The following is a 57671-nucleotide window of genomic DNA, read 5'->3' on the forward strand; positions in this document are numbered from 1 at the left end:
GCCTGCACGCCGATCACGAGGGGCCGACCCTCATCTTCAATAAAGCATCGCAGCGGCCGATACTTCGGCTTTTGCGTTCTTGACACACGGCGGCAGATAGCGGGATTTGCAGACCGGTGCTAATGGAGAAATGCCGGCAGTCCCGAAGGACTCCCCGCTACTGCCACCCGTTGAAGGCGCAACAGTAGACACACGAACCGCATGACGCGGTTTGTGCGCATTAGCAATCGAGGCTGCAAAACCCCTGTCCCTGATATTTATTCTCAGGGACGGGAGCGACTATAGCCGCTATAGGACGCCATGGCAATTATTAGCGTCCTGCTATTTTTGGATGCGTCGCAAGTTGTAGGACGGATGAGCGTAGCGTTATCCGTCATTGGATGGATCGCGGTAAGGGCGGCGGGTGATCGTCGCCCCTACCGCGACCGTCTGATACAAGAACACCCGCTCAAGGCGGGTGTTGGCTCTTAACAAAATCGATTACAAAAGAAGAAATCCCAGAGGAAGCTCAACATCCTTGTTCGAGCGTAGCCTCCTCCCTTTACGAGAACTTTATGACAGCATTAGCTCGGCTCTCGACTTCCAGAAATCTACTTGATTAGCAGTGCAGTGAAAATGATTACAACACTCCACCATTTTTTCGATCCCAGTTTTTGGGGCATCCTCGTATCTACAAGAAATCTCATGAAGATTAGCTGCAAGCAAAATAAAACACTCGAAGTCTGGCGCAACGTCTCTACGCCCCACCTGAGACGAGCGCATTACATCAAGTAGATAGACAACGTCAGGGTAATCACTACCTACTCCTCCCACGCAGATCAAATTCGCCTCTTCTTGGGCCACTATCACCAAGTGAGAATTTCGAGCTTCCGCTTTGCCAAGCTCATCTCCCTGATTTGCCTGTCGAATTGATTCGATCAAGTTCCCAGTCTGTATTGAACCCGGCCACATTGAGAAATAGCCGATAGAAACACCGAATAAACCGGCGTCGCGAATGCATCGTATATATATAGAAGGCAACTCTAGGGAAACGCCGTTCAATTCGCTTTTTTAAGTAGGGATCGGTCACCGAGCGGACGAACGAAGAGCGCAGCAAGAATTGCCGATTTTTTGGAGCCGAACAACGGCCTTTTCAGCCGATTTGATGCAACGCTTCACGCCTTTCGGCGATCAGGACGCACTCCGGGATTCAGTGACCGTAAATCGCCTGCCGGCCAGCACCAGATTGGCGAAGGCGAACAGCGTGAACAGCTGCGCGGTGTTCTTGGCCAAGCCGCGATAGCGCGTTTTGCGATGGCGGAACAGGTTCTTGATGACATGAAACGGATGCTCGACTTTCGCGCGGACACTAGCCTTCAGATGTTCCAGCATGCGCCCCAGTTTGGTCTTGGGCAGCACACGGCGTTTGGAGCGCTTCATGGCCACATGCCAGGTGATCGCTTTGCCGACGTTTTCGGGCCTCTTTTCCACTCCTTGGTAGCCGGCGTCGCCGAGCGCGGCGGTCTCGTCACCATGCAGCAGTGCGTATGCTTGAGTCACATCGGAGACATTGCCAGCCGTGCCGACGACGGTGTGCACGAGGCCCGACGCCGCGTCGACGCCGATGTGGGCTTTCATCCCGAAATGCCAGTCGTTGCCCTTCTTCGACTGATGCATCTCCGGATCACGCTTGCCATCCTTGTTCTTGGTCGATGGTGGCGCGGCGATCAGCGTCGCATCGACGATGGTCCCTTCCCGCATCATCAAGCCCTTCTCGGCCAAGTGCCCGTTGATCGTGTCGAAGATCTGGCGGGTCAGTTCCTTCGCTTCCAACAGGTGGCGAAACTTGAGCAGCGTCGTCGCGTCCGACGCCGACTCGCGATTCAAATCAATGCCGACAAAGGCGCGAATGGCTTGGCTGTCGTAGATCGCCTCTTCGATACCTTCGTCCGACAAGCCAAAGCACTGCTGGGCCACATACATGCGCAGCATGCGCGCCAGTCCAATCGGCGGACGACCGGCGCCGACGACCTTCGGATAGAACGGTTCAACGAGTTTGTGCAACTTGCCCCAGGGCGTCACGCTGTCGATCTCGGCGAGAAAGCAGTCACGCCGAGTGAGCTTTTTCTTGGCAGCGTATTCCAGATCGGAGAAGCTCTTTTGCATGGTCGATGGCAGGCGGTGAATGTGCCGCTATTGTCTCAGGCCAGCCTGTCGGTGGGAACACCGTCCAATGAATTAATCAGCGTTTCCCTAGGGTACCGTTCAACTCGGCGACCTCATCCGCAGTTAAGCCGTTTCGCCTAATTGTTACTTTATCCGCGATACGAGGAAATTGATTTGCAAAGTTCTCAGAATAATTCTTTACATCATTTAGATTAATAAGCATATGCGAAACAATTCTTGCCGGAGCCCATAACAACTTCTGTTATTCACCCTCATCTGACACGAGTGAATTCAAGAATTTTTCGAGACTGGCAGCCAAATACACCACGGCCCTCGAAGGGTCATCGTAATAGTCAGACTGATAGAAACAGATTGCACCGGCGTTTCCCGACTCCAAGTTGTAACAAAAATAATCCCCACCAGAATCACTCGCTATAGGGATTAAATTCTTGGGAAATAGGTCATTCCCTTGAACGAGATCGGAATAGGTATCTTCAAAGAGAGTCCCGCGCATACCGTGCTTAATTGGCAAAAATTCGTGCACCGGGAAATATTCATCGTCCTTTGGAAACAAATTTGGCACGGGCCTGCCACCATTAAAGTGTAGAAAATGCTGCCGCAAGTCTTCGGGAAATAAAATACCCAAACGAGCTTCTATCTCATTCAATTCGTCATTGTTAATTGAAGGTGCAACATCAACAATTTTTACGGTGTTCATCTTTAACCTCTTTCGTTTATCGTTTATAAGGCACGCCATTCAGTTGTTCCCACTGATAGACAGAGCCCCTATGTGGAATAGTCGCATTATGAGCTCCTCTTTCGACCAATTCCAACGTAGATGTTCCTGTGGCGGGATTAAAGTCATCAACGTGATGCCAAACATACCCACTCGGCGAGTCTGCACCTCTAGGCACGAGATCTTGTAGACCTGCTGCCTCATTGGCTGCTCTAAAGTCAAGTCTGCGACTACCGGTCATTTCGAGATTTAGCACGTTACGCTGACCATCCTGCACGGGAAACAAGTAATCGCTATTGGCGAATGTCGGACCGCCATTTGGGGTCACTTGTACGCCTGGGTAGCCCTTTTCCGCAGCCCTGGTATGCGATACCAATTCTTCTGCCGTATTTGTAACGTCAGGCTCGAGACGCCCAAATTTCACGCCCCCAGCCGATCCTTGCTGCGTACCGAATAGCCCCGTGTTGTTGACGCCATCCCCCACAAAGCCATACCGCGCCCCACCCGCATTCAGCGTCACGCCAGAGTCATATCCAAGCTCCCCAACCAGAAACTTGCCTGCCCCCGGTATCCGCCCCGCCACCGCTTCCAGTCCACCCTTGAACGGCAATGCCGCCTCCAAACCGAACACCAGCTGGTCTTGCAGCGGCATCTGCCGCAAATGCGTGAACGCGTTATTGGCCGTGTCCATCGGATGCAGCACCGCATTCACCATGCCCGGAACCATTGTGTCGCTGGTCAGCACACGCGGAACGGATAGTACAGATTGTGCGATGTCATTGCTTATTTTTCGTATCCCGTAGGTCGCTGCAGCCAAGTACCTGACTGACGAATCAGGGGCGCTTGCGGCCGCATCCGGGTGATTGATAAAGAAGTCCTCGGTCTTGCTCTGCCAATTTGCCAGCCGTTCGTCGGCCGACAAATGGTGCGTCAGTTTCAGTTGGAATACGCCGTCGCTGCCCACCCCCTGCCGGAACGTGTCGTAACTGTCGCCATAGCTACCGGGACGGAACGAGGATTGCGTATTCATTCCCATGAACTCGACGCCGGTGCTGGTTGTCGGCGCATCCAGGTGATGGGCATTCGCCCAATTTTGAACCGCATCCCCGCTCTCGACATAATCGGCAGGAAGAGTCCACGGCGCTTTGCTCACTTGACGCTGACGCATATCGTCGTGGGAGTCGCGATCCGGTTCACTCGCTGCAACGACGCGGTCAGAGGCATTTTGCTGAGATAACTCCACGCGCTTAGTCACCAGACTACCTATCGTGCCGCTCACCACATCCTGCAAGATGCCCGGGAAATTGCGCTGCATGCCGCCGCCTCGCACCAAACCGCTGGCGACACCTCCAGCCAGGCCCGCGACAGCGCCACGCGTCATCGTCGCGCCCATGTCATTCAAAAATGTCGCGTTGCGCTCCGCGGCAGAGATATCCTTGCCATTCAGATATTTCCAGCGCTCGTCTCCGTATTGCGCCTCCCCCATGCTGTCGGCGACGCTGGCGTTGATGCCGGAAGCCAGCGCGCTAGCCGCCACGCCGCGCCAATCAAAATGACTTTGCAAGCCCGTGGCAACTGCCACGCCCTGAGTGACAGCACTACTGACGGCGCCGCGTATGACGCCCTGTGTAAAGGCGCTACTGCCAGCTGGCATTGGCATGTATTCGCCAACACCGGCAGTCACCGCACCGCCAATGGCGCCCAGCGCCACCCCCTTCCAGTCAAATCCATTCTGCTCGCCGGCGGCAATCAGCATGCCTTGCGATGCCGCCGCGCCGGCGGCTCCGCCTACTGCGCTGCCTGCTATGTAGTTTCCAAAATATTGTGTTGCTGCCCCGGCCGTGATGTAGGTTACGACAATCGCCAACACAATCGCGAAGATCTGAGCGTTGCTACATCCACCGCCACCCGGCAGCGGCGGTGGCGCCGGTTCCGGCGGCAAGGTCGGCAAAGTATCGCCAATCGCTTGGCCGGGGTTGTACACCCTAAATGTGGCCGAGCTGTTGTGGGCGTTGCTAACCTTGTTGGGCAGGGTCAGGCGCTGGCCGGCGGCCAGAGTTGCGCCGGCGTTCAGGTTGTTGGTGTCGGCGATCAGGTACCACAGGTTCGCGTCGCCCCACGTTGCGCGCGCAATCGAGGCCAGTGTGTCGCCGCTCTTGACCGTGTAGCCGCTGGCCGTGGTGCCCGGATAGCTGGTGTTGATCGGTTGATAGTTTTGATCGAATTCGGCCGACGCCACCGGTTTGCCATAACGGTAAATGCTGGGTAGTTGTTGGGCGTCGCGTCGGGCAAGTTCTTCCGCGTACGAGACGTTGGAAGGTCCATTGTTGCTGACGTCGCCGATCAACTGACCGTTCAGATAGTAGTATCGTTGCGCCACACCTAAACTGCCCGAACTCAGTTCGTTTCGGCGCAGCACCTGACCGTACTCGTCACTGGTGTAGACCATTGTGCGGGAGGGCAAATTGCTCGTCGTATTGCCCTTGCCATCGGTGTCGTACCCATTGACTTGCTGCAGATGGCCGTTGACGTCGTACTTGAAGTCCGACCGCCCACCGCCCCAGATTCTGGCCTCGAGATTCATGAGGTCGGTGCCGAACACCTGGATCTGGCTTTGCTTGGCCTCATCCCACCAGACATAGCTGGTCATGGTGTCGGTGCCGAGGCCGATGCCGGTAAACGTGTTGGGATCGTACCGGTAGGTGTGCGTGACCACACCCTGATCGTCACCGGTGTAGTGGCCGCCGCCCACGTCCAGACGGTAGTCGTAATTGGTGATGCGAGTTTGACTGGTGCCGCCCACCGGCGACTGGGTGACGGTATCTTGCGTGACTCGGCTGTCGGCATCGAACACGCTACCTTTACTGTAGGTGACGGTGCTGCCGTCGGCGGCATATTCCAGGTAGTTCTGGACCCGACCCAGTTGGTCGTTGAAGCGGCGCGAACGCAACACGCCGTTGATTTGCACATCTTCCAGGTAGCCGTCGCTGGTGTAGCTGTAGCTTTCGGTGTGGCCGTCGGCATAGACAGCGCTACGCCGCAGTCCTGCAGCGTCGTAACCGATCTGCACGCCGCTTGTGCCCAGGACTATGCTGCCGTTGGCGAGCTGGCCCATGGTGACGACAAAGCGGTTTTGCTTGTCGTATTTGTACCAGTAGTCCTGTGTCGTCGCCGCACCATCAAGAGCGTTGTCATAGACGCTCAGCACCCGCCGCCGGTTGTTGTTGGCGTCGTACTGGTACTGGATGTGCGCTTGCGGATCGTGGAAGTCACTGACCCGGTTCAACTCGTCGTACTGGATATCGGCCACTTGGAAATTGATGCGGTTAGCCGGCGCGTCGCCGCTGGTGTAAGCCTCGCGGGTACGGTTGCCCTCCTCGTCGTATTCGTAATATGACTGCACGTTCAGCACATGATCGATGCTGCTTTTCAGGTAGCCGTTGGCGTAATAGCTGAAATCGATGTTCTGCCCGGCGCTGGAGGCTTGGTGCTTCAGGTGCGCCGCGTAGTCGTAGCTGTAGGTGACGACATGGCCGCCAAAGTCCCGATGGCTGCTGATGTGGTTGAAGTAATCGGTGCTGTCGCTGGCGTTGCGGCCGCCGTCGGTATAAGTGGTGACTTTGGTCCAGCCGCCGACCTTTTGCCCGCCCGTCCCCAGGATGTTTTGATCATAGGCGTAGGTGTAGGTGATTTCGCTGCCGGCAAAACTGCGGGTGCGGATCACCCGGCCATCGGCGTCGTAGTCGGTGGTTTCGCGCTGACCCAGTGCGTTGGTGTGGCTGATGCGACGGCCCAGCGTGTCGTAGGTATAACTATCGCCGCCAGCACCGGCTTGACTGCCCGGCGTGCCTGGAAGACGCGTCGGCCGCGTGACCTGGATCAGGCGGCCGGCCTGGTCGTAGCTATTGCTGGTCACGCCGTTGGCGTCGGTCACCGTGCGCACATTGCCGAAGATGTCGTAGCCGGCGCTCTTGCTGCCGCTGTCGGCGTGGAATTCAGTCGCAATACGGCTGTCACTCGCGCTGCCGAAACCGGCCAGCAAGCGCTGCGTGTTGAGGTTGCCGTTGGCGTCGCGCACGCCGACCAGATGGCTGGCCGCATCGTAGTAATAATTGGTCGTCGGCCGTGCTCGCACCGTGGTGCCGTCCTCTCGCGTGACATCGGTTTCCGGCGACTGCTTGCTGATCAGCTGGCCCATCGTGTCGTAAGCCAGCGAGACAACGTGGGTCCGGCCGTCGGTCTCGCTGTCGACGTCACCGAACGCATTGTGCGTTTGCGTGCGATGGATCGCGGCCTGTGTGTTGGGGATGTCCGGCGCCGTGTTGTTCAAGCCGGTCACGGTCCACTGCAGCTGCCGCATCGCGCCGCTGCGATCAGCGTTGATCTCGATCGCTCCCTCCGCGCGCAGATTGCCGCCCGATACCGCCACCGGCTGGCCGTTGGCGTCCAGCAGGCTGTACGCGTATTCCAGGCTCAGGCTGCCGCTGGCAGGCCGCAATGCGTCGACGCTCCAGGCGTAATTGCCGGCCCAGGTCTTGGGCAAGGTCAACGTGTTGTATGCCCCCTTCGAACCGGCGATGCGGTACTGGAGCACCAGTTGCGTGGCGTTGGTCGCGGGCGGATTGAAAGTAATGGTGGCCGGCAGCGCGTCGTTCAAATGCGACAGCATGGCGGGATTGATCCCCAGTTGCAGCGCGCCATGTGCGGCATTGATGATGGCGCCGCCGGCGTCCGAGGTCTGGTAGCTGTAGTCGATCACATAGTTGCCCAAGCGGTCGGGCGCGACGCTGCTGGCGTCCCAATTGAATTGCTGGTGCATGGCATCCCACACCAGGGTCGCACTGCCGCTGGCGCCGCCGCGCACCGAGTAATTGATGTGCATCGCGGCCGAATTGGCCGGCTGACCGCCAAAGGCGACGTTCTCCGGGATCTCGGTCCACGAAGTCAGCGCAGAGGCATTGCCGCCTGGCGTGAACGTGCCTTTGACCCGATTGAGCATGGTGCCGGTCGCATTGGCACCGGTATAGGGCTCTGCCCAGTACTCGTAGTCGCCGCTCAAGCCGGTGGTTGGCATCGTGAACCAGCCCGGTGTGGAGGACGAGGCGATGGCAGGCCCGAGCGGACCGCCTCCACTGACGATGGGAATACCAGCCGGACCGGCTATATACGTTGCCCAGGCGTCGCTCGAACCGACGTGGCGGTAGCGGATCCGGACTGAATTGGCTGTAATGCCTTGTTGCGTGATGTTGAGGTTGCCGTCCCGAGTCAGGAACGCCTGACCGCTGCCGCCAATCGGCTGCGGTGTCTGAAACATGCTAGGCGCAGCTAGGCTAGCCTTGAAGAGGCCCGCTTCCGAGTTCAGTACCAAGCCGTTAGGGTCCAGTGCGACGTATTGATATTCGTAGCTGCCATCGGCCCAGCGGCTCCAGTCGACGCAAAAAAAGCTATCTATGCCTCCTTTTGCGCTGTTGGGAACCGGGGTCGCGTTGAAAAGGTTCCACGGCTGGTTTGAGCCAGCCGGCCGCGTCATGACAATCAAGCGATTGGTCGATGGGGGTTGATCTTTGATTTGGATTGGCGCCCGGACTGGGGCCATACCGCCGAAACTATCGGTATAGGAGCCATCTCCTTCCTCGTTATGATTTGGTATGGTGAAAGTGGTCCGGGCGATCAAGGTCAGATTTTTCGACGAACCACCGGGTATGTCCTGATACAACCCAACGGTCATGGTTTTTCCTGGCTCTCCCCATTGATGGTGCGCTTGAAAATAAGAGACTTTCTCGCCGTCGAAGGTAACTGGGCCGAATTCCCCACTAGTGAGATTGTCATCCAAATAAACGTGGAAATTGCCGCCGCCATTGCCCAATCCCGGTGGGATCCAAATGTCAAAAAAAGAATTAAGGGTCGGCGCCACCAATGGCACTCGCTTCTGCGGGGTTCCCCCTTGCTGGATTACTTCGGGCACTATTTTCAACTGCCGAAACACAAAGGACACAGTTCCTGACGGGTTAACAGTCGCTGATCCCTGTGCCGCCGGCGGCGCCGTCCCCCGGCTAACGCTAGCCATGGTCGGCCCCATGGTCACATTGCCGCCAGTGAAATTGCTGCCCGCCTGCATCGTCAGGAACTGCTCGATGGTGGCCATGTTATGCGCACTCTTCATCGTCGGCTGATACGTCTCGACCAACTGGTTGCGGCGGTCGTAGACGCTGACCGTCATATGAATGCCGCCGTCCGCAATCGCCTTCTGCACCACCGGATCGAGCGAAGCGCCTTGCGCCTGGCTGATCGCCAGGATTTGCGCCAAGCTCATATTTCTCAGGTCGGCTCCGGCCGACTGGATCAAGACCGTCGCGTTGCCGTTGGCGTCGTACAGATACGCCTTGGTGGCGCCGTCGCCGGCATTGGTTTTCCAGCGGCGGCCCTGGCTGTCGTATTCGGCAAACTCGGCGCTGCTGCCGTTGACGCCCCTGCCGACGATTTCGCCGTAGGCGTTGTAGCGGATCTCGTGCGTGTCGCCGGCGCTCCAGACGCCGGTAGCAGGGTCGCCGCTGACCAGCCATACGGTCTGCCGGAACACCTCGCGGTTGGCGGCGTCGTAGTGGGTCACGTTGACGTCGAGGCGCGCGCTGCCGTCGGATTTCTTGCTATAGATCTGCTCTTCCATCACGTTGCCGACCGCATCGCGCGCGTACCGCACGATGCCGTCGACATTTTGCGTCGCCTTGCTGTTGAGACGGCCGGCCGCATCGTAGGTGTACAGCGTGACGCGGTCGTCGGTATTGGTCTTGCCGCGCGCGATCGACTGCGTGACGTTGCCCAGGCCGTCGTAGACGGTGTCGGTGGTCGGCCGCACCAGCGTGCCCTGGAAGTCGGTAAAGCCGGCGCTTTGCACCCGCGTTTGCCGTCCCATCACATCGAACAGCCAATCGGTGACTTCGCCGTTGGCTTCGGTTTTTTCGGTGACGTTGCCGAGGCCATCGTAGGCGTAGCGCACGGTCGACGTCGCCGTCGCCGTGCTCAGCGCGCCTTTGGCGTCGAGGCTGGACGTGACCAGGTTGAGCCGGCTTTGTGTCAGCAAGCGGTTCAGGCGGTCGTAGCTGTAGGTCGTGATGCGGTCGTTGCCGTCGGCGCTGACGCTTTTCAGTAAATCGGCCAGGCTGCTGCTGGGGCTGGCCGGGGTGCTGATCTTGTTGGCATAGCGGGTTTCCTGCACCGCGCTGTCGTTCTGGTCGCGGCTCCAGACCGTCAGGTAATTCTCGGCGTCGACTTGCGCGATCTTCTTGCCGACCGCGTTGTAATACGACAGCGTCTGGTTGCCCAGGCCGTCGCTGTCGACGATCACGTTGCCGAGCGCATCGTATTGGCGCGCGGTGACGATCGCGCCGGTATAGATGTTGAGGTTGGTGCCGCCGACCGGGCGCTGGGCAAACGTGGCGCCGTTGACGGTCGATTGCACTTGGCGATTGTTTTTATCGTAGGTGTAATCGGTCTGGCGGCAGTTGACTTCGCTCGCCGCTTGCGGCGGTGCGCCGTTGACCGGCGCTGCGACCGGGTCGCCATAGATGCGGGCGCTGATCATATTGCTGGCGGCGTCGTAGTTCCAGGTCGACAAGGTGCCGGTCGCGCTCAACTCTTTGACCTTGCGGTCGGCCGCGTCGTAATACCAGCGGGTGCTCTGGCCGTTGGCATCGGTGTACGCCGTCTTGTTGCCGCGCGCATCGTAACTCCAGCTCTGGGTCGGCGTCACCGTCGGCCAGCCGCTGACGGTGCGAATCGAGAGCGGATCGCCGCTCTGGGTCAGCATGCGGTCGGCCTGGTCGTAACTGTAATGGGTGACGCGCTGCTCGGGCAAGCCGACCGCTTCGATCATCTGGGTCCGGTTGCCGCGCGCGTCGTAGCTGTAGCGCTTGACCACCGGCACCAGTACGCCGGCGCTATTGCGCGCGGTGATCGGCAAGGTCTCGCTCAACAGCAAGCCGCGCACATCGTAAGTGCTGGTGGTGATGCCGAGTACTTTGTTCTGGACGCTGATGCGGTTGCCGAAGCTGTCGTAGCCGTACAGTTCGTATCCGCCTTCGGCATCGATGCTCTTGGTCAGGCGGTCGTTCTGGTCGTATTGCAGGCTCGTGCTCGCATCGGCGCTGCTAGCAACCAGCGTCGGCCGCATCGCGGTCGACAGCGTGCCGCTCACCGCATTGGCGTAGCGCGTGACCTGGGCCGGCTTGCCGGTGCCGGTGTAACTGGTCTGGGTCACATAGCCGAGCGGGTCGACTTGCAGCACGGCCCGGTTCAATTGATCGAAATAGAAGTAACCGGCATGGCCCAGCGGGTCGGTCACCTTGACCGCATTGCCGAACGCATCGTACTGGGTCGTGGTCACCGCAAACTGCGGCGTCTGGCCATCGGCGCCGTCGTTCAGCGGCACCGCGGTCGCAATTTTTCTGCCGGCGGCATCGAATTGCTGGGTGGTCGTATAGCCGCGCTCGTTGGTGATGCTGGTGACATTGCCGAGCGCGTCGTAGCCGTACGAGACGGTGGCCGCGGCCGATGTCCCGGCGGCTTTGGTTTGCTGCGTCAGGTGGCCGGCCAGATCGTAAGTATTGCGGGTGATCCGGTAGTCGACCGGCTGCGGCGTGGTCGGCTGCAAGGTCGCCGGTTTCCAGTCCGAAGGCGCCGTGGCGCCTGCCGCCACTTCTTCAAATTGCGCCCGCGTCGCAAACAGATAGGAATCGGCTTGGCCGGCATAGGTATTGTTCTTGCGCAGAATCGCCAGCACACTGACCGCGCCCGGCGGCGCCTTGCCACTGGTCACGATGCGCTTATAACTGTCCAGCTTGCTGCCGCCGACCCGCTCTTGCTGGGCGTCTTGCGAAGCGTCGCTCGCGGGCACCGCACTGATCGGCTTGCCGTCGGCGCCATACCACTCGAGGATCACTTCGGTGGTGGCGCGATGCGCGCCGACATAGGCCGAGAAGCTGTAACTGCAGCCTTCAGCCACCGGCAGCGATTGGTAGATCTCTTGCCAACTGCCGGCCGGGCCGATCCCGGTTTGGCGCAAATAGTACGTCTGTTCGCCAAACACGCTCTGACCCACCGACCAATCGGCGCTCAGGTTGACGCCTTTGATGTCGGCCTGCGCGCCCGACCCCAGGTACTTCCAGCCTTGTGGCACGCCATCAGTGCCGATGCTGGTAAAGCCGCCATTGCTCAGTTGATTGATGCCGGGGCCGGCGCCGGTCGGCAGCTTCCAGGCCGACGGCGCGCTGACGCCTTCTGGCACCTCTTCAAACTGCGCCCGCGTCACAAACAGGTAAGAATCGGCCTGGCCCGGATTGGTGTTTTCTTTACGCAGGATCGCATTGGCGCGCACTGCGCCAGCCGGCGCCCGGCCGGTCACGACGACCCGTTTGTAGCCGTATAGCGTGCTGCCGCCGACATATTCTTGATTGACGTCCTGCGATGCGGCCGTCGCCGGCGTGGTGCCAATCAACTTGCCGTCGGCGCCATACCATTCGAGCATCACTTCGCTGGTGGCGCGGTGCGCACCAACATAGGCCGAGAAGCTGTAGCTGCGGCCCTCGCTCACTGGAATCGTCTGGGCAATTTGCTGATAACTATTGGCCGGGCCGATCCCGGTTTGATGCAGATAATAGGTCTGTTCGCCATACACGCTTTGACCGACCGACCAGTCGGCGCTCAGGTTGACGCCTTTGGCGTCGGCCGCAGCGCCGCTATCGCTGTAGCTCCAGTTCTGCGGCACGCCGTCGCTACCGATCTTGCTAAAGCCGCCGTTGAGCAATTGATTGCCGCTGCTCTCGGTGCCGGTGGCGCCGGCCGGTCGGGCGTACTCGATGGTGTTGATGATCTGGCCGGCGCCGTCGTACTGGTTTTGTTTGACGTAACCCACCGCATTGATGCTGTAGGCCAGGCGGTTGGCGGCGTCGTAGATTTTCCTTTCAGTGACATCTTTTGACGCATCGGCATGCAATAGTGCTTGCACTTGTGCCGCGCTCAAGGCGCTGGCAACCGGAACGCCGATCGCTTGCGCATACCTGGTGCTTTGCGTCAGGTTGCCGTTGGCATCATAGGTCGATTGCGTCACGTAGCCAAGCGCGTCGATGCTGTAGCTCAGCCGGTTGGCCGCATCGAACACGTAATTGATGGTGACGTCGTGCGCCGCGTCCGGTTGCAACTGCGCCTGCATTTGCGCCATCGTCCAGCTGCCGCCGCTGCCGGTCACGGCCGCCAGTGGCGTCGCATAGCGAATGCTGCGCGTCACATTGCCATTGGCGTCGTAGATCCGTTGCGTGACGCCGCCCAGCGCATCGATTGCGTAGACTTGCCGGTTGCCGGCGTCGTACACGTAATTAGTCGTGCGGTCGGCGCTGTCGGTCTTGACCGCTGTCAGGTCGGTCGCTGCCGTCACCGGGACTGCCAGCGGCGTCGCGTAGGCGATCCGGCGCACGATGCTGCCGGCATTGTTGTAGACGTTCTGCGTCACATAGCCCAGCGCGTTGGCCGTGTAGATCAGCCGGTTGGCGGCATCGTAACGATTGAGCGTGTGCTGATCGCGGCTCGGATCGGCCAGCGTCGTCAGTTGTTGCGCGATGTTGGCAAGCGTTAGCGGCTGCGTGGTGGCGAGTGGCGTCGCGTAGGCGATCCGTTCGGAGGCATTGCCGTTGCCGTCGTAACGTTGTTCAACCACCGCGCCGGTGCCGTCGACCGTGTAGACCGCGCGCCCGGCCGCATCGTAGGCGATTTGCGTGACCAGGTCGTGCGCGGCGTCGGCCTGCGGCGTCGGCAGCGCACCGGTGTTGAACAGCGCCATGTCGTTGGCGTTGAGGCGATTGGCGTAAGCGATGCGCTTGATTGGATTGCCGTTGCCGTCGTAGCTGATGTGCGTGACGCCGCCAGTGCCGTCCACGCTCCAGCTCAGGCGGCCATCCTGGTCGTAGCGGCGGAATTGGCTGATGTCGTGCGCGGCGTCGGCGTGTAGCAGCGCTTGCACCTGCGCCACGCTCAACGCGTCGGTATTGCTGTTTTGGGCGGCGATGGCGCCGCTCCAGCCGTCCGTGCCTTTGCGCATGTCGGCGTTCGGATTGAGCACGGCACCGGTGGCGGCGTCGATCAGCTGCATGTAGTCGACCTCGACTATGCCGCTGGCAGCAGGGTTGGCGTTGCTGTAGTTATAGAGCAAGAGCGGCGCCGCGGCCTTGGTCCCGGCAAAGAATTTATGCGGATCGTAGACCCCGGTCGACGGCGTGTATTCGCCGCTGATCGCGCCCTCGAACACTTGCCAGCCCATGTCCGGCGTCAGCTTGACATTGACCGCGCCGGCGTAAGAGAAAGTGCCGCCGGTCGTGTTGTAAACATCGGCGCCCTTGGCGTCTTTGGACGTCACGCCCAGATAAACGGAACCCTCGCCAGTCACCTGACGCACTCTTGCCCGCACCACGTATTTCTTGCTGGTGTCGACCGGTACGGCGGCCGCGCCGCTGAAACCGCCCTGGCTGATCGCACTCAGGCGCAACGTCTTGCCATCGGTAGCGCCAACCGGCAGAGCGATGCCGATCGGCGTCGCATATTTGGTGACCTGCGTCAGATTGCCGTTGGCGTCAAAGAAATTCTGGCTGACACCGCCTTGCCCATCGATGGTAAACACCAGCCGGTCGTTGGCGTCGTACACATAGCGCGTGACGTTGCCGTTCGGATCGGTGACCGCAACCGGATTGCCTGTCTTGTCGTACGCGGTACGGGTGGTCAGATTCAATCCGCTAGCATCGACGTGCTGCTCGATGCGCCGTCCCAGCGCGTCGTACACGTACTGGGTCACGCCGCCATTCGGATTGGTCACGCTCAGCACATGGCCGGTGGCATCGTAGCTGTATTGGGTGGTCAGGTGCAGGCCGGCCGGATCGACGATCTGGCTGACTTGCTGCCCTTTGAGGTCGAACTGGATTTGCGTGACGATGCCGCTGGCATCGGTGCTGCTGACTTGCTGGCCCTTGGCGTCGTATTGATAGCTGGTGACCAGGTTCAGGCCGTTCGGGTCGAGCTGGCGCGTCAGCAAGCGGTTGGCGGCGTCGTAGCTATACGTGACTTGCTTACCATTGCCATCGGTGCTCTGGATCAGGCGGTCGCTCGCATCGTAAGCATGCGAGGTCGTCAGGTTCAAGCTGCCGGCAGCGGTCGTGGTCGTCAGCAAGTTGCCGTCGAGGTCGTAGGCGTAAGTGGTGCTGTTGCCGTTGCCGTCCTGCAGCGCAATCTGTTGGCCGTGGGCGTTATAGCTGCGCACCGTGCTCACGCCTTCCGGCGTGGTCATCGTGATCTGACGATTGAAGGCGGTGTAGCTGTATTGGGTGGTCTTGCCGAGCTTGTCGGTCTGGCTCAACACATTGTCGAACGCGTCGTAGCTGGTCGTTGCGACCTGGTTCAGTCCATCGGTCTGGGTCACCACCCGGCCGTTGCGGTCGTAGCTGCGGCTGCGGCTGACGCCGTTGGCGTCGGTGCTGGCCACCACCCGACCGAACGCGTCGTACTGCGATGCGCTGCTTTGGTTCAAGCCGCCGGCATCGCGCACCTCGGCCACAGCCAGGCCGCGCCGGTCATACGTGGTTTGCAGCAGCGCCGTGACCCCGGCCGCAATCGGCGTTTGCCGGGTCGTCAATTCGCCGAACGCGTTATAGCTGTAACTGCTGGCATTGCCGAGCGCATCGGTGCTCTTGCTCAACGCGCCGTTGGCTTGGTAGTCGAAGCGGCTGCGGCTGTCTTTGGCCGGATCGGCCAGCTGCGCCAGCGCATCCTTCAGCGCTTGCGTGACCAGGCCGCCGTTCAGGCCGGCCAGCATGGCGGCGCTGAGCCGGTTGCCGTAAGCGATGTTCTGGGTCTTGGCGCCGAACGCATCGTATTGGGTTTCTTGCACTTCGCCCAGCGCGTTGATGCTATGCGTCAGGCGGCCGTCGGCGTCATAGTAATAGCGGCTCTGGTTGCCGCTGGCGTCAAGCATGCCGATCCGCAGGCCGGTCGCGTCGTAGCTGTAGCGCACGCCTTGCGTCTGCCAGATCGCCTCGACCTTGGCCGCATCCGGATTGGCGCCCAGCGCGGCCAGTGCCGCGCTGCCGTTGGCCGACAAGGCCGCCGTCAGCCGCCCTTGCAGGTCGTAGCGATAGGCGCTGCTACGCTCGACGTTGGTGTCGCTCAGCTTGTTGCCCATCTGGTCGTAGCGCAGCGTCGTGCTTTCGCTGGCGCCGCCGGCCAGGGTGCGGGTGCTTTGCAGCAGGCGGCCGTCGGCGTCGTAGCGATAGCTCTCGCGCTGCAGCGCGCCCGGCTGCGTCAGCTGTCCTTGCACCCAGCGCTGGCCGCGGCTGCTTTGCGCCAGGCGGCCGGCTTCATCGTATTGGTAGTCGGTGACATAGCCTTCGCCGTCGATGCGCGAGCGCACCAGGCCGCGCGCGTCGTACACGGTGGCCGTGACGATGTCGTTGGCGCTGGTGACCGCCGGCACGTTGCTCCAGTCGGCTCTGGCCTGCGTCGCGCTAGAGGTCGCGGTGGCGTAGCGGACGGTTTGCGTGTTGCGGCCGGCGCCGTCGTAGCGGTATTCGGTCAGATAGCCTTCGCCATCCAGCACGAAGCGCAACTGGCCGTCCTTGTCGTAGGCGTTGCGGGTGATGCGGTCGGCGCCATTGGCGGCTGGGCTCGCATTGGCGGCAATCGGGTTGGCGCCAAAGGCGGTGAGGTCGATGGTCGTGCTGCGGCGGATCGTCTGCAGCAGCCGCGACGTGCCGTCGTAGCTGTAGTCGGTTACCGCGCCGGCCGCATCGACCACCTTCAGCAAGCGGTTGGCGCTGTCGTACAAGCGCCATTCGCGCTGGTCGGTGCTAGCGGCGGCCGGCCGCACGCCGGCTTGCTCCAGCGTCAGCGCCGCCGGCTTGCCGTCGGCGCCGGTCAGGCTGGCCAAGGTGGCGGCCGGCACCAGCGTCGCATAGCGGATCGTCTGCGTCAGCTGGTTGTCGGCATCGTAACGGTATTCGGTCAGCGTGCCGCCGGCGCTGATGTCGGCCGTCTTGCGACCGGCAGCATCGTACAGCAGGTAGCTGCGCGGGCCGTGGTTGTCGCTGATTTGGCGCAGCCGGCCGGCGGCGTCATAGACTTGCGTGGTTTGCGACAGCACCGTGCTGCCATTGGCTTCGGTGACGCCGACCAGTTCGCCGAAGCGGTTGTAGGTCGAGGTCCGGGTCAGGCCATTCGCCAGCGTGACCGTGGTGCGGTTATGGGCGTCGTCGATCTGGTACAAGGTCAGCGCACCGCCAGCGTCCGTGCTGCTCAGCAGCCGGCCCATGCCGTCATAGCTGAAGCGTTCGACCTGGCTGGCGTCGCTGGCGACCGCGCGCCGCTCCAGCAGGCGGCCGTACGGGTCGTAGACATAGCTGGTGCGCTGCACGTCGCCGCTGGCGCTGCTGCCGCTGCCGTCGGCCAGCAGTTGCGCATAGTGCGTCACTGCAGCGATGTTGCCGCGGAAGTCGTAGCTGGTATCGGTGCGGCTCGCCTGGCTCTTGTCGGCCAGCGCCGCCACCCATGCGGTCAGCGTCGCCTCGCCCAGCGTGCTGCTGTCGGCCAGTGCGCTGACGTCGTACTGGGCGCCGGCATAGCCGATCACCGAGACTTGCTGGCCGGCAGCGTTGTAGCGGTATTCGGTGACTCGCCCTTCGCCGCTGACGGCGTAGCGCAAGTGGTTCTGCGCGTCGTAGACATAGCGTTTGGTGGCGCCATCGGCCGCCGCAGTCGTGCCGCTGGCGGCCTGCCGGTAGACGGTTTCGCTCAGCAGCTGGTTGTTGGCGCCGTAGCTGCGCTGGATCGTGTCGCCGGCCTGGTCGCGCTGGGTCAGCAGGTTGCCGTTGGCGTCATAGGTATAACTGACCACATGCTGCAGACCGTCTTGCACGCTCGCCACATTGCCGTCGGCGTTATAGGTATATGTCAACGTCTGGCTGACGCCGTTGACTGCCGGTCCGCTGCTGGCGATCAGGTGGCCTTGGGCGTCGTAGCTCAACACGCTCTTGGCGCCGAGCGGATCGGTGATGGTGGTCTTGCGCGCGACCGTGTCGTAGTCGAGCCGGGTGCTGCGCAGATTGCCTTGATCGTCGGCCTGATCGACGCGGATCACGCGGTAGTTGCCGCCGATGTTTTGATAGGCGAACGCGGTGCGGCTGCCATCGCTCTGGCTGATCGTGGCGATCCGCTGGCTGCTGCCGTCGTAGGTATAGCTGGTCTGGAAAGTATTGCCGTCGGCGATGCTGTTGTCGTCCGGGCTCAGGTCGAGCGTGACCTGGCTCAGCCGGCCTTGCGCATCGTAGGCGTAATAGGTGCGGGTCGCCGTCGCGCTGCCGCCACTGCCGGCTGCCGCGGCGGTGACCGTATGCACTTGCGTCAGCAAGGTGCCGCTGTAATCGAAATTGGTGGTGTCGCCGTCGGCTGCCTTGATTTGCGCCAGCAAGCCGGCCGCGGTGTAGCTATAGCTGACGGTGTTGCCGTCGGGATCGCGCAGCGCGCTGATGCGGCCGCCGTCGCTGTCGGCATAGGTCTCTGTGGCCTGGCTGCTGCCGTTGGTCCAGCCCCACGCATGGTCGGCCGCCGAATACGCCAGCGTGTTGCGCGCGCCGGCGCCGTCGCTCGACACATACAGTCCGCGGCTGGCGTTGTAGTTGTACACCGTTTGCGAGCCGTCCCAGTCGATCCGCGTCACGCTGCTGCCCGCCGTCCCCAGCGTACCGACCACCGGCAGCAGCCGGCGCACACCGCCGGCCTGCCAGCTGCCGCCGCTCAGTTCGCCCAAGCTGTTGTAGGTCCGGTGCAGGCTGGCGTCGGGACCGCGCCCCATCAGCAATTCGTCACGGCGGTCGATAAACAGGTTGCCGCTGGCGGCGTTCACATACATTTGGTCGCCGGCCCGGCCCAGCGCCGCATCGCCGATCTGCCCCTGACTGCCCAAGCGCCGCGTCGAACCCGTTTGCACTCCCAAGCCATTGCCTGTAAACACCGCCACCATTGCGCTTCTCCTATTGCATAATCTTTGCCGTTCATTCCGTGAGCGGCCTCTTACGCAACTTGTCTGCGCTTTTTAGGATTGGTTTAGCGGTTTTTAAAAAATTTTTTATTCGTATTGAAATGTCCGTTTTTTGTCTTTGATTGGCTCGTCGTGCCTCGCGCATCGCTCTGGGAGTTAGTATTTCCGCCAAGATAATTTTTTGCCATACACCCTTAACTAGATCCGCCCCAGTTGCACCAAGCGCGACACAGGCACACAATCCCCAAAGAGGCAGCCACTGCAGCCGCCCTCCACCCTTCTTCGGCGCACTCCTCCTGCCTCGGTTTTCACGGAGGTACCAGCATGGCACAGCAAGACGATGACATTTTTCTTCCACACGGCAGGCAAGAAGATTTGTTGAGGCTGACCGTGGCGCCCGAGTGGGTCACTGGTTCGACGCCACTGAATCGGTCAGTGGCGACGCTCGAAATGAGTCTGACCAATCTCGCCGTCACGGCGCTGAACGTTCCGCTTGCGGTCTTTTATATTCCGGTCGGCGTGAAACAGGACGACCTGTCGACCAGCGACGCCATGTTGCCGTTCGCTCAGGCAACTGGATGGGTTGCGCAAACTTGCAAGATTCAACCGGTGGGGTATTTTGCGTTCGATTTGATCGCGACGGATCCCGACAACGCGGCGCTGGCGCCGGCCGACTCGCTCAACTTCACGTTGCAGGGAGTTGCCGTCGGCGACGCCCCGGGAGTGGCTACGATCCGGTTCGAGGCTTATACCTCAGAAGGCGAAACGGATGGCGCATGCCTGGTTGAAATCGCCCTGCCGGTTAGGGCGATCTGTGGCGGCAACTATAGTGGGACTTAATGCGGTTTGAGCAGCGGCATGCCGCTCTTTTGCTGGAGTTCTGCCAGCTTTTCTTCGGCCTGGCGCGTCATCATGGCGCAGCTGGCGATCACCGTGTGCAGCAGTTGTTCGCTCTGGGCCAGGCTTAGTCGGGGCGGGAATTCCGGATCGGGACGGACTTGCTGAGGGCCGTTGTTATGGATCACCTTCAAAATGGTTTCCAAGCCCTCGATTTTGGTCCGCATGGAAACCGCCAGCTTGACCGCCTCTTCCCGGGTCAAGCCCTCGGTTTCGGCGGTCTCCGCCATGCTGATCAAATCCTCGCAAATATCCTGCGCGGCGACGATCTGTTGGCTGGTTTGGCTCCGGCCTTCGGCCTTGGATGCCGGCGCTTTCGGTTCTTCGGCTTCCGCCGGTGGTTGCTGGGGTTCTTTGGGCTTGTTGTCGCTAGTCATAGTGGACTCCAGTGGTGGTGGTTAAGCCGCTTCCCGCTTGGGGCAGGAGCGCGGCTGATAACAGGATGTCAGTGACGGGCGACTATAAACTCTATTGAACTTCATGGCAATTCATTGCTATCCAGGCAACAAAAATCAAGCCTGACGCGCCAGAAAGCCATAGAGTCGATAACTTGCTTAGCCGGTGATCTGGATCACGTGTAAAGAAGGCAGTTCCTTACAGCGCAAGTGATAACTCCGGTTGCCGACTTTGAGCGTGATGTGCAGATTGTTGTCCACCCCGCGCGCGTCGCCAGTACCACCTGCATGCGGCGCAGCCGACGGCAGCCAGAGCTGGACCCGCATCAATTGCAGCAGGTTGCGGGCCTGAGCGCGTGCGGTAAAAGCGGCGTTATCGAGCAGGTCGATAATCTCGGCAGGTTTCAGTTTGACGTAGTTGCGCACGTCTGTTGCGTCAGACTGGTATTGGTATTGGCGCCGGTATTCGGTGTCGTACCGCCTGGAATAACACTGACTTAAAATTTGCTGCTTGACTGCCTCATCCATGGTTCGCTCCTTTGACTCGGTTGAATAACTGCGTTAGGGCTCTTACTTGATGGCGTATTTGAACTGTCCTTGCTTGCTGGCGCTGACCTTGATCTTGGCGATGCTGCCGCCCTCTGCCATTTTGGCCAGGACGGTTTCTGCGATCTCGGGCAGCAAGGCGCCGTTCAGGATGTTGTCGACATTGCGCGCACCGGAATCGACTTCGGTGCAACGCGCCAGCACTGCCTCGACCAGCGGTTCGTCGTAGCTGAATTCGGCCTTGTGATTGACGGCGATGCGTTTCTGGATACGGCCCAGCTTGAGGTGGATGATCTCGACCAGCACGTCGTCCGAAATCGGGTAGTACGGGATCACCTTCAAGCGCCCCAGGAACGCCGGTTTGAATGCCTTGACCAAATGCGGGCGTACCGCTTCTTCCAGCGCTTCGGTAGTCGGCATTTCTTCGGCCGGCTTGTTCAGGCAGCTCTGCATGATCAGGCTGGACGCCACATTGCTGGTCAGGATGATGATGGTGTTCTTGAAGTCGATTTCGCGCCCTTCGGCGTCGTCCAGCACACCCTTGTCGAATACCTGGAAGAACAGTTCGAGCACGTCCGGGTGGGCTTTTTCGACCTCGTCCAGCAGCACCACGCTGTATGGATTGCGGCGCACCGCTTCGGTCAGAACGCCGCCTTCGCCGTAACCGACATAGCCCGGCGGCGATCCTTTGAGGCCGGACACGCTGTGTGCTTCCTGGTATTCGCTCATGTTGATCGTGACCAGTTTGCGCTCGCCGCCGTACAGGACGTCGGCCAGCGCCAGCGCGGTCTCGGTTTTGCCGACGCCGGACGGTCCGACGAACAGGAACACACCCTTGGGCTTGTTGGGGTCGTCCAGGTTGGCGCGCGAGGTCCGCACGCGCTGGGCCACGGCTTCAATCGCATGCGATTGGCCGAGCACCCGTTCGTGCAGCAAGGCGCTCAGGTTGATCACGGTCTTGATCTCGTCCTTGACCATTTTGCCTAGCGGGATGCCGGTCCAACTGGCGACGATTTCCGCCACGACCATGCCGTCGACCTGGACCGGCACCATTGGCGTCTCGCCTTGCAACTGCTTCAACTCTTCGATCAGTTTTGCCAGCTCCTGCGCTTCCTTGCTGTCTTTGGCGGCTTTCTTTGCCGGTTTGCCGGCATCGGCAGCGGGCGTCTGCTCCGCGGACGGCGTCGCTTCCAGCTCGGTGCGGGCAGCCTTGATGCGATCGGTCAGTTCTTTTTCTTTTTCCCAGCGTGCGCGATGGGTCGCCAGTTCCGCGGTCAATGTGGTCTGCAGGCTGCGCAGCTCCTGCAGGCGCTCCGCGTGTTTGCCGCCGGCATTGGCTTCGCGTTCCAGCGATGTCAGTTCAGCGGTCAGGCGTTCCAGTTTCTTGACGATGTTTTCAATCAGCGCCGGTGTCGCGTTTTGACCGAGCGCGACTTTGGCGCAGGCGGTGTCAAGCACACTGATGGCTTTGTCCGGCAGCTGGCGGCCACTGATGTAGCGATGCGACAGGCGTACCGCTTCGGTGATCGCTTCGTCGAACACGCGCACGTTGAAATGTTTTTCCATCAGCGGCGCCATCCCGCGCAGCATGGCGCAGGCCAGTTCTTCGCTCGGTTCTTCGACCTTGACGACCTGGAAGCGACGCGCCAGCGCGGCGTCTTTTTCGAAATACTTTTTGTATTCGCTCCAGGTGGTGGCGGCGATGGTGCGCAGCTCGCCGCGCGCCAGCGCCGGCTTGAGCAAGTTGGCGGCGTCGTTCTGTCCAGCCTGGCCGCCGGCGCCTATCATGGTGTGCGCTTCGTCGATGAACAGGATGATGGCGTGCGAGCTTTTCTTGACTTCGTCGATGACGCTTTTCAGGCGGTTTTCAAACTCGCCCTTGACGCTGGCGCCGGCTTGCAGCAGGCCCATATCCAGCGTATGCACTTCTACCCCTTGCAACACATCGGGTACGTCTTTTTGCGCAATCCGCAACGCCAGGCCTTCGACCACCGCGGTTTTGCCGACGCCGGCCTCGCCGGTCAGGATCGGGTTGTTTTGCCGGCGCCGCATCAGGATGTCAATTGCCTGGCGGATTTCGGCATCGCGTCCGATCACCGGATCGACCTTGCCTTCGCGTGCGCGCTGGGTCAGGTTGGTGGTGAATTTATCCAGCGATGGCGTTTTCGAGGCTTCGCCGCCGGTGGTCAACTGTTGCACCGGATCGCGGCCGTCGTCTTCTGCTGCGGCGTCGTTGGCGGCAGCGGAGACGCTTTCTTGCGAGCCTTCGGTCAGTTTTGCCAAATCATGTTTGAGTTCGTCCAGCTTGAACTTGACGAACAGTTTGGAGCCGCGATAGGCCAGTTGCACCAGGTCGGGTTCGGTCAGCAAGGCCAGCAGCAAATGGCCGCTGCGGATGCGGGCCGACTGGTTGTCGAGCGAAGCGATCAGCCACGCGTGCTCAAACAGTTTCGGCAGGTGCGGCGAAAATACCGGGGTGCGCGAATTGCCGTTTTTAAAGCGATCGATTTCGTGCTGCAGGTCGCTTTCAAGGGAGGAGGTGCTGATGCCGCATTTGTGGGCGATGACGGCGAAATCACTTTTCGGCTGTTCGAGCAGAGCCAGGAACAAGTGTTCGATATCCACTTCGTATTGGCCGCGGCTGACGCAGATGTTGGCGGCACGTTCGGCCGCCAGGCGCGAGGTGTCGTTCAGCTTGCTGATTAATGTTTTGAGATTAATGCTCATGTAAGCGTTCCCATTGGGTCAAAGTGAGTGAATTTCGTAACAGACATCGGTGCGGTCATGCTGTGCCGGCTTGCTGACGACAAAGGTATCCCAGCCCAGCAGCCCGCCCAGGCGATTGGAGGCCAGGCTGGCGCTTTGCACCTCGTTGGCGCGCAGGATCAGCTGTACTTCGTATTCAAGAAAGACGCTGGTGAACATCGTCAGTATCTTCTTGAGGCCGAGCGCGGCAGCCCCGCCCGGCAAGAAGCTGACGAATTTTTTGCGATCCAGCGGCCCGATTTTCAGGCGCATGCGGAGGTCGCGCTGCCACACCCGCGCACCGACCATCGCGACGCTGCCGAGGGTGGCATTGGTGGCGCCTAGCATGGTTTGCTGATCGCTGGGCACGTCGTACCAATGACCGACGAATTGTTCAATCTCGATCGGCACCGAAAAATAGTCGCGCAACACCCGCTGCATATACGCGGCCGACGGCGGCCGATGCCGGATGGCGGCGGCAAAGTGGCCGATCGACTCGTCCAGCACCCCGCCGTCCTCGTCCGCCAGGCGGCCGCGCAAGGTCCGGTGGCCCAGTCCCGCCAATGACATCAGCAGCGGCAGGAAGCTGTCCTTGCCGTCGATTTGATATTTGAATTCGAGCCGATACTTGCGCCAGGCCTTGAAGAACAGCGCCACGCTGCGATTGGAAAAAGTATCCAGGAAGGCGCGCGGGCCGTGATCTTTTTCGACCAGCTGATGCGCGGAGATGCGCTCCGAATAGTGACTTGGCAGGGTTCCGCTGCCGCCCAGAAATCCGATGAAGGTCGGCGTCAGCGCGATGTTTTCGAGCTGGTTGGTTTGCAGCGCTTCCAGCAGCGCTTCGACCGATTGCTCGGTCAGTTTGGGCGTGACTTGCAGCGCTTCGATTTCGCTGGCGGGGAAGCCGAGCGAGACCGTATTCTGAAAGCGCAGGTAATCCGTCACGGCTTCCTCGTGAGGAATGCCGTTTCGTTTCAGCCACAGTTCCAGCATCATGACGGCCTGGAAAAACTGGAACCGATGCGGCTTGTCCAGCAGGCGCTGGATTACGCTAGGTTCGAATCTCCGCTGCGGGGCAAGCATCGCAGTATCTCCTCACCGGTTCGTTTTGAAGCTATGACTAATTGCGTAAAGCTGTTGGCGTGCACATACAGGCCGAAAAAGCGGTCCAGGATATGTGCGAATACATGGATCCCGCTGCCGACAAAGCCTTCCTCATCCAGGGTGATTTTGATCTCGATGCCGCGCACCAGCGAGGCAAACGGATTGCCGGCCAGCCAGGCGGTCGCGGCCTTATGGTCGACACTGACGATGCTGCCGATCTGGCGCTGGGAAATTGCCGAATGCGGCAAGTCATACAGGTTCAATGTTTCTTGCAGGGCTTCCAGGCCGCCCTTGGCCAGCGACAGGTGATTCAAGGCCAGATGGGAAATCAGGCGCCAATGCGCGCCGCGGCCGCGTTCGAAGCGGCACGGCTCGGTAGGTTTTCTTAAAAAACTGACCGAACTCACGGTCGAATCGCCGTCGAGGAATAGATCGCCGTCTTGCAGTCCATAGGCCAGCTGGGCCGGCAAGCCACGGTTGCAGCAGGTCAGTTCGATGCTGAGCGTATCGGTTTCGATCGCGGCCGGGTCGAAGTCGATGTCGACGATCGAGATCTCGGTTTCGTAGCCCGGGCTTCTGGAGGCGACCAGCTCATCGCGCCGCATCGCGTAGTAGTGCCCGGCCTTGTCCGCGCTCTCGCCATGCCGCAAGGAGTAGAACGGCCGGAATTCGGTGACCGACTCGCCTTCGGGCGTTTGCCGCACCAGCTTCACCGAGTCGATCGAATGCACTTCGTAGGCGTAGGCCCGCCTGGAATCGACCAGCACCGGATAATACGCGCTGGCGTGAGTCAGCCTGATCGGATCGCCGGGCTGCTTGAACAGGTTGATCACCGGCGTGCAGCCGAGCAGCAGGCTCTTGGCCGACAAAGTGCCCAGCATGCGGGCGGTATTGGAATCGGCGCGCAAGCCGGACAGGACCAGATGCAGGGTGAATTTCTTGCATCCTTGCGGTAAAACTCTGGTGATCGTCTCGACGTCGATGTCAACAAAATTGAATTTTTCGGGATAAGCAAAGTACTCGGTCAACAGGCGATATGCCGGATGTGATCTGGCCGGAAAATCGATCAGCGAGTCGCTCTCGTCAAAGCCGACCGGCTTTACCGGGATCTTGTTCAATGCGATCCAGCGGCCGCTGCTTCCCTGTTCGACATAAGCGCGCACCGTGCGCATGAACAGCGCATCTCTGAGGCCGGCGCAAAACGACGGCTCGCCGTCGATAAACAGACGCAGCTGCTTGACGCCCAGCTGGCCGAAGCCGAGTTGTTCGCTGTACGCATCAAAGGTGATGCCGATTCTGGAACTGGCATTGGTCGGCAGCTGCACCGCATCCGGCGCTTCGATGATCGGGTCGAATACCGCATGCGACAATTTGATCGGCGCGACCGCGACGTCATAGGCTGTTTTGAACTTGCACGCGACATTCTTGACCGGGCGCGTCTTCAACTCCTTGCCGCGCGGGATGTGCATGACGCTGGTCAATTGCGCCACGCCTTCGCTGAAATCGAAGCGCGCAATCGAGCAGGATGGGAATGGCCGCAGGTAATGCGGATAAAGCACCTCGAACAGGGCTTCGGTGAATTCGGGGTAGTCGTCGTCAAGCCGCTTGGAGGTGCGGGCATTGATCAACGCAAATGATTGGATCATCCGCTCGATATGCGGATCTTCGGAAACTTCGCCAGCCATCAGCAGGCGACCGGCAATCTTAGGGTAGCGCTCTGAAAATTCGCGCGAATACCTTCTTAAGAAGCCAAGTTCTCGTTCATAGTACGGAAGTAATTGGTCCAAGTTAACCGTCCATGCGCGTTGCGCGGCGTACTTTACTGATTGAATATTGCAAGGTGGAAGGCTGCAGCACGGCGTCGAAACTGACGGCTTCCTCGGCCGGATGCACCACCAGCATTGCCGAAATCACGAAATTGAGCCGATTGATCGATCCTTCGCGCAACTCCAGCGAAGCGACGACATTTACCAGGCGCGGCTCGTGGCGGGCGATGCCCTCCTGCAAGCAGCGGCAGATAAAGGCGCGATCATCCAGGCTGGCCAAACTCAAGCCGGCAAAATCGTTCAAGCCATAGGTCAATATCGACTTGCCGCACTCGGGGAATTTTTCCAGCAAATCTTCGGGAATGACGGTGCGGGTGTTCAACATCGCCTCGAGATCGCGGGCAACCGTATCCTTCAACGACTCCATGGATAATCGCTGCACGAGATCGGACTGATTCGGCGCGCTATCGCCCATCAATCTGTCAAACAATCCCGGAGTGAAACCTTTCATGGCTTACCGTTTCAGAAGTAATAAAAAAGATGGAGGCGTCGCCAAACGCTAAAGGAAAAAAACCGTAGCACCGAGATGCTACGGTTCTCTTTGGCAATCCGGGATTTAAACGATCTTGTTGGTCGACAGATCCCAGCCGCCGGATGTGTTGCCGCCGGAGCCGCCACCGATTTTTTGTTGCGTGTACTTCCATTTGACCTTGGAATATTTCAGGCTAACGTTTTCGCCCAAGATATCGCCTTCGGCCACGGATGGAGTAACGCCGGAAATCAGGACGTTTTCCAGTTCGATTTCGAAGTATTTGATGCGATCGCCCTTGCCGTCAGCGCGCAGGAATTCGAACTTTGCTTTCGGAATGGTTTTGCCCGACGAGCAGTTTTGCAACAGCAGCGGAGTCGCCAAGTCTGCGTGTTTTGCAAACACGATGTCTTTGTGTTCGCAACGTTCTGCAGTGTGACCGCCACCGGTCGATGCGGTAGCCGATTTTGGTTGCAGCACTTCCCACTGTACCGATTTGCACTCGATCCAGTCTTTATGGATGTCGTCGGTCGATTCGCCTTTGATGCCGTCGATTTGCAGGTATACGTCAATTGCCATGGTAATTCCCCTTATTGTTAAAGTTAAGACTTGGTTGACTCTGGTAACTCAGCAACCAAGCGGAGTGAAACTGAAAGTTCGTCAAGCTGGAAATGCGGACGCAAAAACGACACCGCACGATAGACGCCAGGGCGCCCCGGCACTTCAGACACCTGCACGGAGGCTTCACGCAACGGGAATTGCGCTTTGGCTTCCTGGCTGGCGTTGTCATCAAGCAGCACATACTGGGTCAACCAGCGATTGAGGAAATCCTCAACGTTGGCGGCCGAAGCAAAGCTGCCGATTTTGTCGCGCATCATGGCTTTCATGTAGTGCGCAATACGCGATACGGCAAAAATATACTGAAGCTGCGAGGACAATACGGCGTTGGCATTGGCCGAATCGGTGTTGTACTTTTTAGCTTTCTGGCTCGATTGCGCGCCGAAAAACGCCGCGTAGTCGGTATTTTTGCAATGGACCAATGAGATGAAACCGAGGTCGCTCAATTCCTTCTCGCGGCGATCGGTAATCGCGATTTCGGTTGGGCACTTGAGCGCCACTTCGCCTTCATCGGTTTTGAAAGTATGGGTCGGCAGGTCTTCCACCAAGCCGCCGCCTTCAACGCCACGGATCGCCGCACACCAGCCGAAATCCTCGAAGGCCTTGGTCAGCTTGGTGCCGAAAGCGTAGGCGGCGTTACACCACAAATACTTGGAGTGATCGGTGCCGTCGACATCTTCGACGAAGTTGAAGCCTTCGACCGTCGCGCCGTCGCGCGGATGGAACGGCAGGCGTCCCAGGAAGCGCGGCAAGGTCAGGCCGACGTAACGCGAATCTTCCGACTCGCGGAAGGACTTCCATTTTGCGTATTCGACGGTCTCGAATATCTTGGCCAAGTCGCGCGGCTTACCGAGCTCGCTGTACGATTCCAGCCCGAACAATTCGGGCGAAGCGGAAGAGATGAACGGTGCGTGCGCAGCCGCCGCGATGTGCGACATCTGCTCGATGAAATACATGTCTTCCGGCTGCCGGCTGATTTCAAAATCGCCCAGCAGCGCGCCGAACGGCGAGCCGCCGAAAGTGCCGAATTCTTCTTCGTAGACTTTCTTGAAGACCGCGCTTTGGTCGAATTCGAGCGCGGACTGGAAGTCTTTCACCAATTCTTTTTTGGTCGCGTTCAAAACCTTGATTTTGATGTTCGGGCCGGAAGTCGAATTGAAGACCAGGTAATGCAAGCCGGTCCAGCTGCTTTCCAGCTTCTGGAATTCGGGCGCATGGATCACTGCGCTGACCTGCGCCGAAATCAATCTATCCAGCTCGGCAACCCGGGCGTCGATGGTCGCCGACAGATTCTCGGAGACCACCACAGTGCCTTGCATCACCTGGTTGACGAGTTCGGAAATAATGTCTTTGGCGCGGTCATGCTCTGCGCTGGACTTGGCGACTTTGCTCTGCTCGACGATCTGGTCGAGCAAGCCGGATTCGGAGACGGCCGAATTTACCGGGGACAATGCACTTTGTTGTAACGCCATCTCAGTCCTCCTGCTTCTTGGTTTGCTTGCTCAAGCTGGCCAGCTTTTCGGTGCTGTTGAGGACATCGTTCAGGATGTCTTCCAGCTTGTCGTTGCCGGCCAGTTTGTTGCGCAAGTCAGCCAACTTGGTGCGCGCTTCGAGCAGCTTTTTCAGCGGCTCGACTTGCTGCACGATGGATTCCGGACGGAAATCGTCGATTGACTTGAACTTGAGTTCGACGCCGAACTCGCCGCCTTCGTCGCTCAAATGATTCGGCACGCGGAAAGTTGCCTTAGGCTCGATGCCCTTCAATACCTCGTCGAAATTATCGTTGTCGATATTGATGAACTTGCGGTCTTTCAGCTTGCTTTGAGGGACATCGGACTTGCCGCTGAAATCGCCGACCACACCCATCACAAACGGCAATTCCTTCTGCTCGATGGCGTCGCCGATTTCAACGTCGTAAGTCATCTGCACGCGCGGCGGACGGACTTTCTGCAAACGTTTTTGTATGCTTTCTTTCTTAGCCATAAAAACTCCACTGAGGCTTACTAAATAATCAAATCCTGAACTCAGCCGGCAAGTTCAGGATTCATGTGTTTTATTGCAACGATCCGAAAGGGTTCGCTTCGCCGCTTGCGGGTTCCGCTGGAGTGCTAGGCTTGGAGGTCGGGACCGCGCCCTTTTTGACTACAGGCCGTATGACTTTGGGCCGTGGCGGGTTGGCTGGCAGCAACACTGTTTCGCCCAGGCTTTCGCGCAATATTTTTGCCAGGCCTTGCGCTTCGGAGCGCACATTGCCGTTCAAATCATTTTGCGTGCGCAACTCATTCAATGCTTTGGTCGACAGTCTCAGGCCGCCGACGGCAACGATGCTGTTGGCCACTTTGTCTTTTGGATCGCGCTGCAATCCCTCCAGCGCATAGTTGATGGCTTCGCCGTAGTTTTCGCCGTCAAACTTGATTTGCGCCAAGCGCACCCACGGCGCCTTGTCTGCTGGAAATGCACCGGTTGCATCCTTGAGCAACTTGACTGCCTTGTCGGTTTGCCCGGCTTTTTGCGCTGCATCCGCCTCGGCCACCACCGCATCCAGCTTCGCTGCAGGGTCTACCGTCGCCGGCGTGGTCGCACACGCAGCCAGTAAACAGGACAGTGCCATGCCGCATAGCAATTTACCTTTTATTCGATTCATCTTGGGCCAACTTTCTTCACGGGAATTTTTAAATAGGATAAATCTTAACAAAATCTCGTGGATGCAGATACCATATTGCTGGTTCGCACTAAAATTCTGTTGAGCATCGTTACGAAGGTGCAACATATCTCAAAAACCCCAGTTGCTAACATACAATATATCCAGGTATCAACTTTTTAAAGTTGGCATCCTAGCATGCTATTATGATGCCGCCAATCAATATTAAAGATCGACTCATGCGTTTTCTATTTGCAATAACTTCGTTAGCAGCAGTGCTCAGTTTGGGCGGTTGTGCGGCGGGCGCCGTATCGGCGGTCGGCTCGGTGGCGAGTTCCGTGCTGCAAATGTCCGGCCTCACCAAGCCCGACATACCGGATGCCCAGAAGCCGCCGCGAACCATCGCGATCAAGCTCCATGCCGGGAGCAATCTCAATACGGATAGCGATGGCAAGCCTCTCGCGCTGGTCACCCGCGTATACAAACTTAGGCAGGATGGTGCATTCCTGCAAGCAACATATGACACTTTTACGAATCCGCAGAAAGAAAAAGATGTACTGGGCGCTGACTTGATCGAAGTCAAAGAAGTGACGCTGGTGCCCGGCCAACATTACGAAATCAGCGAGAAGGTCACCAGGGAAGCAGGCTTTGTCGGCGTCGTCGCGTTGTTCCGCAAGCCGGCTGCGCAGCGCTGGAAAGCGACTTTCCCAACAGAACCAGCCGAGAAAAGCGGCATTATCGTCGGCGCCAATGCTTGTGCGCTGACGGTCGGCGCCGGCGTCGCAGTGTCCAGCGACAATGGCTCGAACAAGTACTCAGCGCCGACAGCATGCCAGTAAGCATTGATACGGCTATTTGAGCAATATTACTTATGAGTAAAAAAACGTGAATCAAACATCCAAAGTTTTGTGGGGCGAAGGGCTATTCCTGCGTCCGCAGCATTTCCAGCAACAGGACCGGTATCACGAGAACCGGCTGCATGAAACGGTCAACGCGCTGCACCCTTACGCCTGGGGCGTGCTGGCCCTGCAACTGGATCGGGATGCGCTAGCCAACAACACCTTGCGCTTGCTGGAACTGTCGGTGATTTTCCAGGATGGCGAAATTTACAAAGCGCCGGATGAGGATGATCTGCCGGAAGTCGTGGATTTAAGCAATGTCCCGCACGCCCAGCAAACCATTACCTACTATGCGGCGTTGCCGTACCTGAAGGGATTCGGCGGCAATTTTTCACCGCTGGGCCAGAGCAATAACGCCACCCGCTACACCCAGATCAACGCCGCCACGCCCGACTTGTTCACGCAAGCGGCCGAGGCCGAGCTGAGCTACCTGAAAAAATCGGTGCGTCTGGTATCCGAATTCGAGCCGCGCGATTCGCTGGTCAGTTTTCCGCTGATACGATTGCGCCGGATCTCGACCGGCGGCTTTGAATCGGACCCTACTTTCATCGCGCCCAGCCTGACCATTCGCAGCGCACCGGCCTTATATATCCAGCTGCGCCGCCTGATGGATGCACTGCAGGCCAAGGTCAGCGCGCTGTACGGCCACCATCGCGAGCCGAGCAAAAACGTCATCGAATTCCGCTCCGGCGACATCTCGTCATTCTGGCTGCTGCACACTGCCAGTTCCGCGTTCGCCTCGCTGACCCATTACTTCCATCATCCGGCCTTCCATCCCGAACGCCTGTATGAGCAACTGCTGAGTCTGGCCGGCGCCTTGATGACGTTCTCAAAAGGCTATGCGCTGTCCGACCTGCCGGTATACCAGCATCAGGATCCGGGCCCCAGTTTCGCCAAGCTGGACACCATTATTCGCGACCTGCTCGATACCGTGATTTCGTCGCGCTATTTCTCGATCGCACTGTCAGAAATCAAGCCATCGCATCACCACGGCATGCTCGATTCCGGCAAAATCGACGATAAAACGGCGTTCTACCTGGCGGTCGGCGCCAGCATGCCGGCCATCGAACTGGTCGACATTGTTCCGCTGCGCTTCAAGATCGGCGCACCGGACGACGTCGATAAATTCGTGTTGTCGGCGATGCCCGGGGTCAAGCTGTCGCACTCGCCGCAAGTGCCGGCGGCATTGCCGGTACGGCCTGACACTTATTACTTCGCGCTGGACAACAAGGGTCCGATGTACGAGCGCATGCTGCAGGCGCAGTCGATTTCGATTTACGTACCATCCGGCATCAACGATCTTAAACTTGAGCTTCTCGCAGTGACATCATGAACAAACCTTCAGCACCCTCCCTCTTCGGCGATGCGTCCGGCCAACACACCACGGCCGATGTCAGCGAGTCATCCAATTCCTTGCTCGACCTGATGTACGACGGTTTTTACGCATTGTTTTTGCTCAAAAACCGTTGCGCGCCAACTGACGAAGAAAGCTTCACCGCGAAAATGCAGCGCTTCCTGATCGACTTCGATCGCGGCGCGAAAAAGCTGGACGTTTCCGCCGAAGATGTCCAATCCGCCAAATACGCCTTTTGCGCGGCAGTGGATGAAATCATCCTGCACTCGCAGTTCAACATCCGCGACGCCTGGGCGCGGCGGCCGCTGCAACTGACCATGTTCGGCGACCAACTCGCGGGAGAACACTTCTTTACCCGCCTGGAAGACCTGCGCGCCAAAGGCCTGGCGCACTTGCAAGTGCTGGAGATATTCCATATGTGCCTGCTGCTCGGCTTCCAGGGTAAATACATTATCGAAGGCTCGGAAAAACTGAGTTATCTGACGGCCCGCCTGGGGGATGAAATCGCCCGCATGAAAGGCAAGAGTGCCGGCTTTGCACCGCACTGGGAACGGCCAGATCAAATCGCGCACAAATTGCGTACCGAAGTGCCGTTATGGGCACTGTGCTCAGTCTTTGCCTTGATCGGACTAGGTGGTTATTTCACGATGAATATGATGCTGTCCAAGGCCACCGCGGCGAGCATCAGCGGCTATAGCGACATCGTGAAACTGGCGCCGCGCGCCGCAAATCTGACCATTACCTTGCCCTGATGTGACTCCGCCACCCCAATCGCTGCATGCGATAGGGGTGGCGGATATTGGTCGCATGCGGCTGCTGATTGATGCAAACACGCCACACAGCGGAATTGCGTGACCGCATACTTGCGGCTGGCTTGCCAGGCTGACCCCCCGTATATTAAACGTCAACTATTTTTTCAATTGTCACTCCAGCCAGATTTGTTATTATGGTAGGAATTATTCATACCATTTGCATGAAAGGCACCTCAATGACTACCGCTGAAAAAATTAGTATTGCCCTGCCGCCAGAAATGGTTCACATCATTCGTGCCGCTGTCGCGACCGGCGAATACGCGTCAAGCAGTGAAGTTATTCGTGACGCGTTGCGCGACTGGACATACAAGCGTAGCTTGCGCATGCAGGGCATCGCTGAACTACGCGGGGTCTGGCAGGAAGCGTTGAGCGACAAGACGCCCGGCATCTCGGCCGATGACGTGTTGAATCGTCTTGAGAGCAAGTACCAGGCGATCGCCAACGTTGCGGCAAAGTGATGCAGATAGAACTCTCGCGCTACGTTGAAGGTGATCTGGACGTTATCGCTGACTTTATCGCCCAGGACAATCCAGGCCGCGCAGTAACATTCATCCAGGACATTCGCAGAAAGTTTTCCGACATCCAGCGCGCCCCGTTAATTTACCAATTGCGTCCGGACATTGGCGAGGATGCTCGCATGGCCACCGTTGGGAATTATGCAATTCTATTCCGACTCATGAAAAACGTCGTGCGGATCGAGCGCATTATCTACGGTGGCCGCGACTTGCCGGACGTTTTCGATCCGTCGTGAACCATTTCGACACTTTTTTGCAGATGGCTTGAGAGGGGCGCATTTTCATTTGCAATTAATGCAAGCTGGAAAGCGCGTCGATTGCGAGCATGGTCGGTTCAAACGCAAGCCACTACACCTAACTACTCGCCTTTGGTTACCTTGCAAGAAGGATCCGAGTCCCAGCGGCCGGAGCAAATACGCCAGCGGCAAAACTCCCCTTCTATCAGACCAAGCTGACGGCAACGCTGCAGCAAGCTTGCGGTGCTGTCGCCCGGCTTGCGCTCGACGATATCGATAGCCGGCACCGTATTTTGTGCAACCACAGGTTCGGCAGCTTTCTTTTTGGTTTGCGCTTTGGGTTTGCTTGTTGCTTTTGGCGGCTCAGATACGCTTTCGCCGTTGGAAACCAGCGCGGCCAGAATATTCACGTCGCTGTCGGTCGCTTGATTGGCCGTCGTTTTCACCGCCGTCTTTGGTTCATGAGCGGCACGATTGACCAGCGGCGCATTCACGCCTTTGCTCGCTTGCTTGCTGTCTGATGCCTTCGGCTTTTCCAACGCCGCCTTGAGGGAAGTGGGCGGCACGGGCACACCTGCCTCCAGCGACTCCGTCAGTTTTGTGCGCGCATCGCGCAGATCCGGTTCTGATTTTTCCGGGTGAGCGACGACATCGTTTTCGATGATTGCGGCTTCGGATTCAAGTTTGCCAGCCGGCGCCGTGTTGCCTTCAGGTGCAGGCGTGTTCGCCGCCAGCTGCGGGCTCGCCTTGTGTTCGTCCGCCTCGACCACTGTCGATGTATCTGCCGGCTCGGAATGTTGACTCCAGACAAACCAGCCGCCGGCGCCGAATGCCGCCAATAGTCCGGCCAGCGCAACGCCGAGCCAAACACCTGACTTCTTTTTCGCAACGGCCTTCGATTGCGGCTCTCTGCCTTCCAGCGCGGTCAGAATGCTGCCGCTGCCCTGCTCTGTCGACGACGACTCGGACAACAGATTTGGCCTTACAGATGCGGGCACACTTTTTCCAGATGATGACAAGACAGATTTCTCCAAAAACGTCAGAAATTGATCACAGCCGGTCGCAATGACAGTTTCGATAGGATATACATAAGTTATACTCTCGGGCAATCTATTGTACCTGCGGGCAATATATTACCAAATACAAAGATATATTTATTTCGTAATATTCATGAAAAGGTTTTCGTGTTTTTCTTAGTCATCGCCCTCTATTTTCTGCTTGCATGCGGCGTCACCGGGCTCGTGCTGTTTCCGACTACGCGTGAAACTGTGTTTACAGCTCTGATCAAGCGGAAAGATCGTATCGGGCAATTGTTTCAGGATTGGAAATATCGCAAGTCAGAAACGACCAAATCGTTGTCGCAAAATCTGCAGGCATCGAAACTATCCGCCTGGCAATTTTTAAAGCGGCATCATTTAATCTTGCTATCTGGAATGGCAGTGGTAATCTTGCCGCCGGTCATCGCCTGGATGTTAAGCGGCAAAGACATGCTCGGCAGCTACGAGGACTCCAGACAGGAAGTCAATCCGCAGATTGCCGCGCTGTTGCAAGGAGAACAATTAGTACCGCCGCCGCCGTTGCCGCCGGACGTTTTTACCACGCAGGAAGTGACGCAAATACGTCCGATGCTGGATACGGCAAGTCGCAACTGGCAAGCGCTGGATGCGGATTTCACCCAGCGCTTGTTGCTGACTTTCAAGATCATGAAAGAACAGCACGGTTATGACATGGCGATTATCGAAGGCTATCGCAGTCCGGAGCGTCAGAACGCATTGGCGCAAATGGGTAGCAATGTCACCAATGCGAAAGCGTTCCAGAGTTATCACCAATACGGTCTGGCTGCGGATTCGGCGTTCATGCGCAACGGCAAACTGGTGATTTCAGAGAAAGACCCGTGGGCCATGCGCGGCTATCAACTCTACGGCGAAGTGGCGGAATCGGTCGGGCTGACTTGGGGCGGACGTTGGAAAATGATGGATTTGGGCCACGTGGAACTGCGTAAGCCAGGCGTCATAAAAAGATGAATTGACACAGTATTCAGATAGAAATTGCGGCTAACGATAGTTACGCAATGTACCGAGGGCTGCTGGCATCAGCGGCCCGTTTATATGGATGAGGTCCGCTTGGCCGGCCACTTCAACAGAATCAACAACTTAATAATTACTGATACTTATGCAACGACTTTGGCAATTTTTGACGAATGCACGAACCCTGGCAGTGATCGGTTTCGTCGCGCTGGCCGGCTTCCTTTATCTGGGCGCGGATAGCATGCAAATCGCTAGCATCTGGGTCCTCCTCATATTGGGCGCCATCCTGGCCGTCTGGGGACTGGTGTGGCTAGTTCGCAAAATACGCACCAGACGTGCATCGAACAATTTCAGCAGCATGCTGGAAGGCCAGGTCGACAAACCGTCGGACAAGCCCAGCAAAGTCGGCCACGATGAAACGGAAGCCATCCGCAAACGGATGCTGGACGCCATCTCCACCATCAAGAATTCCAAACTGGGCGAAAAATCCGGCGCCACCGCGTTGTATGAACTGCCGTGGTACATGATCATCGGCAATCCCGCGGCCGGCAAAAGCACCGCGGTCGCCAGTTCCGGCCTGCAATTTCCGCTGGCGGACAAGAACAGCAACATCGTGCAAGGCGTAGGCGGCACCCGCAATTGCGACTGGTTTTTCACCACCGACGGCATCTTGCTGGATACCGCGGGGCGTTACTCGGTGTATGAAGAAGACCGCGCAGAGTGGTTCAGCTTCCTCAGCCTGTTGAAGAAACACCGCCGGCGGGCGCCGATCAACGGCATCATCATCGCCGTCAGCATTGCCGAGTTGACCGGCAATCGCCCGGAATTCGGCATCGACCTGGCCAAGAATCTGCGTCAACGCGTGCAAGAACTGACCGAACGACTCGAAGTCTTTGCGCCGGTCTACGTCATGTTCACCAAGGCCGACTTGATTACCGGCTTTACCGAATTCTTCCTGGACATGGATCGCGCGGAAAAAGACCGCGTATGGGGCACCACCCTGCCCTACAACACGAAGAGCACCAGCCAGGACGTTTTGTCGCATTTCGACACCCGCTTCGACGAGTTGTATGACGGCCTGAAAGAAATCAGCCTGGCCAACATGGCATTGAACCGCGGCGATCGCTTGCCGCCGGGCGTGCTCACCTTCCCGCTGGAATTCGCGTCGATCAAAGCCCCTCTGCGGGCCTTTATCGCCACCCTGTTCGAAGAAAATCCGTTCCAGTTCAAGCCGGTGTTCCGCGGCTTCTATTTCACCAGCGCGTTGCAAGAAGGCACCGGCGTCAGCACCTCTTCAGAACGGATTGCAGAACGCTTCAATCTCAAACTGCAAACGCTGGAGCGGCCGGAAATCCATTCCAAGCATGGCTTCTTCCTGCTGAACCTGTTCAGAAAAGTCATTTTTGCCGACAAAGACCTGGTCTCTCAATACGCGAGCCGGCACAAGACCCGTCTGCGCTACACCATGTTCTTTGTCGCCACCGCTCTGGTCGGCGTGGCATTGGGCGGCTGGAGCTGGTCTTACATCGGCAATCGCCAGCTGACCGCCAATGTGCAAGCGGACCTGGACAAAGCGATCAAGCTGCAAGAAAAGCGGATCGACTTGCAATCGCGGTTTGAAGCGATGGAAATCCTGCAAGACCGCATCGAGCAGTTGCAGAAATACAACAGCAGCCGGCCGTTGTCGCTCGGTTTCGGCCTCTATCAAGGGCAGATGCTGGAACGCAAATTGCGCGAAGAGTACTTCTCAGGCATCAAGGACATCGTGCTCAAGCCGGTCACGGCCAACATCGAGTCCTTCCTGTCTGAAATGAACGCCCATGCCAGCTCGCTGGAGCCAATGTCGCGCCCGGTGCAATCGACCAGTGGCGCCACGCCGGCAGCCGCCGACACCAATCAGGCAGCGGCCGCTGCGGCAACAGCCGGCGGCGTAGCTGCCGGCACCGCAGCTACCGGCAGCGCAAGCACGACCCAACAGGCGACGCAGCAATACAAGGACTCGTCGCCGACCAACGTCGAAGACGGCTATAACGCGCTGAAAACCTATTTGATGCTGAGCGACAGATCGCGTGCCGAATCCAGCCATTTGAACGACCAGATCACGCGCTTCTGGCGCGGCTGGCTGGAGAGCAACCGCGGCAATATGTCGCGCGAGCAGATGATCCGCAGCGCCGAACGCCTGATGACTTTCTATCTGTCGCAAATCAACGACCCGTCGTGGCCGACCGTCGAAAGCAAGCTGACCCTGGTCGATCAGTCGCGCGACAACCTGCGCCGAGTGGTGCGCGGCATGGCGGCACGCGACCGGGTATACGCGGACATCAAGGCCCGCGCCTCGACCCGCTTCCCGTCGATGACAGTGGCCAGCATCGTCGGCGATCAGGATAAGGAACTGATTGTCGGCAGCTACGCAATTCCGGGGACATTCACCCGCGACGCCTGGGAAAAATTCGTCCAGGGCGCGTTCAAGGAAGCCGCCAACAAAGACCTGCAAAGCAGCGATTGGGTATTGAAAACAGCCACCAATGACGACCTGACGCTGGAAGGCAGCCCTGAGCAAATTCAGAAGGCGCTGGTGACCCAGTACAAAACCGAATATGCGAAGGAATGGCAGAAATTTATCCAGGGCGTGAGCGTTGCCGAGCTGGGCAGTTTCGACAATGCCGTCAAGTCGATGAACCGCTTCGGCGACCCATCGACTTCGCCGATCGACAAGTTCGTCAACACCGTCAATCAGCAAACATCGTGGGACAACCCGTCATTGATGAACGCCGGACTGGAACGGGCGCAGAGCGGCGTTGTTGCCTGGTTCAAGCAAACCATCTTGCGCCGTGCACCGGCCCCGACCAATATCAACGTCAACCTGGATACGGATAAAGCATCGGTGCCGATGGGACCGGTCGGCAAGGAGTTCGCCGGAGTCGCCAGAATGGTGGCTACCAAGGACAACAATGCCTCGCTGATGCGCGGCTATATGGAAACCTTGTCGAAACTGCGCACCCGCTTCAATCAAATCAAGAACCAGGGCGATACCGGCCCCGGTGCGAACCAGTTGATGCAGCAAACTTTGAACGGCAACGGCTCGGAGTTGGCCGACGCCCTCAAATACGTCGACGAGCAAATGCTGACCGGTATGACCGATACCCAGAAGCAGGCGATCCGCCCGATCCTGGTGCGGCCATTGATGCAAGCTTTCGCCGTCACCATCAAACCGACCGAAGCCGAGATGAACCGGACCTGGCTGGCGCAGGTTTACTCGCCGTTCCAGAAAACACTGGCGGAAAAATATCCGTTTGCGCCCAATTCGAAAATCGAAGCCACCAGCGCCGAGATCGGCCAGACCTTCGGACCTGACGGCAGCATCGCCAAGTTCGTCAATACCTCGATGGGACCGCTGGTGGTGCGCCGCGGCGACACGCTGGCAGCCAAAACCTGGGCCGACATGGGCATCAATTTGTCGCCGGTGATGGTCTCCAACTTCTCGCGTTGGGTCAGCCCGCTCGGCGCCAACGGTGCTGCCGGCGGCGGTGGCGGCGGCGCTGGCGGTTCTGGAGCGGACGCCCAGACCGTGTTCCAGATCCAGGCTTTGCCGGCGGCAGGAACCTTGGAATACACGATCGAAATCGACGGCCAGCAATTGCGTTATCGGAATACCCAATCGCAGTGGACCAACTTCGTCTGGCCTAACCCGCAAGGCGTGGCCGGGGCCCGCATTACGGCAGTGACGTTCGACGGCCGCACGGTCGAAATCGCCAACCAGCCGGGCCGCTTCGGCCTGGAGCGCTTGATCAATACCGCTGTGCGCAAACGCAAGGATGGCGGCTTTGAACTGAGCTGGACCAACGACAACGTCACCGTGCCGGTGAATCTGAAAATCATCAGCAGCCCGCAAGTCAGCGCCAAGTCGGCCGATGGCGGCGCCCAGCAAGGCCAGGGCTTCCGCGGCATGAAGCTGCCGGAAACCATCGTCGGCAGCGCCGCCCCAAGCGACACTCCGGCGCCGGCACCGGCCCAGAAAGTAGAAGGGGCAGCGCAATGAACGGCGGCGAAAAATTAGCCAATATCGGTTATTTCGGCAAAATCCCAAGCCGCGGCGATTTCATCAAGGCAACCGACAACGTGCCCTTGGTGTCAATCCTGGACGAGTGGCTGGCGCAAGCCATGGACCTGCTGTCCACCGATCCGCGCTGGAAAATCGCCTACGATGCGGTCACGCCGCTGGACTTTGCCTTCATCGGACCGCGCAGCAAGCGCGCCATTGCGGGCCACCTGATTGCCAGCAGCGACCAGGCCAGCCGCCGCTTTCCATTTCTCGCGGTCAGCACCATGGAAATCGACGAGCCGCTGGATTTCATCAGCAAAAGTCCGATGGCATTTTCTCGCCTGTGGAATCGGCTTGAAAGCCAGTCGTCCGAGGTGGTTGCCGCCGCCGATCCGACGGTGCCGCTGCAAGACCTGACGGCCACCGGCATCCCGCTGCAGCTGGGCCTCGGCGCCTATCATGCGGCCTACACCGACTTCCTGGAAATCCAGACCATAGGCGCGCTGGACAACATGTTATCCAGCACCGGCTTCAAGGGTTCGTTGCGGCATCTTGTGCTGGCGCTCGGGATCTTGCTGCAGCCGGTGCTGGCCAGCTCCTCCTCGCGATTGGAAAAGAGTCTGGTGATGCCTTTGCCTAGCGATCCGATGTACCGCAATCTGGTGGCATCTTTCTGGCTGCACCTGATCACGCCGTTTTTGTTGCGCGGCCATTTCGAGCTGGCGACTTTCTTCACCAGGATCGACGACAAGCCGGCCATGATCATCGGCTTCAGCGGCGCCTCGCCGCGTACCTTGCAAGCCATCATGGATCCGCGCATCGCACTGGAGCACCACATTGCTTTCGACGATGCCAGCTGGGTCGAAGAACAAGTCAACGCCGATGTCAGCATCAAGAAAATATCCAGTTATCTGGCCCAACCCAACCTATCTTTGAAATCGGCTCATGACTCGTTTCGTGAAGCATTTATTGGAGCCTGACGCATGCGTTACCTGAGTATCGCCCTGACATCATTGTTGGCATCACATCTTGCAATCGCGCAGAATGTCGCGCCGCCTGTTTCCACTCCCAAGCCTGGACAAATCCTGGTCAGCGGCACCGTCCCCGACGAAGCCAGCAAGCAAAGCGCGCTGAGCAAGCTGCAAGAACTCTACGGCGCCGACCGCGTGGTCGATCAAATTTCGGTCGGTTCGGTGGTGTTGCCCGCCAACTGGAATAACTACGTGCAAAAGCTGATCAGCCCAAGCCTGAAACTGGTCAGCCGCGGCCAACTGACGATAGACGGCAATACCGTCAGCATCAAGGGTGAAGTCGCCAATGAGGCGCAGCGCCAGCAAATCGCCAGCGAAATCGCCGGCAACCTGAATCCGACCTACACGGTGAAAAACGGTTTGCGGGTGTCGGCCTCGGAACAAAATATCCTGGATCAGGCCCTGGCCAATCGCACCATCGAGTTCGACACCGGACAGACCACCATCACCGCATCGGGCAAGCAAATCCTGGACGAAATGTCGGCCGCACTGCTGAAGTTGAAAGACAAGAAAGTGGAAGTGATCGGCCATACCGACAGCCAGGGACTGCGCGCCAGCAACCTGTCACTCAGTAAGGCGCGGGCCGACGCGGTGAAGGAATATCTGGCGCAGAAAGGCGTCAATCCGGATTCGATCGCGACTTCAGGTCAAGGACCGGATCGCCCTATCGTCACCAACGATACGGCGGAAGGCCGCTCGCGCAATCGCCGGATCGAGTTCCGGGTGGCGCAGTAATTTACTTGAGGCCGCCTCTGACAGAGGCGGCCTGATAAATTGTTTTAATCGTTCGGCTTCTGCAATCCCAGCAATTCCTCGACATGCGCCAGCGAGGACGAATCTTTGATGACCGTCTTCAACCAGTCGTGCAAAGGCAGATCGCCCCAATCGGCGGCCTTCTCGGCCAGATAGGCAACCGGGCTATGCGGCTCGGTGCGCCGGAAAAAATCCGCAACGTGTCGCAGCTGCATCAAAGCCTGGTCGCGGTTCTGGATCGGGCCGTTCAGCGTTGTCGGCGCCGCCTGCTGATCATGATGGTGCGCGCTCTCCTGCTGCACGACTGCTGATGGGGCCGCTTGCTGTTCGGTATTACCACTGGCCGGCGCCTTGCCGCGGGTATTGATCCCCGCTTCTTGCGCGAAACGGGTGATATTCGAAATCACATCTTCCAGCGTATTTCTGGCCGCCGAAAAGGCCGGGCCGTCTTCGCCTACCCGGGCGTCGATCGATTGCTCCAGCTGCAGCAAGGCCTCTTTGCAATAATTGGCGTCCGCCAGCAAGGTTTCATAGAACCTGGGAGACGACTTGCGGCGGGCCGACTCGATCTCCGCCATTTTAGGGCCGTCGCCGGCAGCGCCGTCGCTATGCCCTCTTTCTTCATTGGCGGCGCGCGATCTGGCCGTTTCAAACTGGATCGTCGAGAACGCACTGCCGCGGCCTTCCGTGATCGGCATTTCGCGCGTCAGCTGGCGCGAACGGGACAGCAGCCAGCTCAGGTTCCCGATCCGCACTTCCTGATCGTCGTCATCCGGGATCGGATACAGGCCATCCCAATATTTATCGCTTAAGCCGGCCAGCAACAGATAGCCATCGCCCAAACCGCGGAAATGCCGCACTTTGGCATTGGCTTCCGCCAGCCAGACCGCAACCCGCAAATCCTTGCTCTTGGTTTCAATCAGCCGCGCGCAATTGTCGACCACGAACCCCCAATCGGCTTCTTTCAACTCGGTCACCCATTCGCCTTGATCGAGGGACGGATCATCGAATCGGCGGGCCTCGGCGATCGCATCGAGGTCGCTGGAAAAGGACAGATCGATGCCGCAAGGCTGCGAGTCACTGATTGGATTGAGTAGCTGGTCAATAGAAAACATAAACGACACGTCCAAATAAAAGGGGTTCAAAAATGAGAGGGGATGCCAAGCGGCAATGATACCTCAGAGCACCTCGAAAAACGTTGGCAACCCGCCGGACTACCGTAGGGCGGAAAAGCGCAGCGCCTTCCGCCGTGTTGGATGCGTCGAACGCATGTGGCACATCCAGCGGCGGATAACGCTACGCTCATCCGCCCTACCGGCGGCGGTCAGCGCTTAGGCTTTGCGCTGTCTGGCTCTCAAGTCGTTCAGGTAATCAACGCAGGCTTGGGCCTTTTCCGCCATCGTGTCGGTAGAAGCCAGCGACCAGCGGAACATCACGTCGGTATCGAACGCGTTCAGCAGCGGCGGGCTGTCGGGGTCGCCGTGCTCTTGCAGCAGCGAGTTGGCATGCAGCGCCGACAGACATTTATGAATGCCCTGGCTCATGTCGAGCACGAACGCGATGAATTGCGCCGCTTGATCGCTGCGCAGGTCGGGGTCCAACCATGAGAACGGTTGGTGCTCTGGGATATTCGGGATGGATGGGGATGGACGAGGCTTCTTCTTACTACTAGTCATGTCGGTCTCCTAGCGGTGGATGAATCCGCGCCCCGCCGTCTGGCGTGGGTGGGCGGCGAAGGCAGGGTGACAAGACCGGTCAAAAGATTTACACCCCCTCCGGCAGCCCACAAAGGAGCTCCCTACCCCGCCGCCCGGAGAGGACGGCAGAGGGGGGCACGTAGAAAACCGCAAGCTTGCGGCCCGTGCTCTTTTGATAGTGGCTTGTCAACCACGTCCAGGATTTTTCTCTCAGGGACGGGAGCGACTATAAACGCTATCGGACGCGCTGGCAATTATTAGCTTCTTGCTATTTTTAGATCCGCGGTAGGTTGGCGTTGAGCCGAAGGCGAAGCCCAACATTTTCATCTCCGTCGCCACCAAACGTTGGGCTTTCCAGCCCAACGTACGGCTAACTTCGCTTAGTTGCCGAGTGTTTTGGCATACGAAACAACGTCATTGAGGAAAGTCGGCTTTTGATCCCAGGGATTGAGTAAGCCATTGGTGTACATATCGTCCGTCGCATCGACATAACCCGCATAACGCGCGAACGCGGTATTGGTTACCGCGGCCCAGTTGCTATTGTTGACGCCGTAGACCAGATGCCAAAAGCGCGACGAGTTGTATTGGGTGCCTAATACGTACTGGCCGCCAGACACGACGTTGCCGCCGAGCCAGCCGTAAGCCCAGCCGACGCTGGAGGCGTTGGCAAAGTAATGCTCGGCCGTATCCTCGAAGGTGATGAAGGTGTCGGCGGTTTCATGACCGGGTTCGAGGTAGCAATCGAAAACGGCGGTGCCGATATTGTTGACCACCAGATCGCTCCCCTTTGGGATTTTGGTCCAGACATATTCGCGCATCTCGCGCAGCTTATCGCGCCACTCCAGCGAACCGGCTGTGGGACCGCATTCGCGCGGCACTTCGTCGAAAAATATGCCGTCGAAATGCACGCTGCCGTTCCTTGGTGCCAGGTAACGGTCGATACTCTTGATAATTTCGGGCTTCTTCCTACCGGCACGAGTCGTGTAGACGTAGCCGATGACTTTCACGTGCTCGCCATTGGCTGCGATGCGCTGGCGTAGCGCATCCGCATCGGCATCGAGAATCGATTCATCGGCATCGCCGTTGCCGATGTTCATGATCACCACCGACGGCGGAACCGGCGTCTTGACGGGATCTTTCAGGTCATTCAGGAAGGGATCGCCCGGGTACACATAGGCAGGCACCGCAACCTCGATGCCACGTCCCGAATCGGCTAACGCGTCACAGCTGGTTGCGAAAATGGCGGCGCCGGCGCAGGAGGCGACGGCAAATTTGGAAAATATTGAAGATGTCATGTTCAAGGCCTTTACTTTTTTGATTTATTTTGCCGCGATAACTCCGTCGAAACATTGACGCTCGGCAATTTATTATTGTAATCGCTGCGGCTATGGCGTTCACGGCCATTGCGCAAAATAATGGTCTGACTTGAACTTTAACCTCGCCGCTTTCTTTGCAAGCGGCGAGGAGGCCTGCTAGCCTAAAACACTCTTGACCGCCTTGACCACGTTCTCAACGGTAAAGCCGAAGTGCTTGAACAGCTCGCCGGCCGGTGCGGATTCGCCGAAGCTGTCGATGCCGACCACCGCCCCATCCAGCACGTATTTGCGCCAGATGTCGCTGACCCCGGCCTCCACCGCCACCCGCGGCACGCCACGCGGCAGCACGGCATCTTTATAGGCCTGGTCCTGGCGGTCGAAGACGTTGGTGGACGGCATCGAGACTACCCTGACGGCAATCCCCTGCTGCGCCAAGGCTTGCTGCGCGGCTATCGCCAGCGAGACTTCGGAACCGGTCGCCAGGATCACCGCTTGCAGCGTTCCCTGGGCTTCGGCCAACACATAGCCGCCGCGCTTGATCTGGTCCCGGGTTGCGGCATCGCGCGGCTGGAATGGCAGGCTTTGGCGCGAGAATACCAGCGCCGTCGGCCCATCCTGACGCTCGATGGCGGCGACCCAGGCGACGCCCGATTCCAGCGTATCGCACGGCCGCCACAGATCCAGGTTGGGCACCAGCCGCAAGGTCGCCACCTGCTCCACGCCCTGATGGGTGGGGCCGTCCTCGCCGAGGCCGATGGAATCGTGGGTGAACACGAAGATGCTGCGGATTTTCATCAGTGCCGCCATGCGCAGCGCGTTGCGGGCGTATTCCGAAAACATCAGGAAGGTGCCGCCGTAGGGGATGAAGCCGCCGTGCAAGGCCATGCCGTTCATCATCGCAGCCATGCCGAACTCGCGCACGCCATACGAGATGTAGTTGCCGGCTGCCTGCTTGCTGACCAGTTTGGAACCGGACCAGTTGGTCAGGTTGGAGCCGGTCAGGTCGGCCGATCCGCCCAGCAATTCGGGCAGCAGCGGCGCCAGACCCTCGATCGCGTTTTGTGAAGCCTTGCGGGTGGCGACGCTCTCGCCCTTGGCCTGGATCTGATCGATCAAGCCGGCTACGTGCTGTTGCCAGCCGGTTGGCAGTTCCGACTTGATGCGGCGCTGGAACTCTGCTGCTTCATTCGGATAAGCGGCCTGGTAGGCGGCAAATTTTTGGTTCCAGGCTGCTTCCAGTTCGGCGCCGCGCTGGCGTGCGTCCCAAGCCGTGTAGACCTCCGGCGGGATCTCGAACGGGCCGTGCTGCCAGCCGATATGCGGCCGGGTGGCCGCGATCTCCGCCGCGCCCAAGGCTTCGCCGTGCACCTTGGAAGTGCCGGCCTTGGTTGCTGCGCCCATGCCGATCACGGTCTTGCAGCAGAGCAGCGACGGTTTATCGGTGACCGCCTTGGCCGCTGCGATCGCTGCCTGCAACGCTTCCGGATCGTGCCCATCGACATTCGGCACCACGTGCCAGCCGTAGGCGTCGAAACGCTTCGGCGTGTCGTCGGTGAACCAGCCTTCCACATGGCCGTCGATGGAAATATTGTTGTCGTCGTAAAAGCAGATCAGTTTTCCCAGGCCCAGCGTTCCGGCCAGCGAGCACGCCTCGTGCGAGATGCCTTCCATCAGGCAGCCGTCGCCCAGGAAGACGTAGGTATGGTGATCGACGATGGCGTGCGCCGGACGATTGAATTCCTGCGCCAGCAGCCGCTCGGCCAGGGCCATGCCGACGCCGTTGGCCAAGCCCTGCCCCAGCGGTCCGGTGGTGGTCTCGACGCCGGGAGTCAGGCCGACCTCGGGATGGCCGGGGGTCTTCGAGTGCAGTTGGCGGAAGCGCTTCAGTTCTTCGATCGGCAGGTCGTAGCCGCTCAGGTGCAGCAGCGCATACAACAGCACCGAGCCATGACCGTTGCTGAGCACGAAGCGGTCGCGGTCGGGCCAGTGCGGATTGGCGGGATTGTGGCGCAGGTGGTGGTTCCAGAGCACTTCGGCGATCTCGGCCATGCCCATCGGCATGCCTGGATGGCCGGAACCGGCTTGTTGCACCATGTCCATCGCCAGCGCGCGGATGGCGGAAGTGAGTTGAGTGAATACCGGTGTTTCAAAATCCTTGAACGTCGCCATGATTCCATCCCTTCAAAAAAAAAAGCCACGGCAAAACCGTAGCTTTAAAAAAGTGGCCATCCTCATTTGCAGGCTAGTAAAGGATGGCATGAAGTGCAATACGCTTATTCGACCAGTGCCAACAGCTTGGCGAAGGCTTCCTCGAACTGTTTCAGCCCGGCCTCTAGCAAGCTCGCGCCGATTTGCTCCAGGTCGATGCCGTGGCCGGCCAGTTGCGCCAGCACGGATTCGGCGCCATCCATATCGAGCGCCAGCGTCGCGCGCGCTTCGCCATGATCGCGGAAAGCAGCCAGCGTGGAGTCGGGCACGGTGTTGACGGTCTCGCTGCCGATCAGCTGCTCCACATACATGACATCGCGATAGGCCGGGTTCTTGGTGCCGGTACTGGCCCACAGCAACAATTGCGCTTGCGCGCCGGCTTGCGCCAGCGGCGCAAATGCGTGTTGCGTATCTTGCTGCCAGTTGCGATAGGCAATCTTGGCGGCGGCAATTGCGGCTTTTCCGCGCAGCATGGCGGCGCTGTCCGGCAGTTGCGCGTCGACCACGGTGTCGATGCGGCTGATGAAGACGCTGGCGACGCTGGCGATCCCGTCCACCGGCAAGCCGGCGTCAAGCCGGCGCTGCAATCCGCGACCGTGCGCCGCCCGCACTTGCTGCACCTGGCTGGCCGAGAAGATCAGGGTGACGTTGACGTTGATGCCGGCAAAGATGACTTGCTCCAGCGCTTCGATCCCGGCCGGCGTCGCGGGGATCTTGATCATCACGTTAGGACGAGCTATCGCTTGCCATAAGCGTTTGGCCGAGGCGATGGTGCCGGCGGCGTCATGCGCCAGGCTGGGCGAGACTTCAAAACTGACAAAACCGGCGCCACCCTGGCTCTCGCAGTACAGCGGCGCCAGCAGATCGCAGGCGCGCTGGACATCGGGCAAGACCAGCGCCTCGAAGCGCGCTTCGGGGTCGGCGTGCGCGGTGCGCAGCGCCGGTAGCGCCGCCTGATAGGCGGGATCGGTGCGGATGGCGTTGTAAAAGATGGCCGGATTGGAAGTTACGCCGGCAATCCCGTCGTCGCTGATCCAGCGCGACAGTTCGCCGGAATCGAGCAGTTCGCGGCTCAGATTGTCGAGCCAGATTTGCTGGCCCAGCGCAGCGATCGGTTTAAGACGGCTGGACTGGCTTGCGTTGGTCGTTGCGTTTGCATTACTCATATCAGAACACCACTCCTGCGATCAAAATTATGGCGTGAATTCGCCGGTACATACGATGCCCGTAAAGGCGTTTTTTCAAACTGCATGCCGTGTAACGGTCACGCCGCGGCTGGTCATGAATTGTTCGACTTCATGCCGATGCGGAATCGATGTTTGCGCACCGAATTTGGTGACGGCCAGGGCCGCCGCATATTGCGCCTCGATGCCGGCGTCGACCACGCTCAGTCCATGCGCCAGGCCGACCGCGAATGCGCCGGTGAAGGTATCGCCGGCGGCGGTGGTATCGACCGCCTCCACCGCCACCGCCGGGATGAATCTGCGCGCGCCTTGTTCCGCAATGAAAACGCCGTGCGCGCCCATCGTCAGCAACACCGTCCCTACCCCGCGCTCAAGCAATCTGACCGCTGCAATGCCGGCGCTGTCGCGATCGCTGACCGGGACCCCGCTCAGTTGCGATGCCTCGGTTTCGTTGACGATCAGGTAGTCGACCATGGCCAGCAATTCAGCGCTCAAGGCTTGCATCGGCGCCGGGTTGAAGATCACCGGGACGTCGCTTTGATGCGCGATCTCGATCGCCCGGGTGACCGCGCTCAATGGCGTTTCAAGCTGGCAGACCAGCGATTGCGCGGACTTGATCGCTGTTGCAGCGGCGTCGATGTGAGCCGGCGACAGCGTCTGATTGGCGCCGGGCGTCACCACGATGCTGTTGTGGCCGTCGCCGTCGACCAGGATGCCGGCAACGCCGGTCGCCATGCCGGCTTGGCGCGACAGAGCGGAAATATCGACGCCGTCATCGACCAGGCATTCCAGCAAACGGTCGCCGAAATTATCTTCGCCGACTCGGCCGATCAATGTGACGTCAGCACCCTGGCGCACTGCCGCGACCGCCTGGTTGGCGCCCTTGCCGCCCGGGATCTGATGGAATTCCTGCCCCTGGATGGTTTCGCCGACGGCCGGCATGCGCGGCGTGCTGAACACCAGGTCCATGTTGACGCTGCCGACAATGGTGATACGAGGTTTCTTCATTTTTAGTGCTTTCCTGCGCTCATGCGGTTGCGGTACATGTCGACGATCACTGCGATCACGATCACCAGGCCGGTGATGATGCGCTTGGCCGGATCGCTGGCGCCGACCTGGGCCAAACCGGCTTCGAGCACCGAAATAATCAGTACGCCGAAAAAGGTGTTGATGACCGAACCGCGGCCGCCCATCAGGCTGGTGCCGCCGATCACCACCGCTGCAATCACTTGCAACTCCATGCCGGCGGCGGCGTTGGGGTCGGCGGCTTCCAGCCGCGACACCTGGAACCCGGCCGCCACCGCGGACAGCAAGCCCAACAGCGCGAACACCGCGGCTTTGACCGGACGGGTACGGATCCCGGCCAGGCGCATCGCTTCTTCATTGGTGCCGATGCCGATCATGTGACGGCCGAACACGGTGTACGACAACACGATCTGGCCGACGGCGACGATCAGGATGGCGATCAGGAACGCCGGCGACACGCCTGCGACCACCGGATTGCTGATGAAGGCCACCGCTTCGCCGATGTATTCGGTACGCGAGCCGGTTGCCAGATAGGCCGAACCACGGGCGATTTCCAGCATGCCGAGCGTGACGATGAAGGACGGCACCGACCAGGTGACCGAAATCAGGCCGTTGACCATGCCGCACAAGAAGCCGACCGCCAGCCCGAGCGCGGCGGCGGGCACAAAGCCCCACTGCCAGCTCACCATGGCCAGGCTGAGGACGCCGCCGCACAGCGCCAGCACCGAGCCGACCGACAGGTCGATGCCGCCGATGATCATGACAAAGGTCATGCCTACCGCCATCACGGTCAGCGCCGGAATGTCGTTGGCGATGGTATTAAACGTATTCATTGAAAAAAAGTACTGGCTGGCGAAGCTGAAGAAAGCCACCATGCCGACCAGTACCAGCACCAGTCCCAGATATTCCCGGGCCTTGCGCATGAATGTCGATGCGTGATTGCCGGCGCTGGCATCGCTGCCCAACAGGGAGCGCGGCGCCGAAGATTGTGTGTCGCTTACTTGGGTTGTCATGACTTTGTCCTTCATGTATGTCGGGGGCTGAAAATTCAGCGCTGCCCGCTGTGCCTATTGCTCTGATTCTTACCGTCTCATGCTGCTTGTGGCGTATCCACATAGCCGCTGAACGCCGCTTCGAGTATCGCGTCCTGGCTGACTTCTTCGCGGTCGAAGATGCGCACCATTTTGCCGGCGCTCATGACGCCGATGCGGTCGCACAACAGCATCAATTCGACCAGGTCGCTCGACACCACCACCAGGGCCTTGCCTTGCGCCGCCAGTTCCGCCATCAGTTTGTAGATTTCGAATTTGGCGCCGACGTCGATGCCGCGCGTCGGTTCGTCGAACAACATCACATCGCATTCGCGATGCAGCCAGCGGCCGATCGCGATCTTTTGCTGGTTGCCGCCGGATAGTTCGCGCACCGATTGCTCGACCGAGTTGGCGCGCAACGACATCAGGTTGCCGATCTTCTCGGCAATCGCACGTTCTTTCTTATGGTTGAGCCAGCCGCCCTTGGCCACTTGGGCAATCCCGCTCAAGGTCATGTTGAGCTTGATCGATTGCGTCAGCAGCAGACCCTGTTCCTTGCGATCTTCCGACACCATGGCGATGCCGTGCTGGACCGCATCGTGCGGCGATTTGATGATGCATTCCCGGCCGGAGACGTAGACACTTCCGCTATCGCGCTTGTCGGCGCCATAGATCAGGCGCAAGGTTTCGGTGCGGCCCGAACCGACCAGGCCGGCGATGCCGAGAATTTCGCCGCCGCGCGCTTCGAAGCTGACGTCCTGCACGGCTTTGCCGCGATTGAGCCGCTCCACTTTCAAGGAAATCTTGCTGGGCTGCGGCTTGGGACGCTCGAGCCGCTCGCCGACCTCGCGGCCGACCATCAGCTTGACCACTTCGGGAATGCTGATATCGGCGGCGCGATGGGTTCCCACCACTTGGCCGTCGCGCAGCACCGAGATCGAATCGGCGATGCGCTTGGTTTCTTCCAGCCGATGCGAAATGTAAATAATGCCGACGCCCTTGGCTTTCAGCCGCTCGATCTGCACGAACAGCAAATCGACTTCGCGGTCGGTCAGCATCGCGGTCGGCTCATCCAGGATCAGCAGCTTGCAGTCGGCGCTGATGTTGGCGGCGATTTCGATCATCTGGCGTTGGCCGATGCCCAGCTTGGCCACCGGTGTCGCCGGATCGATGCCGCCCAGTCCGACTTGCGCCATGCAGGCGCTGGCCGCGGCATTGAGCGCCGGGTAGTCGACGAAGCCGAAGCGGCGCGGCAATTTGCGCAGGAACAGGTTCTCGGCCACCGTCAGCGTGTTGACCAGGCTGAGTTCCTGCATGACCATGCGGATGCCGCTGTTTTCGGCGGCGGTGCGGGAGGTAGGCGCGAACGGCTGGCCGCAGAACTGCATGCTGCCGGCGACCGGCGTCACCAGGCCGCCGACGATTTTGGAAAGCGTGCTTTTGCCAGCGCCGTTTTCACCTGCCAGAACGCGGACTTCGCCCGGTTGCAGCGAAAGATTCACATCCAGCAGCACAGGCGCGGCATAGGACATCGAAAGCCCGCTGATTTGCAGCAAGGGCTGAGTCTGGTGCTCGGTGATGGAGCTCATGGCGTATTTCTCGCTTTGCTCATTACGTGTCTCCTAAGGAAAGCTTTGATGTATCAGCTTTGGTATGGCGTTATGCGCTTCTGGATTAGCCAGTTTTGTTATGCAAACGATTGCGCAAACGATTGCTATTAAATCCCGGCGCTTCAATCACTGTCAAGCATTTATTTGCGGGGGAAGGTGTTGCGGGAACTGCGCGAGGGGAAACGGACTGCTCCGTCATTTCCGCACTGGCGGAAATGACGGAGTTTTAGTGCTTGCTTGGCTTACTTGGACAGCTTGACTGGAACCGGACGGGTCAACAGGTCGGTGTAGAAATCGAAGAAGCGATCATTGTCGAAGCGCTTGACGACTTTCACTTTCTGCAGTTTCTCGCCCGCCGGTGCGGCGCCGCGATAGCCAACGGAACGTCCGGCATTCTTGCCGAAGTTCATGTCCACGTCGACAAATTCAGTCACCACTTCAGTCGCGAATTTCGGATCCATCAGGTACGCAATGGTCAGCGTGTCCCAGATGTTCATGGTTGACTTTGGATCTTCTTCAAAGCCGGTCCCGGTGTAGCCATGGCCGTTCAACTGCTTGAACATCTTGGTGATGATGGTTTGCTTGGCCGGGTCGTTGACGATGCGGTCGTATTTTTTCTTGTCCATGACGACGGTATTGGTCACGTCCAGCGGGATGATCACCTGCGGGATAGGCTGGCGCACCATGATATGCGCTGCTTCCGGGTCGAACCACCAGTTGAATTCTGCCGTCGGCGTGGTATTGCCAGGCACGTCCACCGCGCCGCCCATATAGATGATCTGCTTGATCAGGGGGACGATTTCAGGATTCTTGTGTACCGCCTGCGCCAGATTGGTGAGTGGCCCGATCGCCAGGATGCTCACTTCGTGCGGGTATTTCTTGACGGTCTCGACAATGAAATCGACCGCGTCCTTGCTTTGCAATTTGGCTTTGGTGGCGAAACCATCGGGCGGCGCCTTCAGGTCCTTCTCGGTCATTGGCTCTGGCGAGCTCCATGCACCCAGGTAGCCATCGCCCTTGCCGCTCAGCTCCAGCTCTTTGCGAATGGTCTTGATGTCATGCGACAGCGCATAATTGGCGCCGCTGTACACACCGATTTGATTCTCGACGCCCAGGCGCTCGACCGATTTGAGCGCATCCGCCACGCCTTGCTTGAGCCATTGATTGCCGGAGACAACGGTAATCCCCAGCACGTTGATCTTGCCGTCGGCTTGCAGCTGCGCCGCCATCACGCCTAGCTGGCCGTCATCGCTCAAGGTGTTGTAGTCGCTGTCGATGATGACTTTTGGTGCGGAAACCGGGGCCGCATGCGCAAACACGCTGACCGACAGGGCAAACACACAGCTTAAAAGAGTATTGCGTTTTATTTTGTTCATTTCTGTCTCCTCCATCCGACGATGGTTTCTGATTGATTTGATCTAAAAACTACTGATCAGGCTGAAAAACTGCCAACGCGATCAAGTAAGGTTGAAGTTTTTACTACTGGTATAAAAACACTAGCAATCGATTGCGCAATCGATTTCCAGATATTCGTTGCGTACGTTTTTTTTGTCAAGGGATATTCTCGACGACTTCCATATCCATGATTCCCTATGGAAATCAACAACTTGCATCATTTATCCGACATACATAAATCGCTGCCAGGTTAACGCTGGAAGCCTTATGTCCCGGGCGTAAAAGCCGCAGTGGATTTGCGCACAATCAGCGTCGGTTGCAGCAGCTCCCGGCGCAGCGGCAAATGTTCGTTCATGATGCGATCGACCAGAATCCGCGCGGTCAACTCCCCTATTTCGTGCTTCGGTTGTGCAATCGTCGTCAGCGGCGGGTTGCTGAAGGATGCCAACGCGATGTCGTCGTAGCCCATGACGGTCAGATCGGCCGGTATCCGCACCCCCGCTTCGGTGGCCGCGCAAATGCCGCCGATCGCCATCAGATCGTTGCCGAAAAACACGGCGCTTGGCCGATTCGGCAGCGCCAGCAATTGCTGGGTGGCCGTATAGCCGCCCTGGCTGGTGAAGTCGCTATGCACCAGCCAGCTCATGTGCAGATTGACGCCAGCCTCTCGCAGCGCTCGCAGATACCCGGTAACCCGATCGCGGCTGGGCAGCAAATCTTTGGGACCGGACACGCAGGCGATATCGCGATGCCCAAGGTCCAGCAGATATTTGGTTGCCAGGTAACCGCCCTGCTCGTGGTCAGCCTCGATAAAATCCGCTGCGATGCCGGTCACTTCCCGGTCGACCAGCACTTTGGGCAGCTGCTCATCGGCCAGCAGCCGGGTCAGCTCACTATCCGATCCCGAAGAAACCAAAATCAGCCCGTCGATCCTCTTTTCCATCAAGACCCGGATGTATTCCAGCTGCTTGCGCGGATCATCGTAGGAGTTGCACAGGATGATGTTGTAGCCAAGCTTGAACGAAGCGTCCTCGATGCCCTGGATCACCTCCGCGAAGTAAGGATTGGAGTTATTCGGGATCATCATCCCGATCGTGTTGGTCCTGTCGTTCTTGAGGCTGCGCGCTACGGCGCTGGGCACATAACGCATCTCCTGGATGACCGTCAGCACGCGCTGCCGGACATCTTCGCTGACAACTCGAGTGTTGTTGATGACGTGGGAAACTGTGGTCGTGGATACGCCGGATTTTTCTGCTACCTGCTTCATTGTTGCCATAAAGTACCCTACCTTTCTTGCGCTGAATTATGACTCAGGAAGTGACGCAAAAGGAAAGTTACCGACAAAAAACGCTGGCAACATAAACACTATTTCATTGCCAGCGAACAGGATCAAAACCGAGTTACCGCGACATCACTTGCTTGCCTCCCACATCATTTGGAAACAACACTATTTCGTGTCGTTCCAACTTATTAGAAGTTGTATTTGAGGGTATAAATCATCGCATTTTCATAGCCGGAGACACCCAGTTTGTTGTGCGCGTAGCGGTAGCTGACGCCGGTGGTGACTTGCTTGTTGACGTTCCACCACAGCGAAACGGCGCCGTTCTGGGCGGTCTTGCCTGCGGTGACGACATTGCCGGCTTCGGCCATCTGCAAATATTGCGACTTGCGTCCGAATTCGGTCTCGTGCCATTGGGACAGCGTGAACGATTGACCGAAGGCGTCAAAGTTATAGCCAAGCGTGTAACCGCCCATGCCGCCGTTGAATTGGGCGCCTACGCCCGCCTTGAGCTCCTGGTGCACGCCGAGGAATGGGTGAATCCACAGCTTGCCGAAGGTCAGGTTGGTGCCCAGGCCCAGCACGCGGTTCTGGTCGTAGAAGCCATTGTCGCGGAAGTCGTACACATGGGAGTACAACATCACAGGCAGGCCGCCGAGATCAGTCAGCTTGAAACGCGCCACGGCCTTGGCGGCAGTGCGGCGATCCATGCGGTTATCGTCGGTGTTATTTTCTTTTTTCAGCGGATTTTCGAGATCCAGGAATCCGTACAGATCGCCCCAATCACCGCCGCGTCCGCCTTCCAGTTCCAGATAGGTGAATGACCGTTTCTGCCCGAAAGGCCCCTTGTTGGTCCGGTTGATGGTTGGCGAACTCCATTCAAGACGGTTGATGTTGGCATCGACAAAAGACCAGTCATCGGCCAGGGCGAGCGTGGAGCAGCTGGCCAACGACAGGGCCAGGAACAGATTGCGTGTCTTCATTATTTCGTGTCTCCGATTGGGAAAGTTATGTGTTTATTTAATTTCAGCTCTTTTCGGCCAAATAAAATCGACATCGCAAACGATTGCGCAATCGATTGCCAATTAAATAGCAGGCTATCTGGACTGTCAAGAATTTATTTCGACGGATTGCGGGATGGCGATTCGTACGGCGAGGTTGGGTAAACTGCGTGGCCGGAATGACGGCCAATCGGCTTTTGATCTACATCACACTCGAGGGCGCGCAGTATATCTCAAACTGCTGGTTGGACGCCCAAAAATTTTGAAGAAAACAAAATCGCCACAGGGTATTTAATTAGGAGTCCTTTACATTATCGCGAACGTGATACATACTGAGCGCTCGTTTCAAGGCCGAAATTCATGGCCTGCCGATAAGGCGATCCGGTTGCGGAGCCGAGAAGTCTTCGCCTGAATTCCGTTTTTTGTCCACATAACTTAGGAGTCCTATATGTTACTGAAGAATACGCAACGCACATGCGGCATCGCAGCCGCCCTCCTTCTTGCATTTGGCGTTGGCACTACAGGCGCGCATGAAATCGTGGCCTCCGCTGCCAAGACCGGTGCCCCGGCCAAGGCCGCGAACCCTTCGTTCGACATCGTGAAAACAGGCATCAAGGTGGACGCGTCCAAGCGCTGGGTGGAATTCACCATGCAGGTCAGCGGCATAGCCGGCGACGTGAAACCGGGCAAGACCGGCAAGTTTGCCGGCACCAAGGTGTTCTCCTATGTTTGGCCGACCAAGATCGACCCTGCCGAAGTCGGTTTTGATGCCGGCTCCGGCATCCTGGCGCTGGCGGTAACGGCCCATCCCGACTTCGACGACACCCCGCTGTTCTCGACCAAAGGAGCTGATTGGCATACCCATTGGGTGGTATTGGCGCCGGATGACGAATGCGCTAAAGGCGCCCTCAAAGTCAAAGACATCCCGGAAGGAAGCAAGCCGCGCCTGCCGAAGACCTGGCCTGGCGTTCCGCTTCTGATCGACAGCCCTGGCTATGCGCCGAACTTTGAACAGCACACCGTCTCGGTACGGGTCCCGTTCGACAATATGGATGCGATCCGCGGCACCTCGTTCGACGGCGTGACTGCCGGCCTGCGCATCAATGCCAGCGCTCATAATCCATTGCTGTGCGTGGAGAACGTGTTCGATGTGGCATCGGGCGACCTGTCCTTGCCGGGCAAAGCGGATTAATTCAAGCAGCTAGGGCGCGCGCCTTGCCGGATCAGGCGCGCCGTCTGCGGAAGATCCTCAAAACAATGCCGGGCACGTGAATTCCATCACGTGCCCGGCATTGTTTTATGGTGCGTTAAGGTTGAATTTCGGCGCGGTCGATTTGCGAGCCATGCCCGCAGCCGGGTTTTACCTCACCTGACTGAAGCCGGCTCTGCCAGCAGTTTTCCGACCGCCACGCCTACGCTGAGGTCATCCTTATGGCCGAAACGCTGCATGCGCAGGTAACCGTTTTTGTCGATCAGGATCAAGGTCGGCGTTCCTTGCATGTGATAAGCCTGCATCGTCAACGGCAGGCCGCGCTTGCCGTCGGCCATGTCGACCCCGATCGGCAATTCCAGCCGGTGCCGGTGAATGAATGTCTCCAGCGCCTCCGGCGTCATCGCTTCGTGATGCTCGAATACCGTATGCAAACCAAGCACTGCAACATGGTTCGGGTCGAAGCCCTGCACCATGCGCTTCATTTGCGGCACGCTTTGGTGCACGCAGCCTTGGCACAGAATCTGGAACGCGTTGATGACAACAACTTTGCCGCGCAGCGTCTCCAGATCGAGTGCCGACTGGGTATTGAACCATTGGCTGACTTGCAGTTCCGGTGCCGGTTTCGGGGCCATGTGTTTTCCTGTTTGATGGGGAGACACTACGCTAGATTGGGCATCCCTGCGCATCGCAGATAAGGCCGTTTTGCGATTGACCTTGAGCGATATCAGCGACCGCTGCAGGGCTCGCGGGTTCCGCCAGCAATTGTCCTATCAGCGCGCCTAATTGCAGATCATCCACGCGACCGAAGTGGTGCAGGCGCACGTATCCGGCTTTATCGATCAGGACCAGGCTGG

The 57671-nt window shown here is 58.8% G+C and carries 38 protein-coding genes (1 of these 38 running past the window's edge); 11 read left to right on the top strand and 27 right to left on the bottom strand.

Annotated features, from left to right (window positions below; translation table 11 throughout):
• Positions 1-1170 precede the first annotated feature (1170 nt).
• The 3 genes from ACFPM8_RS06360 to ACFPM8_RS06370 form a co-directional block, all read right to left on the bottom strand.
• Complete coding sequence (locus tag ACFPM8_RS06360) at positions 1171-2145, bottom strand: IS5 family transposase (RefSeq protein ID WP_378996177.1); 975 nt, start codon at positions 2143-2145, stop codon at positions 1171-1173.
• A 262-nt stretch (positions 2146-2407) separates the two neighbouring features.
• Positions 2408-2863 carry an SMI1/KNR4 family protein gene (locus ACFPM8_RS06365; protein WP_378996179.1) on the bottom strand — a complete coding sequence of 152 codons (456 nt, stop codon included), beginning with the start codon at positions 2861-2863 and terminating at the stop codon, positions 2408-2410.
• 16 nt (positions 2864-2879) lie between these two features.
• A complete protein-coding gene (locus ACFPM8_RS06370) occupies positions 2880-18929 on the bottom strand; it encodes an HNH endonuclease (RefSeq protein ID WP_378996182.1) in 16050 nt (5349 codons plus the stop codon).
• Between the two features lie 342 nt (positions 18930-19271).
• Here ACFPM8_RS06370 and ACFPM8_RS06375 point away from each other — a divergent pair, with 342 nt between their 5' ends.
• On the top strand, positions 19272-19787 hold the full coding sequence (locus ACFPM8_RS06375) for a hypothetical protein (RefSeq protein ID WP_378996184.1): 516 nt from the start codon (positions 19272-19274) through the stop codon (positions 19785-19787).
• Here the strand turns inward: ACFPM8_RS06375 and ACFPM8_RS06380 are convergent.
• The 10 genes from ACFPM8_RS06380 to ACFPM8_RS06425 form a co-directional block, all read right to left on the bottom strand.
• Positions 19784-20221 (bottom strand): hypothetical protein, encoded by a 438-nt coding sequence (locus ACFPM8_RS06380; RefSeq protein WP_378996186.1) that lies wholly within the window; start codon positions 20219-20221, stop codon positions 19784-19786. The two genes, ACFPM8_RS06375 and ACFPM8_RS06380, sit on opposite strands and share 4 nt — an antisense overlap.
• A gap of 177 nt (positions 20222-20398) precedes the next feature.
• A complete protein-coding gene (locus ACFPM8_RS06385; protein ID WP_378996188.1) occupies positions 20399-20767 on the bottom strand; it encodes a hypothetical protein in 369 nt (122 codons plus the stop codon).
• A 42-nt stretch (positions 20768-20809) separates the two neighbouring features.
• A complete protein-coding gene (gene tssH / locus ACFPM8_RS06390; RefSeq protein ID WP_378996190.1) occupies positions 20810-23512 on the bottom strand; it encodes a type VI secretion system ATPase TssH in 2703 nt (900 codons plus the stop codon).
• A gap of 18 nt (positions 23513-23530) precedes the next feature.
• The gene (gene tssG / locus ACFPM8_RS06395) at positions 23531-24613 is read right to left on the bottom strand and encodes a type VI secretion system baseplate subunit TssG (protein ID WP_378996192.1); all 1083 of its coding nucleotides are present in this window, start codon (positions 24611-24613) and stop codon (positions 23531-23533) included.
• A complete protein-coding gene (tssF, locus tag ACFPM8_RS06400; protein WP_378996194.1) occupies positions 24577-26421 on the bottom strand; it encodes a type VI secretion system baseplate subunit TssF in 1845 nt (614 codons plus the stop codon). The genes tssG and tssF overlap by 37 nt, the downstream gene beginning before the upstream one ends.
• Before the next feature lies 1 nt (position 26422).
• Entirely contained in the window at positions 26423-26911 is a 489-nt protein-coding gene (gene tssE, locus ACFPM8_RS06405) for a type VI secretion system baseplate subunit TssE (protein WP_378996196.1), read from the bottom strand.
• A gap of 105 nt (positions 26912-27016) precedes the next feature.
• Positions 27017-27508 carry an Hcp family type VI secretion system effector gene (locus ACFPM8_RS06410; RefSeq protein ID WP_378996198.1) on the bottom strand — a complete coding sequence of 164 codons (492 nt, stop codon included), beginning with the start codon at positions 27506-27508 and terminating at the stop codon, positions 27017-27019.
• Positions 27509-27531: 23 nt separating this feature from the next.
• Positions 27532-29019 (bottom strand): type VI secretion system contractile sheath large subunit, encoded by a 1488-nt coding sequence (tssC, locus tag ACFPM8_RS06415; RefSeq protein ID WP_378996201.1) that lies wholly within the window; start codon positions 29017-29019, stop codon positions 27532-27534.
• A 1-nt stretch (position 29020) separates the two neighbouring features.
• Complete coding sequence (gene tssB / locus ACFPM8_RS06420; protein WP_378996203.1) at positions 29021-29530, bottom strand: type VI secretion system contractile sheath small subunit; 510 nt, start codon at positions 29528-29530, stop codon at positions 29021-29023.
• 70 nt (positions 29531-29600) lie between these two features.
• A complete protein-coding gene (locus ACFPM8_RS06425; RefSeq protein WP_378996205.1) occupies positions 29601-30191 on the bottom strand; it encodes a tetratricopeptide repeat protein in 591 nt (196 codons plus the stop codon).
• Positions 30192-30427: 236 nt separating this feature from the next.
• On the opposite strand from ACFPM8_RS06425, the gene tssJ reads away from it, so the two are divergent.
• The 5 genes from tssJ to ACFPM8_RS06450 all read left to right on the top strand — a co-directional run bounded on the left by tssJ (position 30428) and on the right by ACFPM8_RS06450 (position 34004).
• Positions 30428-31027 (top strand): type VI secretion system lipoprotein TssJ, encoded by a 600-nt coding sequence (tssJ, locus tag ACFPM8_RS06430; protein ID WP_378996207.1) that lies wholly within the window; start codon positions 30428-30430, stop codon positions 31025-31027.
• A 46-nt stretch (positions 31028-31073) separates the two neighbouring features.
• A complete protein-coding gene (gene tssK / locus ACFPM8_RS06435) occupies positions 31074-32420 on the top strand; it encodes a type VI secretion system baseplate subunit TssK (protein WP_378996209.1) in 1347 nt (448 codons plus the stop codon).
• Positions 32417-33193 (top strand): type IVB secretion system protein IcmH/DotU, encoded by a 777-nt coding sequence (gene icmH / locus ACFPM8_RS06440; protein WP_378996211.1) that lies wholly within the window; start codon positions 32417-32419, stop codon positions 33191-33193. The genes tssK and icmH overlap by 4 nt, the downstream gene beginning before the upstream one ends.
• Before the next feature lie 236 nt (positions 33194-33429).
• Positions 33430-33711 carry a ribbon-helix-helix domain-containing protein gene (locus tag ACFPM8_RS06445; RefSeq protein WP_378996213.1) on the top strand — a complete coding sequence of 94 codons (282 nt, stop codon included), beginning with the start codon at positions 33430-33432 and terminating at the stop codon, positions 33709-33711.
• A complete protein-coding gene (locus tag ACFPM8_RS06450; protein WP_378996215.1) occupies positions 33711-34004 on the top strand; it encodes a type II toxin-antitoxin system RelE/ParE family toxin in 294 nt (97 codons plus the stop codon). The genes ACFPM8_RS06445 and ACFPM8_RS06450 overlap by 1 nt, the downstream gene beginning before the upstream one ends.
• 122 nt (positions 34005-34126) lie before the next feature.
• On the opposite strand, the gene ACFPM8_RS06455 is transcribed toward ACFPM8_RS06450, so the two are convergent.
• Positions 34127-35002, bottom strand: coding sequence for a hypothetical protein (locus ACFPM8_RS06455; RefSeq protein ID WP_378996217.1), 876 nt, complete (start codon positions 35000-35002; stop codon positions 34127-34129).
• A gap of 186 nt (positions 35003-35188) precedes the next feature.
• Here ACFPM8_RS06455 and ACFPM8_RS06460 point away from each other — a divergent pair, with 186 nt between their 5' ends.
• The 4 genes from ACFPM8_RS06460 to ACFPM8_RS06475 all read left to right on the top strand — a co-directional run bounded on the left by ACFPM8_RS06460 (position 35189) and on the right by ACFPM8_RS06475 (position 41839).
• On the top strand, positions 35189-36028 hold the full coding sequence (locus ACFPM8_RS06460) for a M15 family metallopeptidase (protein WP_378996612.1): 840 nt from the start codon (positions 35189-35191) through the stop codon (positions 36026-36028).
• A 148-nt stretch (positions 36029-36176) separates the two neighbouring features.
• Complete coding sequence (gene tssM / locus ACFPM8_RS06465) at positions 36177-40070, top strand: type VI secretion system membrane subunit TssM (protein ID WP_378996219.1); 3894 nt, start codon at positions 36177-36179, stop codon at positions 40068-40070.
• Positions 40067-41053: a type VI secretion system-associated protein TagF gene (tagF, locus tag ACFPM8_RS06470; RefSeq protein ID WP_378996221.1), complete on the top strand. Its 987-nt coding sequence runs from the start codon at positions 40067-40069 to the stop codon at positions 41051-41053. Before tssM ends, tagF begins: the two co-directional genes overlap by 4 nt.
• Before the next feature lie 3 nt (positions 41054-41056).
• Positions 41057-41839: an OmpA family protein gene (locus ACFPM8_RS06475; protein ID WP_378996223.1), complete on the top strand. Its 783-nt coding sequence runs from the start codon at positions 41057-41059 to the stop codon at positions 41837-41839.
• 44 nt (positions 41840-41883) lie between these two features.
• On the opposite strand, the gene tssA is transcribed toward ACFPM8_RS06475, so the two are convergent.
• The 11 genes from tssA to ACFPM8_RS06530 all read right to left on the bottom strand — a co-directional run bounded on the left by tssA (position 41884) and on the right by ACFPM8_RS06530 (position 55586).
• The gene (tssA, locus tag ACFPM8_RS06480) at positions 41884-42972 is read right to left on the bottom strand and encodes a type VI secretion system protein TssA (protein ID WP_378996226.1); all 1089 of its coding nucleotides are present in this window, start codon (positions 42970-42972) and stop codon (positions 41884-41886) included.
• 216 nt (positions 42973-43188) lie between these two features.
• Positions 43189-43533, bottom strand: coding sequence for a hypothetical protein (locus ACFPM8_RS06485; RefSeq protein WP_378996229.1), 345 nt, complete (start codon positions 43531-43533; stop codon positions 43189-43191).
• A gap of 401 nt (positions 43534-43934) precedes the next feature.
• Positions 43935-44849: a spherulation-specific family 4 protein gene (locus ACFPM8_RS06490; RefSeq protein WP_378996231.1), complete on the bottom strand. Its 915-nt coding sequence runs from the start codon at positions 44847-44849 to the stop codon at positions 43935-43937.
• 177 nt (positions 44850-45026) lie between these two features.
• The gene (tkt, locus tag ACFPM8_RS06495; RefSeq protein ID WP_378996233.1) at positions 45027-47039 is read right to left on the bottom strand and encodes a transketolase; all 2013 of its coding nucleotides are present in this window, start codon (positions 47037-47039) and stop codon (positions 45027-45029) included.
• Positions 47040-47143: 104 nt separating this feature from the next.
• The gene (gene tal, locus ACFPM8_RS06500; RefSeq protein ID WP_378996236.1) at positions 47144-48244 is read right to left on the bottom strand and encodes a transaldolase; all 1101 of its coding nucleotides are present in this window, start codon (positions 48242-48244) and stop codon (positions 47144-47146) included.
• A gap of 75 nt (positions 48245-48319) precedes the next feature.
• Positions 48320-49270, bottom strand: a complete 951-nt coding sequence (gene rbsK / locus ACFPM8_RS06505; protein WP_378996238.1) for a ribokinase — start codon at positions 49268-49270, stop codon at positions 48320-48322.
• A 2-nt stretch (positions 49271-49272) separates the two neighbouring features.
• A complete protein-coding gene (locus ACFPM8_RS06510) occupies positions 49273-50301 on the bottom strand; it encodes an ABC transporter permease (protein ID WP_378996241.1) in 1029 nt (342 codons plus the stop codon).
• Positions 50302-50378: 77 nt separating this feature from the next.
• Positions 50379-51908, bottom strand: a complete 1530-nt coding sequence (locus tag ACFPM8_RS06515; protein ID WP_378996243.1) for a sugar ABC transporter ATP-binding protein — start codon at positions 51906-51908, stop codon at positions 50379-50381.
• Positions 51909-52171: 263 nt separating this feature from the next.
• The gene (locus ACFPM8_RS06520) at positions 52172-53305 is read right to left on the bottom strand and encodes a nucleoside hydrolase (RefSeq protein ID WP_378996245.1); all 1134 of its coding nucleotides are present in this window, start codon (positions 53303-53305) and stop codon (positions 52172-52174) included.
• A 284-nt stretch (positions 53306-53589) separates the two neighbouring features.
• Positions 53590-54600, bottom strand: a complete 1011-nt coding sequence (locus tag ACFPM8_RS06525; RefSeq protein ID WP_378996247.1) for a LacI family DNA-binding transcriptional regulator — start codon at positions 54598-54600, stop codon at positions 53590-53592.
• Positions 54601-54794: 194 nt separating this feature from the next.
• Positions 54795-55586, bottom strand: a complete 792-nt coding sequence (locus tag ACFPM8_RS06530; RefSeq protein ID WP_378996250.1) for an outer membrane protein OmpK — start codon at positions 55584-55586, stop codon at positions 54795-54797.
• A 466-nt stretch (positions 55587-56052) separates the two neighbouring features.
• Between ACFPM8_RS06530 and ACFPM8_RS06535 the strand changes: the two genes are divergently transcribed.
• Positions 56053-56796 carry a hypothetical protein gene (locus tag ACFPM8_RS06535; RefSeq protein ID WP_378996251.1) on the top strand — a complete coding sequence of 248 codons (744 nt, stop codon included), beginning with the start codon at positions 56053-56055 and terminating at the stop codon, positions 56794-56796.
• Between the two features lie 173 nt (positions 56797-56969).
• Here ACFPM8_RS06535 and ACFPM8_RS06540 read toward each other — a convergent pair whose 3' ends face one another.
• On the bottom strand, positions 56970-57449 hold the full coding sequence (locus ACFPM8_RS06540; RefSeq protein ID WP_378996252.1) for a redoxin domain-containing protein: 480 nt from the start codon (positions 57447-57449) through the stop codon (positions 56970-56972).
• Positions 57450-57480: 31 nt separating this feature from the next.
• Positions 57481-57671: the 3' portion of a redoxin domain-containing protein gene (locus ACFPM8_RS06545; RefSeq protein ID WP_378996254.1), read on the bottom strand. 364 nt of this gene lie beyond the right edge of the window; only the last 191 of its 555 coding nucleotides appear in the window; its start codon lies beyond the right edge, outside the window — the gene reads right to left on this strand; it ends in the stop codon at positions 57481-57483.

The organism is Paraherbaspirillum soli (assembly GCF_042654985.1).
Classification (GTDB): domain Bacteria; phylum Pseudomonadota; class Gammaproteobacteria; order Burkholderiales; family Burkholderiaceae_D; genus Paraherbaspirillum; species Paraherbaspirillum soli.

What these genes read in the sequence shown, in the direction of transcription:
- ACFPM8_RS06360 (WP_378996177.1), bottom strand. Translation starts at nt 2,145, where the DNA reads ATGCAAAAGAGCTTCTCCGATCTGGAATACGCTGCCAAGAAAAAGCTC.
- ACFPM8_RS06365 (WP_378996179.1), bottom strand. Translation starts at nt 2,863, where the DNA reads ATGAACACCGTAAAAATTGTTGATGTTGCACCTTCAATTAACAATGAC.
- ACFPM8_RS06370 (WP_378996182.1), bottom strand. Translation starts at nt 18,929, where the DNA reads ATGGTGGCGGTGTTTACAGGCAATGGCTTGGGAGTGCAAACGGGTTCG.
- ACFPM8_RS06375 (WP_378996184.1), top strand. Translation starts at nt 19,272, where the DNA reads ATGGCACAGCAAGACGATGACATTTTTCTTCCACACGGCAGGCAAGAA.
- ACFPM8_RS06380 (WP_378996186.1), bottom strand. Translation starts at nt 20,221, where the DNA reads ATGACTAGCGACAACAAGCCCAAAGAACCCCAGCAACCACCGGCGGAA.
- ACFPM8_RS06385 (WP_378996188.1), bottom strand. Translation starts at nt 20,767, where the DNA reads ATGGATGAGGCAGTCAAGCAGCAAATTTTAAGTCAGTGTTATTCCAGG.
- tssH (WP_378996190.1), bottom strand. Translation starts at nt 23,512, where the DNA reads ATGAGCATTAATCTCAAAACATTAATCAGCAAGCTGAACGACACCTCG.
- tssG (WP_378996192.1), bottom strand. Translation starts at nt 24,613, where the DNA reads ATGCTTGCCCCGCAGCGGAGATTCGAACCTAGCGTAATCCAGCGCCTG.
- tssE (WP_378996196.1), bottom strand. Translation starts at nt 26,911, where the DNA reads ATGAAAGGTTTCACTCCGGGATTGTTTGACAGATTGATGGGCGATAGC.
- ACFPM8_RS06410 (WP_378996198.1), bottom strand. Translation starts at nt 27,508, where the DNA reads ATGGCAATTGACGTATACCTGCAAATCGACGGCATCAAAGGCGAATCG.
- tssC (WP_378996201.1), bottom strand. Translation starts at nt 29,019, where the DNA reads ATGGCGTTACAACAAAGTGCATTGTCCCCGGTAAATTCGGCCGTCTCC.
- tssB (WP_378996203.1), bottom strand. Translation starts at nt 29,530, where the DNA reads ATGGCTAAGAAAGAAAGCATACAAAAACGTTTGCAGAAAGTCCGTCCG.
- ACFPM8_RS06425 (WP_378996205.1), bottom strand. Translation starts at nt 30,191, where the DNA reads ATGAATCGAATAAAAGGTAAATTGCTATGCGGCATGGCACTGTCCTGT.
- tssJ (WP_378996207.1), top strand. Translation starts at nt 30,428, where the DNA reads ATGCGTTTTCTATTTGCAATAACTTCGTTAGCAGCAGTGCTCAGTTTG.
- icmH (WP_378996211.1), top strand. Translation starts at nt 32,417, where the DNA reads ATGAACAAACCTTCAGCACCCTCCCTCTTCGGCGATGCGTCCGGCCAA.
- ACFPM8_RS06445 (WP_378996213.1), top strand. Translation starts at nt 33,430, where the DNA reads ATGACTACCGCTGAAAAAATTAGTATTGCCCTGCCGCCAGAAATGGTT.
- ACFPM8_RS06450 (WP_378996215.1), top strand. Translation starts at nt 33,711, where the DNA reads ATGCAGATAGAACTCTCGCGCTACGTTGAAGGTGATCTGGACGTTATC.
- tssM (WP_378996219.1), top strand. Translation starts at nt 36,177, where the DNA reads ATGCAACGACTTTGGCAATTTTTGACGAATGCACGAACCCTGGCAGTG.
- tagF (WP_378996221.1), top strand. Translation starts at nt 40,067, where the DNA reads ATGAACGGCGGCGAAAAATTAGCCAATATCGGTTATTTCGGCAAAATC.
- ACFPM8_RS06475 (WP_378996223.1), top strand. Translation starts at nt 41,057, where the DNA reads ATGCGTTACCTGAGTATCGCCCTGACATCATTGTTGGCATCACATCTT.
- tssA (WP_378996226.1), bottom strand. Translation starts at nt 42,972, where the DNA reads ATGTTTTCTATTGACCAGCTACTCAATCCAATCAGTGACTCGCAGCCT.
- ACFPM8_RS06485 (WP_378996229.1), bottom strand. Translation starts at nt 43,533, where the DNA reads ATGACTAGTAGTAAGAAGAAGCCTCGTCCATCCCCATCCATCCCGAAT.
- ACFPM8_RS06490 (WP_378996231.1), bottom strand. Translation starts at nt 44,849, where the DNA reads ATGACATCTTCAATATTTTCCAAATTTGCCGTCGCCTCCTGCGCCGGC.
- tkt (WP_378996233.1), bottom strand. Translation starts at nt 47,039, where the DNA reads ATGGCGACGTTCAAGGATTTTGAAACACCGGTATTCACTCAACTCACT.
- tal (WP_378996236.1), bottom strand. Translation starts at nt 48,244, where the DNA reads ATGAGTAATGCAAACGCAACGACCAACGCAAGCCAGTCCAGCCGTCTT.
- rbsK (WP_378996238.1), bottom strand. Translation starts at nt 49,270, where the DNA reads ATGAAGAAACCTCGTATCACCATTGTCGGCAGCGTCAACATGGACCTG.
- ACFPM8_RS06510 (WP_378996241.1), bottom strand. Translation starts at nt 50,301, where the DNA reads ATGACAACCCAAGTAAGCGACACACAATCTTCGGCGCCGCGCTCCCTG.
- ACFPM8_RS06515 (WP_378996243.1), bottom strand. Translation starts at nt 51,908, where the DNA reads ATGAGCTCCATCACCGAGCACCAGACTCAGCCCTTGCTGCAAATCAGC.
- ACFPM8_RS06520 (WP_378996245.1), bottom strand. Translation starts at nt 53,305, where the DNA reads ATGAACAAAATAAAACGCAATACTCTTTTAAGCTGTGTGTTTGCCCTG.
- ACFPM8_RS06525 (WP_378996247.1), bottom strand. Translation starts at nt 54,600, where the DNA reads ATGGCAACAATGAAGCAGGTAGCAGAAAAATCCGGCGTATCCACGACC.
- ACFPM8_RS06530 (WP_378996250.1), bottom strand. Translation starts at nt 55,586, where the DNA reads ATGAAGACACGCAATCTGTTCCTGGCCCTGTCGTTGGCCAGCTGCTCC.
- ACFPM8_RS06535 (WP_378996251.1), top strand. Translation starts at nt 56,053, where the DNA reads ATGTTACTGAAGAATACGCAACGCACATGCGGCATCGCAGCCGCCCTC.
- ACFPM8_RS06540 (WP_378996252.1), bottom strand. Translation starts at nt 57,449, where the DNA reads ATGGCCCCGAAACCGGCACCGGAACTGCAAGTCAGCCAATGGTTCAAT.